Source organism: Streptomyces sp. DSM 42067 (genome assembly GCF_055792885.1).
Map to the genome: position 1 here is coordinate 5754724 of NZ_CM147706.1, position 54935 is coordinate 5809658.

Annotated in this window: 52 protein-coding genes and 2 pseudogenes; 29 read left to right on the forward strand and 25 right to left on the reverse strand. The window is 69.7% G+C overall.

Annotation, left to right across the window (positions count from 1 at the left end; all coding sequences use genetic code 11):
* Positions 1-77: 77 nt before the first annotated feature.
* Together ACSMXV_RS26325 and ACSMXV_RS26330 are read right to left on the reverse strand one after the other, a co-directional pair.
* A pseudogene (locus ACSMXV_RS26325) lies at positions 78-542 on the reverse strand (sigma factor-like helix-turn-helix DNA-binding protein); the annotation flags it as partial.
* A gap of 497 nt (positions 543-1039) precedes the next feature.
* Entirely contained in the window at positions 1040-1540 is a 501-nt protein-coding gene (locus ACSMXV_RS26330) for a MarR family winged helix-turn-helix transcriptional regulator (RefSeq protein WP_181660063.1), read from the reverse strand.
* 156 nt (positions 1541-1696) lie between these two features.
* Between ACSMXV_RS26330 and ilvA the strand changes: the two genes are divergently transcribed.
* The 3 genes from ilvA to ACSMXV_RS26345 all read left to right on the forward strand — a co-directional run bounded on the left by ilvA (position 1697) and on the right by ACSMXV_RS26345 (position 5069).
* On the forward strand, positions 1697-2926 hold the full coding sequence (gene ilvA, locus ACSMXV_RS26335) for a threonine ammonia-lyase (protein ID WP_473173701.1): 1230 nt from the start codon (positions 1697-1699) through the stop codon (positions 2924-2926).
* 272 nt (positions 2927-3198) lie between these two features.
* The gene (locus ACSMXV_RS26340) at positions 3199-4221 is read left to right on the forward strand and encodes an ATP-binding cassette domain-containing protein (protein ID WP_473173702.1); all 1023 of its coding nucleotides are present in this window, start codon (positions 3199-3201) and stop codon (positions 4219-4221) included.
* Positions 4218-5069, forward strand: a complete 852-nt coding sequence (locus tag ACSMXV_RS26345; RefSeq protein ID WP_473173703.1) for an ABC transporter permease — start codon at positions 4218-4220, stop codon at positions 5067-5069. Before ACSMXV_RS26340 ends, ACSMXV_RS26345 begins: the two co-directional genes overlap by 4 nt.
* Positions 5070-5173: 104 nt before the next feature.
* Here the strand turns inward: ACSMXV_RS26345 and greA are convergent, their stop codons facing one another.
* Together greA and ACSMXV_RS26355 are read right to left on the reverse strand one after the other, a co-directional pair.
* Positions 5174-5671 (reverse strand): transcription elongation factor GreA, encoded by a 498-nt coding sequence (gene greA / locus ACSMXV_RS26350; protein WP_181863268.1) that lies wholly within the window; start codon positions 5669-5671, stop codon positions 5174-5176.
* 221 nt (positions 5672-5892) lie between these two features.
* Positions 5893-6324 carry a DUF4307 domain-containing protein gene (locus ACSMXV_RS26355; protein ID WP_473173704.1) on the reverse strand — a complete coding sequence of 144 codons (432 nt, stop codon included), beginning with the start codon at positions 6322-6324 and terminating at the stop codon, positions 5893-5895.
* A gap of 201 nt (positions 6325-6525) precedes the next feature.
* On the opposite strand from ACSMXV_RS26355, the gene mca reads away from it, so the two are divergent.
* Positions 6526-7407 (forward strand): mycothiol conjugate amidase Mca, encoded by an 882-nt coding sequence (mca, locus tag ACSMXV_RS26360; RefSeq protein ID WP_473173705.1) that lies wholly within the window; start codon positions 6526-6528, stop codon positions 7405-7407.
* Positions 7400-7657 (forward strand): hypothetical protein, encoded by a 258-nt coding sequence (locus ACSMXV_RS26365; protein ID WP_473173706.1) that lies wholly within the window; start codon positions 7400-7402, stop codon positions 7655-7657. The genes mca and ACSMXV_RS26365 overlap by 8 nt, the downstream gene beginning before the upstream one ends.
* Positions 7658-7751: 94 nt before the next feature.
* Here ACSMXV_RS26365 and ACSMXV_RS26370 read toward each other — a convergent pair whose 3' ends face one another.
* The 3 genes from ACSMXV_RS26370 to ACSMXV_RS26380 all read right to left on the reverse strand — a co-directional run bounded on the left by ACSMXV_RS26370 (position 7752) and on the right by ACSMXV_RS26380 (position 11795).
* Complete coding sequence (locus tag ACSMXV_RS26370; RefSeq protein WP_473173707.1) at positions 7752-10973, reverse strand: tetratricopeptide repeat protein; 3222 nt, start codon at positions 10971-10973, stop codon at positions 7752-7754.
* Positions 10974-11068: 95 nt separating this feature from the next.
* Positions 11069-11536: a PIN domain-containing protein gene (locus ACSMXV_RS26375; RefSeq protein WP_473173708.1), complete on the reverse strand. Its 468-nt coding sequence runs from the start codon at positions 11534-11536 to the stop codon at positions 11069-11071.
* The gene (locus ACSMXV_RS26380) at positions 11526-11795 is read right to left on the reverse strand and encodes a type II toxin-antitoxin system Phd/YefM family antitoxin (protein ID WP_473173709.1); all 270 of its coding nucleotides are present in this window, start codon (positions 11793-11795) and stop codon (positions 11526-11528) included. The genes ACSMXV_RS26375 and ACSMXV_RS26380 overlap by 11 nt, the downstream gene beginning before the upstream one ends.
* A 120-nt stretch (positions 11796-11915) precedes the next feature.
* On the opposite strand from ACSMXV_RS26380, the gene ACSMXV_RS26385 reads away from it, so the two are divergent.
* Complete coding sequence (locus ACSMXV_RS26385) at positions 11916-13955, forward strand: thioredoxin domain-containing protein (RefSeq protein WP_473173710.1); 2040 nt, start codon at positions 11916-11918, stop codon at positions 13953-13955.
* Positions 13956-13968: 13 nt separating this feature from the next.
* Here ACSMXV_RS26385 and ACSMXV_RS26390 read toward each other — a convergent pair whose 3' ends face one another.
* The 3 genes from ACSMXV_RS26390 to trhA all read right to left on the reverse strand — a co-directional run bounded on the left by ACSMXV_RS26390 (position 13969) and on the right by trhA (position 16259).
* Positions 13969-14691, reverse strand: coding sequence for a Mut7-C RNAse domain-containing protein (locus ACSMXV_RS26390; protein ID WP_473173711.1), 723 nt, complete (start codon positions 14689-14691; stop codon positions 13969-13971).
* Between the two features lie 110 nt (positions 14692-14801).
* Complete coding sequence (locus ACSMXV_RS26395; protein WP_473173712.1) at positions 14802-15425, reverse strand: TetR/AcrR family transcriptional regulator; 624 nt, start codon at positions 15423-15425, stop codon at positions 14802-14804.
* Between the two features lie 90 nt (positions 15426-15515).
* Positions 15516-16259 (reverse strand): PAQR family membrane homeostasis protein TrhA, encoded by a 744-nt coding sequence (gene trhA / locus ACSMXV_RS26400; RefSeq protein ID WP_181863253.1) that lies wholly within the window; start codon positions 16257-16259, stop codon positions 15516-15518.
* Between the two features lie 239 nt (positions 16260-16498).
* Here trhA and ACSMXV_RS26405 point away from each other — a divergent pair, with 239 nt between their 5' ends.
* Positions 16499-18352, forward strand: coding sequence for a phosphoenolpyruvate carboxykinase (GTP) (locus ACSMXV_RS26405; RefSeq protein ID WP_473173713.1), 1854 nt, complete (start codon positions 16499-16501; stop codon positions 18350-18352).
* A gap of 255 nt (positions 18353-18607) precedes the next feature.
* On the opposite strand, the gene ACSMXV_RS26410 is transcribed toward ACSMXV_RS26405, so the two are convergent.
* The gene (locus ACSMXV_RS26410) at positions 18608-19147 is read right to left on the reverse strand and encodes a hypothetical protein (protein WP_473173714.1); all 540 of its coding nucleotides are present in this window, start codon (positions 19145-19147) and stop codon (positions 18608-18610) included.
* A gap of 262 nt (positions 19148-19409) precedes the next feature.
* On the opposite strand from ACSMXV_RS26410, the gene ACSMXV_RS26415 reads away from it, so the two are divergent.
* Positions 19410-20564, forward strand: a complete 1155-nt coding sequence (locus tag ACSMXV_RS26415; protein ID WP_473173715.1) for an RNA-guided endonuclease InsQ/TnpB family protein — start codon at positions 19410-19412, stop codon at positions 20562-20564.
* 392 nt (positions 20565-20956) lie between these two features.
* On the opposite strand, the gene ACSMXV_RS26420 is transcribed toward ACSMXV_RS26415, so the two are convergent.
* The gene (locus tag ACSMXV_RS26420) at positions 20957-21406 is read right to left on the reverse strand and encodes an SCO4983 family protein (RefSeq protein WP_473173716.1); all 450 of its coding nucleotides are present in this window, start codon (positions 21404-21406) and stop codon (positions 20957-20959) included.
* A 165-nt stretch (positions 21407-21571) separates the two neighbouring features.
* Positions 21572-22783, reverse strand: coding sequence for a pyridoxal phosphate-dependent aminotransferase (locus tag ACSMXV_RS26425; protein WP_473173717.1), 1212 nt, complete (start codon positions 22781-22783; stop codon positions 21572-21574).
* Positions 22784-22908: 125 nt separating this feature from the next.
* Between ACSMXV_RS26425 and ACSMXV_RS26430 the strand changes: the two genes are divergently transcribed.
* Both ACSMXV_RS26430 and ACSMXV_RS26435 read left to right on the forward strand, forming a co-directional pair.
* A complete protein-coding gene (locus ACSMXV_RS26430; RefSeq protein WP_473173718.1) occupies positions 22909-23643 on the forward strand; it encodes a hypothetical protein in 735 nt (244 codons plus the stop codon).
* 156 nt (positions 23644-23799) lie between these two features.
* A complete protein-coding gene (locus ACSMXV_RS26435) occupies positions 23800-24513 on the forward strand; it encodes an alpha-ketoglutarate-dependent dioxygenase AlkB (RefSeq protein ID WP_473173719.1) in 714 nt (237 codons plus the stop codon).
* Positions 24514-24592: 79 nt separating this feature from the next.
* On the opposite strand, the gene ACSMXV_RS26440 is transcribed toward ACSMXV_RS26435, so the two are convergent.
* Together ACSMXV_RS26440 and ACSMXV_RS26445 are read right to left on the reverse strand one after the other, a co-directional pair.
* Entirely contained in the window at positions 24593-26230 is a 1638-nt protein-coding gene (locus ACSMXV_RS26440) for an N-acyl-D-amino-acid deacylase family protein (protein WP_473173720.1), read from the reverse strand.
* Between the two features lie 185 nt (positions 26231-26415).
* Positions 26416-27816: an alanine racemase gene (locus ACSMXV_RS26445; protein WP_473173721.1), complete on the reverse strand. Its 1401-nt coding sequence runs from the start codon at positions 27814-27816 to the stop codon at positions 26416-26418.
* 170 nt (positions 27817-27986) lie between these two features.
* Here ACSMXV_RS26445 and ACSMXV_RS26450 point away from each other — a divergent pair, with 170 nt between their 5' ends.
* From ACSMXV_RS26450 to ACSMXV_RS26470, 5 genes are all read left to right on the forward strand, one after another.
* Positions 27987-29042 (forward strand): sugar kinase, encoded by a 1056-nt coding sequence (locus tag ACSMXV_RS26450; RefSeq protein ID WP_473173722.1) that lies wholly within the window; start codon positions 27987-27989, stop codon positions 29040-29042.
* Entirely contained in the window at positions 29039-29839 is an 801-nt protein-coding gene (locus ACSMXV_RS26455; RefSeq protein ID WP_473173723.1) for an IclR family transcriptional regulator, read from the forward strand. Before ACSMXV_RS26450 ends, ACSMXV_RS26455 begins: the two co-directional genes overlap by 4 nt.
* A 43-nt stretch (positions 29840-29882) precedes the next feature.
* Positions 29883-30293 (forward strand): RidA family protein, encoded by a 411-nt coding sequence (locus ACSMXV_RS26460; protein ID WP_473173724.1) that lies wholly within the window; start codon positions 29883-29885, stop codon positions 30291-30293.
* 262 nt (positions 30294-30555) lie between these two features.
* Complete coding sequence (locus tag ACSMXV_RS26465; RefSeq protein WP_473179073.1) at positions 30556-31998, forward strand: GntP family permease; 1443 nt, start codon at positions 30556-30558, stop codon at positions 31996-31998.
* Positions 31999-32157: 159 nt separating this feature from the next.
* The gene (locus ACSMXV_RS26470; RefSeq protein WP_473173725.1) at positions 32158-32952 is read left to right on the forward strand and encodes a hypothetical protein; all 795 of its coding nucleotides are present in this window, start codon (positions 32158-32160) and stop codon (positions 32950-32952) included.
* Positions 32953-33097: 145 nt separating this feature from the next.
* On the opposite strand, the gene ACSMXV_RS26475 is transcribed toward ACSMXV_RS26470, so the two are convergent.
* Entirely contained in the window at positions 33098-34444 is a 1347-nt protein-coding gene (locus tag ACSMXV_RS26475) for a M14 family metallopeptidase (protein ID WP_473173726.1), read from the reverse strand.
* A gap of 209 nt (positions 34445-34653) precedes the next feature.
* On the opposite strand from ACSMXV_RS26475, the gene ACSMXV_RS26480 reads away from it, so the two are divergent.
* Positions 34654-36063, forward strand: a complete 1410-nt coding sequence (locus tag ACSMXV_RS26480) for an Nramp family divalent metal transporter (protein ID WP_473173727.1) — start codon at positions 34654-34656, stop codon at positions 36061-36063.
* 11 nt (positions 36064-36074) lie between these two features.
* Here the strand turns inward: ACSMXV_RS26480 and ACSMXV_RS26485 are convergent, their stop codons facing one another.
* From ACSMXV_RS26485 to ACSMXV_RS26495, 3 genes and pseudogenes are all read right to left on the reverse strand, one after another.
* Complete coding sequence (locus tag ACSMXV_RS26485) at positions 36075-36320, reverse strand: hypothetical protein (protein WP_473173728.1); 246 nt, start codon at positions 36318-36320, stop codon at positions 36075-36077.
* A gap of 330 nt (positions 36321-36650) precedes the next feature.
* Positions 36651-36842: a hypothetical protein gene (locus tag ACSMXV_RS26490; protein WP_473173729.1), complete on the reverse strand. Its 192-nt coding sequence runs from the start codon at positions 36840-36842 to the stop codon at positions 36651-36653.
* Positions 36843-36853: 11 nt separating this feature from the next.
* Positions 36854-37705: pseudogene (locus ACSMXV_RS26495) on the reverse strand (helix-turn-helix domain-containing protein).
* A 57-nt stretch (positions 37706-37762) separates the two neighbouring features.
* Here ACSMXV_RS26495 and ACSMXV_RS26500 point away from each other — a divergent pair.
* Together ACSMXV_RS26500 and ACSMXV_RS26505 are read left to right on the forward strand one after the other, a co-directional pair.
* Complete coding sequence (locus ACSMXV_RS26500) at positions 37763-38380, forward strand: ATP-binding protein (protein WP_473179074.1); 618 nt, start codon at positions 37763-37765, stop codon at positions 38378-38380.
* A 128-nt stretch (positions 38381-38508) separates the two neighbouring features.
* A protein-coding gene (locus ACSMXV_RS26505; RefSeq protein WP_473173730.1) for an IS3 family transposase occupies positions 38509-39689 on the forward strand; the annotation gives its coding sequence in 2 pieces (ribosomal slippage) (positions 38509-38793 and positions 38796-39689; 1179 coding nt in all).
* Between the two features lie 251 nt (positions 39690-39940).
* On the opposite strand, the gene ACSMXV_RS26510 is transcribed toward ACSMXV_RS26505, so the two are convergent.
* Positions 39941-41011, reverse strand: a complete 1071-nt coding sequence (locus tag ACSMXV_RS26510; protein ID WP_473173731.1) for a CU044_5270 family protein — start codon at positions 41009-41011, stop codon at positions 39941-39943.
* Positions 40941-41546 (reverse strand): RNA polymerase sigma factor, encoded by a 606-nt coding sequence (locus ACSMXV_RS26515; protein ID WP_473173732.1) that lies wholly within the window; start codon positions 41544-41546, stop codon positions 40941-40943. Before ACSMXV_RS26515 ends, ACSMXV_RS26510 begins: the two co-directional genes overlap by 71 nt.
* 316 nt (positions 41547-41862) lie before the next feature.
* Between ACSMXV_RS26515 and ACSMXV_RS26520 the strand changes: the two genes are divergently transcribed.
* Positions 41863-42162: a type II toxin-antitoxin system RelE/ParE family toxin gene (locus ACSMXV_RS26520; protein WP_473173733.1), complete on the forward strand. Its 300-nt coding sequence runs from the start codon at positions 41863-41865 to the stop codon at positions 42160-42162.
* The gene (locus tag ACSMXV_RS26525; protein ID WP_473173734.1) at positions 42162-42470 is read left to right on the forward strand and encodes a helix-turn-helix domain-containing protein; all 309 of its coding nucleotides are present in this window, start codon (positions 42162-42164) and stop codon (positions 42468-42470) included. The genes ACSMXV_RS26520 and ACSMXV_RS26525 overlap by 1 nt, the downstream gene beginning before the upstream one ends.
* 79 nt (positions 42471-42549) lie before the next feature.
* Here the strand turns inward: ACSMXV_RS26525 and ACSMXV_RS26530 are convergent, their stop codons facing one another.
* The 4 genes from ACSMXV_RS26530 to ACSMXV_RS26545 are packed head-to-tail and all read right to left on the reverse strand — an operon-like array spanning position 42550 to position 45936.
* Positions 42550-43002: a hypothetical protein gene (locus ACSMXV_RS26530; protein WP_473173735.1), complete on the reverse strand. Its 453-nt coding sequence runs from the start codon at positions 43000-43002 to the stop codon at positions 42550-42552.
* The gene (locus ACSMXV_RS26535; protein WP_473173736.1) at positions 43002-43433 is read right to left on the reverse strand and encodes a DUF3592 domain-containing protein; all 432 of its coding nucleotides are present in this window, start codon (positions 43431-43433) and stop codon (positions 43002-43004) included. Before ACSMXV_RS26535 ends, ACSMXV_RS26530 begins: the two co-directional genes overlap by 1 nt.
* Before the next feature lie 50 nt (positions 43434-43483).
* A complete protein-coding gene (locus ACSMXV_RS26540; protein ID WP_473173737.1) occupies positions 43484-44122 on the reverse strand; it encodes a hypothetical protein in 639 nt (212 codons plus the stop codon).
* Between the two features lie 41 nt (positions 44123-44163).
* Complete coding sequence (locus ACSMXV_RS26545) at positions 44164-45936, reverse strand: hypothetical protein (RefSeq protein WP_473173738.1); 1773 nt, start codon at positions 45934-45936, stop codon at positions 44164-44166.
* 320 nt (positions 45937-46256) lie between these two features.
* Between ACSMXV_RS26545 and ACSMXV_RS26550 the strand changes: the two genes are divergently transcribed.
* From ACSMXV_RS26550 to ACSMXV_RS26590, 9 genes are all read left to right on the forward strand, one after another.
* Entirely contained in the window at positions 46257-47135 is an 879-nt protein-coding gene (locus ACSMXV_RS26550; RefSeq protein ID WP_473173739.1) for a hypothetical protein, read from the forward strand.
* 82 nt (positions 47136-47217) lie between these two features.
* Complete coding sequence (gene cpaB, locus ACSMXV_RS26555; protein ID WP_473173740.1) at positions 47218-47925, forward strand: Flp pilus assembly protein CpaB; 708 nt, start codon at positions 47218-47220, stop codon at positions 47923-47925.
* Between the two features lie 13 nt (positions 47926-47938).
* Positions 47939-49216: a CpaE/TadZ family protein gene (locus ACSMXV_RS26560; RefSeq protein ID WP_473173741.1), complete on the forward strand. Its 1278-nt coding sequence runs from the start codon at positions 47939-47941 to the stop codon at positions 49214-49216.
* A gap of 1 nt (position 49217) precedes the next feature.
* Positions 49218-49613 carry a TadE/TadG family type IV pilus assembly protein gene (locus tag ACSMXV_RS26565; RefSeq protein ID WP_473173742.1) on the forward strand — a complete coding sequence of 132 codons (396 nt, stop codon included), beginning with the start codon at positions 49218-49220 and terminating at the stop codon, positions 49611-49613.
* Between the two features lie 24 nt (positions 49614-49637).
* Positions 49638-50018, forward strand: coding sequence for a TadE/TadG family type IV pilus assembly protein (locus ACSMXV_RS26570; protein ID WP_473173743.1), 381 nt, complete (start codon positions 49638-49640; stop codon positions 50016-50018).
* An 85-nt stretch (positions 50019-50103) separates the two neighbouring features.
* Positions 50104-51441, forward strand: coding sequence for a CpaF family protein (locus ACSMXV_RS26575; RefSeq protein WP_473173744.1), 1338 nt, complete (start codon positions 50104-50106; stop codon positions 51439-51441).
* Positions 51442-51449: 8 nt separating this feature from the next.
* Complete coding sequence (locus ACSMXV_RS26580; protein ID WP_473173745.1) at positions 51450-52391, forward strand: type II secretion system F family protein; 942 nt, start codon at positions 51450-51452, stop codon at positions 52389-52391.
* A 79-nt stretch (positions 52392-52470) separates the two neighbouring features.
* The gene (locus ACSMXV_RS26585) at positions 52471-53358 is read left to right on the forward strand and encodes a DUF5936 domain-containing protein (protein WP_473173746.1); all 888 of its coding nucleotides are present in this window, start codon (positions 52471-52473) and stop codon (positions 53356-53358) included.
* A gap of 7 nt (positions 53359-53365) precedes the next feature.
* The gene (locus ACSMXV_RS26590) at positions 53366-54826 is read left to right on the forward strand and encodes a sensor histidine kinase (protein WP_473173747.1); all 1461 of its coding nucleotides are present in this window, start codon (positions 53366-53368) and stop codon (positions 54824-54826) included.
* Positions 54827-54935 lie beyond the last annotated feature (109 nt).

Sequence of the window (54935 nt, forward strand, 5' to 3'; positions counted from 1 at the left end):
CCGCCCGCTTGGGCGTCCCCGCCCGCTGCGGCGCCGGCGCCGGCTGGGGAGCACGCGCCCGCATCGGCGGCCTTCCCCGCCCGGATGATCTTCGGCGCCGGCCCGCGCGGGGGATGCAGCACCAGCGACATCGCCCGCGCGCAGATCGCCCGTACGCGCTCCACGGGCAGCCCGAGGAGCGCCGCCGTCTGCTCCTCGGCCACGCCCTCGTACATCCGCAGCACGAGGATCAGCCGCTCTTGGGACGCGAGCCGCTCCAGCAGTCCGCCTCGGCCGCGGTGCCGGTGCCAGGCCCCGCGCGCGAAGCGGACTGCGAGCTGCTGACGGGCGCGGTCGTACGGATCCTCGCCGCGCAGCCGGTCCCAGGTGGCGTAGGTGTACGCGAGGGATGCGGTCAACAGGCTCCGCGCGCGCGGGTTGTCGTCCCGCGGCTCGGCCGTGAGCAGCGTGGCGGCATGCAGCAGCCGCCCTGCCGCGCCCGCGACGAAAGCCTCGAACTCACGGGCCCGCCGGGCGTCCTGGGACGCCTGTCGTCCTCGCAACCGCGCCTCCCGCCTGGAGGGATCCCCTACAGCCGCCCGACGGGCAGCGCCCGTCGGTTCGCGCCGTCCCGCCCGTGCGGACGGGACCAGTCTCATATGAGGCCAACAGCCTCCACTGGTCAAGGGCACGGCGGCAGCCGGGGGGCGGGAACCTGTGCCTTCTGCCCGGGGCGGGCCGGGGCCGTGCCGGGATGGACCCGCGGGATGGATCCGGGATGGATCCGGGATGGATCCGCGGGAGGGATCCGGGACGGACCCGCGGGAGGGATCCGGGACGGACCCGCGGGAGGGATCCGGGGCGGACGTCCCCGGTCCGGTGCCGAATCGTTTCCCCATCTCGGCACCGGACCGTTGCTTCATCCCCTGCGGGCCCACATCCCGGTACGTACCGGTCCCGACACGTACCGGCACGCCCCCTTCAGCACGTACGCGGCTGCCGACCGGTGGCCGGTAGCCGGTTCCGCGCTGCGGCCGGGGCCGATCCGGTTGCGTTCGTCTCAGGAGCCCGCCGGAGGTTCCCCGGGTGCCCCCGGCTGGGCCCCCATACGGGCCGAAAGCGCCGTGTTGAAGCGGGTGAGGAGCGCGCAGAACGTCTCTCGTTCCTCCGGTGCCCAGTCCTGCGTCAGCTGGGCCATGAGCTCGCGCCGCGAGGAGCGGACCTCGTCGAGCCTGGCGTGCCCGCGGGGCGACAACTGGAGCACCACGGCACGCCCGTCCTCGGGGTGCGACGTGCGCTTGACGAGCCCGGTGTCGACGAGCGGTGCCACCTGCCGGGTGACCGTGGAGGAGTCGATGCCCATGCTGGCGGCGAGCGCCTTGACGCCCATCGGGCCTTCTTTGTCGAGGCGGTTGAGCAGCAGATACGCGGCGCGGTCCATGGAGTTGCGCACCTGCCCGACCCCGCCGAGCCGGGTCTGTTCGGCGCGGCGTGCGAACACCGCGACCTCGTGCTGCAGCGTGTCGAGGAGACCGGCGTCTGAGGCGGTCGTCATGTCCATCGACAAGTCCTGTGTTGTGGGCATGGCCGGGGCTCAATTCGTGCGTGGGTGGTGGGTTGGGGGACAGAGTACGCGGCTGGGGCACGGACCGTACCGGCGCTGGCCAAACCCGTCCATGCTGGGAGGCGACCGGCGTCAGCTGCGAGACTGACGGACATGAGCTACAGCACGGCTGACTCCTTTCCGCCGGTGACCCTCGATGACGTCCGCGGCGCGCAGAAGATGCTCGCGGGCGTAGCCCGGGTGACCCCGATGGAGGGGAGTAGACATCTCTCCGGCCTGGTCGGCGCGCCGGTCCACCTCAAGTGCGAGAACCTGCAGCGCACGGGTTCGTTCAAGCTGCGAGGCGCCTACGTGCGCATAGCGGGGCTGCTCCCGGAGGAGCGCGCGGCCGGGGTCGTCGCGGCGAGCGCCGGCAACCACGCGCAGGGCGTCGCGCTCGCGTCGTCCCTGCTGGGGGTGCACTCGACCGTCTTCATGCCGGTCGGCGCCCCGCTGCCGAAGGTGGCGGCGACGCGGGACTACGGCGCCGAGGTGCGGCTGCAGGGGCAGGTGGTGGACGACTCGCTGGCCGCGGCGAAGGAGTACGCGGCCGAGACGGGCGCCGTGTTCATCCATCCCTTCGACCACCCGGACATCATCGCCGGGCAGGGCACGGTCGGCCTGGAGATCCTGGAGCAGTGCCCCGAGGTGCGGACGATCGTCGTGGGCATCGGCGGCGGCGGTCTCGCGGCGGGCATCGCGGTCGTCGTGAAGACGCTCCGCCCGGAGGTGAAGGTGGTCGGCGTGCAGGCGGCGGGAGCGGCCGCGTACCCGCTGTCGCTCGCGGCCGGGCGTCCGGTGACGGTGGAGAACCCGGCGACGATGGCCGACGGCATCAAGGTGGGGCGGCCGGGCGACGTGCCGTTCCAGATCATCGAGCAGTACGTCGACGAGGTGCGCACGGTCTCCGAGGACGAGCTGTCCAGCGCGCTGCTGCTGTGCCTGGAGCGGGCCAAGATGGTCGTCGAACCGGCCGGCGCCAGCCCGGTCGCGGCTCTCCTGAGCAGGCCGGAGACGTTCGAGGGGCCCGTGGTGGCGCTGCTGTCGGGCGGCAACGTCGATCCGCTGCTGATGCAGCGCATCCTGCGGCACGGCATGGCCGCGGCGGGCCGCTACCTCGCCGTGCGGCTGCGGCTGACCGATCGTCCCGGTGCCCTGGCCACGCTCCTGGGGGTGTTGTCAGTGGTCGACGCTAACGTCCTCGACGTGAGTCACGTACGGACCGATCCCCGGCTCGGGCTCACGGAGGCGGAGGTCGAGCTGCACCTGGAGACCAAGGGGCCGGAGCACTGCGCCGAGGTGGGCGCGGCACTGCGGCGCGCGGGGTACAAGGTCATCGGCTGACGGGCGGCGGGTGAGGGGCGCGCCGTCCGGGAAAACCCGTTGACGGCGGCGGCCCCGGTTGCCGAAGGTTTCCCGGGCTTGGAAAAACACGTTGAGCAACGCGATGTATCGCGTTAGTCTCTGTCTTCGTTCATTCGCACACCCGGACGAGGCATCGCGCTCACCGGGCGATTCCGCTCGCCGGCGCAGCGACTCACCTCAACCACCGGCGAAGGCCCTACAGGCAAACCTAAGCTTTCCGCACAATCACCCACACCCCTGGGGGAACCCATATGCCAGGCGCCATCTACGCCGAAGGCCTGGTGAAGACCTTCGGCGACGTAAGGGCTCTGGACGGCGTCGACCTCGATGTCCCGGAGGGAACCGTGCTGGGCCTGCTCGGGCCGAACGGCGCGGGCAAGACCACCGCGGTGCGCTGTCTGACGACGCTGTTGCAACCCGACAGCGGCAAGGCGGTCGTCGCGGGCATCGACGTCCTCAAGCATCCCAACGAGGTGCGGCGCTCCATCGGCCTGTCCGGCCAGTTCGCCGCCGTAGACGAGTATCTGACGGGCCGTGAGAACCTCCAGATGGTCGGCCAGCTCTACCAGATGAGGGCCAAGGCCGCCAAGGCGCGCGCTGCCGAGCTGCTGGAGCGGTTCAACCTGACGGACGCGGCCGACCGCCCCGCCAAGACGTACTCCGGAGGCATGCGCCGCCGCCTGGACCTCGCGGCCGCGCTGGTCGTCTCCCCGCCGGTGATGTTCATGGACGAGCCGACGACCGGCCTCGACCCGCGCAACCGGCAGGCACTGTGGGAGGTCATCAAGGAGCTCGTCTCGGGCGGTACGACGCTGCTGCTCACCACGCAGTACCTCGAAGAGGCCGACCATCTGGCGCACGACATCTGCGTCGTCGACCACGGCCGCGTCATCGCCCGCGGCACCGCCGACCAGCTCAAGGCGCAGACCGGCGGCGAGCGCGTCGAGGTCGTCGTGCACGAGCCGGAGGAGATCACGCCCGCCACCGAGGTGCTGCGGGGCTTCGGCAAGGGCGACGTCGCGGTCGAGGGGCACACCCGCAAGCTGACCGTCCCGGTCGCCGGCGGCGCCAAGCTGCTCGCCGAGATCATCCGCGAGCTCGACACCCGCGGCATCGCCATCGACGACATCGGGCTGCGCCGCCCCACGCTCGACGACGTCTTCATCTCACTGACCGGCCACGCCGCCGAGGACGCCACGGCGGACAACGGCGTAGAAGGCGCCCAGGGCAGGGTGCAGAAGGCCGACAAGGCCAAGAAGGAGGCCGTGAAGTGACCGCCGTAACCGATGTCGCGCCGGTCGGTGCGCCCAAGGGGGTCGGCGGCGTCGGGCAGTCCGTCCGGGACTCCCTCGTCGTCGCCAGGAGAAACCTGATCCGCATGACCCGGATCCCGGAGATGATCATCTTCGGGCTGATCCAGCCGATCATGTTCGTGGTGCTGTTCAGCTATGTCTTCGGCGGCTCCATGAACGTCGGCGGCACCACCGACTCGGCCGTCTACCGCGAGTTCCTGATGGCCGGCATCTTCGCCCAGACCGTCACCTTCGCCACGGCCGGCGCCGGCGCGGGCATCGCCGACGACATGCACAAGGGCCTCATCGACCGCTTCCGCTCACTGCCGATGGCGCGCGGCGCGGTCCTCACCGGGCGTACGCTCGCCGACCTTGTGCAGACCGCGCTGACGCTGCTCGTTCTGGCCGTCGTGGCGCTGCTCGTCGGCTGGCGCACCCACACCAGCCTGGGCGAAGTGCTCGGCGCCTTCGCGCTGCTGCTCCTGCTCGGCTATGCGTTCACCTGGATCGGTGCCCTGATCGGCCTTTCCGTGCGCACGCCCGAGGCGGCGACGTCGGGCGGCCTGATCTGGCTCTTTCCGGTCACGTTTGTCTCGAACGCCTTCGTGGACTCCGGCCAGATGACGCCCTGGCTGCGGCACATCGCCGACTGGAACCCCTTCAGCGCCACGGTGCAGGCCTCCAGGGAGCTCTTCGGGAACCCGGGCGTGGTCGACTCGTCGGCGTGGCCCATGCAGCACCCCGTCTGGGCCTCGCTGATCTGGTCCGTACTGATCATCGCGGTCTTCCGCACCCTCGCGGTCCGCAAGTACCGCAACGCGACGGCCTGACCGCCAGGCGGCCTGACCGCCTGGCCGCCCGATCCCAGGAGAACCCACCGGCATACGACGATGCCCCCGGCACACCCGGGGGCATCGTCGTATGCCAGGTGCTGTCAGCCCTGGTACGGCTTGGCCTCGAGGATCTTCACCGAGGCGAACTTGCCGTTCGGCAGTTCGTACTGCGCGTCCTCGCCGACCTTCTTGCCGTTGACGCCGGTGCCCAGCGGGGACTGCGGCGAGTACGTCTCGATGTCCTCGCTGGCGTACTCACGCGAGGCAAGCAGGAACGTCAGAGTGTCGTCCTCGTCGCCGTCGAAGGCGATCGTCACGACCATGCCGGGCGCGACCACACCCTCGGCGGCGGGCGCCTCGCCGACCTTCGCATTCTCCAGGAGCTGGGTCAGCTGGCGCACACGGAGCTCCTGCTTGCCCTGCTCCTCCTTGGCCGCGTGGTACCCGCCGTTCTCCCGCAGGTCGCCCTCCTCGCGCGCAGCCGCGATCTTGGCGGCGATCTCGGTGCGTGCGGGACCAGACAGGTACTCCAGCTCGGCCTTGAGCTGGTTGTACGCCTCCTGGGTCAGCCAGGTGACGTTCTCGCTGGTCTGGGTCACAGGTGCTCCTCGTCGGTACTGGGAATACAAAGCATCGCCCTACCCAGAAGGATGTGCCTTCACAGGTGGGCGAAACCACGAGCCTAACAATTCAGTCGCGAAACGGGGAGGACATAAGACCTGAGATTTACGTCGCCGCAGGTCAGGCAGTGGAGTGAGAAAACACTCCGCGCTCCTCGCCGCGCGCGTCCACCCCCAGCCGTCCGGCGGCCGTGAGGGCGTCAGTCGCTGTGGCAGCCCACCAGCTCTGCGGCGGTGGCACGGGACGTCGTACGCAGCGTGACGACCTTGTCGATCCGGTCCGACTGCTCGTCGAAGCGGAAGTCCGCGCGGCCGACCTCGGCGCCGTCCTCTGACTGCGAGCGCACGGTGCAGTACCCCTTGGTGCCGGCGTCCTTGCGTACCTCGAGGTGCACCTCGACCGCCCGGTCCGAGACCACGTCCCACTTGATCAACTCGCCGCTGACCTTCGCACCCGCGATGTAGTCGTAGCCGGCCCAGCCGACGAACGCGAGCAGTGCCGCACCCAGCACCGCGCCGACGATCCTGAGCCTGCGATCGGCGCGCTCGTCCGCGGACTCGGAGCGGCCGTAGCGGCCCTCCGGTCGCTGCACGGAGGAACCACTGGTGCCGGCGTCCCGCACTGCGCTCATGATCGTCCTCTCGGAAGGGGCCGGTGCCGGGGCCCGGATCCGGCCGGTTCGGGGTGGCCGGGACAGGCCCTGGAATGAATCGCCCCCCGAGTCGGTCACTATAGAAGCCTGCCACCCGCCAGCCGACCGCCGCCCCACACCGACGTACGACGACCGTGGGCGGGGTCACATCGATCGCCGAGACCACCGAGGGAACGAGTCTTGACTGAGCAGTTGCGACTGATGGCCGTTCACGCCCACCCCGACGACGAGTCGAGCAAGGGCGCGGCCACGATGGCCAAGTACGTGTCCGAGGGGGTGGACGTGCTGGTCGTGACCTGCACCGGCGGGGAGCGCGGCTCCATCCTCAACCCGAAGCTCCAGGGCGACCCGTACATCGAGGAGCACATCCACGAGGTACGCAAGAAGGAGATGGACGAGGCGCGCGAGATCCTCGGCGTCAAGCAGGAGTGGCTCGGCTTCGTCGACTCGGGTCTTCCCGAGGGCGACCCGCTGCCGCCGCTGCCCGAGGGCTGCTTCGCCCTGGAGGACGTCGACAAGGCGGCCGGCCGCCTGGTGAGGTCCATCCGTACGTTCCGTCCCCAGGTGATCACCACCTACGACGAGAACGGCGGCTACCCGCACCCCGACCACATCATGACCCACAAGATCTCGATGGTGGCCTTCGAGGGCGCCGCGGACACCGAGAAGTACCCCGAGGGCGAGTACGGCCCGGCGTACCAGCCGCTGAAGCTCTACTACAACCAGGGCTTCAACCGCCCCCGCACCGAGGCGCTGCACAACGCGATGCTGGAGCGGGGCCTCGAGTCCCCGTACGCGGAGTGGCTCAGGCGCTGGGACGAGTTCGAGCGCGTGGAGCGCACGCTGACCACCCACATCCCGTGCGCCGACTTCTATGAGATCCGCGACAAGGCGCTGATCGCCCACGCCACGCAGATCGACCCCGACGGCGGCTGGTTCCGGGTCCCGATGGAGCTCCAGAAGGCGGTCTGGCCGACCGAGGAGTACGAGCTCGCGAAGTCCCTCGTCGATACGTCCCTCCCCGAGGACGACCTCTTTGCGGGCATCCGAGACAATGCCTGACATGAGCGCAAGCGCAAGCCTGGCAATGACCAACCTCGTCTCCCTCGCCAAGGAACTCGACGAGGACAAGGTGACCCCCGGCGTCCTCGGCTTCATCGTCTTCGCCGTGATGGCGCTGGCCGTGTGGGGCCTGATGAAGTCGATGAACCGGCACATGGGGAAGGTCGACTTCAAGGAGACACCGGAGGAGGACTCCTCCAGCGCCTCCGACGGCGGCAGGAAGGGCTCGGCCCCGGCTGCGAAGGGCTGAGAGGGCTGAGCCCACGCGGGCTCAGCCCTCTGATCCGGCCTCCGCTTCGACCGCTTACGGCAGCCGGAACCGTGCGGCTGGATCAGGCCGTTCCTCACCCCACCCCGACCGGCACCCCCATGACCTCCCGTGAGTGGCGTCGCGGCACCATTCCCAGGCGCCAGGCCTGCCAGCCGGCGTCCAGGTCGACGCCACGCTCCAGCAGCAGCTGGTACGCCTCCACGTAGTCGTCCAGCTTGCCGTCGCGGGCCGGATGCGTGGTTCGGGACAGTTGGGCCAGTTCCTCCTGGGCGACCGCCGTGCCGACCTCGGAGCCGCCGGGCGATGCGTACGGCAGGAGGGTGCAGCGCAGGAAGTGGGCCCAGTCCTCGCCGCGGCGGTCGCCGTAACCGGCGAACAGGGCCGCCGCCTCGTCGCACAGTCCCAGGGCCGCCTGCGTACGGCCGTTTCCGGCGTCGACCACGGCCAGCTCCAGGCACGTCCAGGCCTCGCCGTGGGCGACGCCGATGCGCTGGAAGTCGGCCCGCGCGTCGACCAGGAGCTGGCGGGCGAAGCCGGAGTTGCGCAGCGACCCGGTCTGGGCCGCTCGCTGGTCGCGCGTGACCCGCGCCGAGTGGTGTCGGGCGCAGGCGAGCCCGTACACGTCGCGCATGCGCGAGAACATCGTGCGGGAGCGCTCCAGCTCGCGGACCGCCTGGTCGAGGTCGCCGGTCTCCTCCAGGGCCTGGCCCAGGTAGTAGATCGTCCACGCCTCGCCGCGCGCGTCCTCGTTGTCGCGGTGGCGCGCCGCCGCCTGCCGCAGGCCGTCCACCGCCGCCGACGGCTCGCCGTCGACCAGCCGTGCCCGCGCCAGCTGCGTCATCGCCCACGCCTCACCGCGGCCGTCGCGCGTCCGCCCGTACTGATCCAGCGCGATCCGCAGCTCACTCTCCGCGCGCGCCACGTCACCCATGCGCAGGCACAGCTGCCCCAGCTGGAAGTGCGCCCACGCCTCGCCGTGCACCGACTCGCTGTCCCGGTGCAGGACCAGGGCCGACGACAGCAGCTCCAGCGCCCTGGCGACCTGCCCCCGGTCACGCTCCACCGCGGCCAGCGCGTGCAGCGTCCACGCCCGGTCGGCGGCGAGCGCGTCCGTCGCCTGAAGATCGAGGGCTTCGTGCAGCTTCGCCGACGCCTCCGTCAGGTTGCCCTGGTGGTGCAGCGTGATCCCCAGTGAACACAGCGCACGCGCCGCACCCGCGTCGTGGTGCGCCTCGAAGTAGAGATCCACGACGGACGCCAGGGTCGAGCGGGCCTTGTCGAGCTCGCCGAGCTGACGGGCCGCGATGCCCGTACGCCACTGGACGCTGCGTACCAGCAGGCCCTGGTCGATGGCCTGCGTCAGCTCGCTGATCTCGCCCAGGCGGTACAGGTCGCCGCGCAGCAGGCAGTAGTCGCACAGCGCACCCAGCAGGTTCAGCACCGCCGTCTGGTCGACGCCCTCCGCGTGGCGCAGAGCCGCCGTGATGAAGCTCGACTCGTCGTCCAGCCAGCGCAGCGCCGCGTCGAGCGACGTGAAGCCGTGCGGACCCACCGTGCTCGAGTGGAAGGACGTGTCCGCCCTGGTCGACGTCTTGCCGTCGACCAGACGGATCACCGAGTCCGCCAGCTCCGCGTAGTTGACGATCAGCCGCTCCTGCGCCGCCGTGCGCTCCGCGGGGTCCTCCTCGTCCAGCAGCCGCGCCTGGGCGAAGGTCCGTACGAGGTCGTGGAGGCGGTAGCGGTTGCCGCGGTCGTGGTCGATCAGGCCCGCGCGGGACAGCGCGGTGAGCTGCCGGGTCGCCTCCGTCTCGTCCGTGCCGAGCAGCGCCGCCGCCGCGGCCGCGCCCAGCGACGCCCGGCCTGCCAGCGCGAGTCTCCGCAGCAGCCGCCGCGCCGTGTCCGGCAGATCCGTGTAGCGCAGCCACAACGCACGTTCAACCGGCTCCACCGGCCCGTACGCCCCCAGGTCCGCCGCCAGCTGACGCGCCGAACGCGGCCCCAGCGAAGAGCCCGCGATGCGCAGCGCGAGCGGCAGACCCCCGCACAGCTCGCGCACCCGGTCCGAGGCCTCGGCGTCGTACGGCCCCGACGCGTCCTGCGCCGACGCCCGCAGCAGCTCGTCCGCGCCCGCCGCCTCCAAGGGCTCCACGGACAGCTGGTGCACCCATGCGGGCAGATCGGCGGGCAGCTCGAGCGGCTTGCGGGCCGTGACCAGGACCAGGCTGTCCGAACGCTCGGGAACCAGGGTGCGCACCTGCTCGGGGTCGCTCGGGTCGTCGAGGACGACCACGACCGGCAGCCCGGTCAGATGCTGGTGGTACAGCTCGCTCAGCCGCCGCACCTGCTGGTCCTGCGACGACCGTTCCCGGAACAGCAGTTGCTCGCGCGGCGCTCCCAGCCGGTTCAGCAGATACAGCAGCGCATCGCGCGTGGACAGCGGCGGCGCCTCGGGGCTGTCCCCGCGCAGATCCACCCGGCACGCGCCCCGGAACTGGTCCTTCAGGCCGAGCGCCGCGCGCAGCGCCAGCGCCGAGCGGCCCGAACCGGGCGCGCCGTGCAGCACCACCACCGTCGGCCGCGTCTCCGTGCTCGCCCGCGCCGCGTGGACCCACTGGGCGATCCGCGCCATCTCCTGCCGCCGGCCCGCGAGCGGCCCGTCCGGGTCCGGCAGATGCCCGAACGACTGCTCAAGGACACGCCGGCGCCGCGCCTCCGCGCTCTTGTCGGTACGCCGAAGCTGCGGCGCCGCCTTCTTCGTACCGCCCGACGCGCTGGCCGTGATCACCCGCTGCTGATCCAGGAACGGGCGGATGCCCCGCACCTCCAGCGCCGTCAGCCACTGCAGCCGCAGCTGCTCGGGGCCGCCGGGCTGGTTGCGGGCCCCGGCGCTGCGGTTCGCGGCCGGCACGTGCGACGCCGTCACCTTCACCACCGTCATGGCCGCGCCGGCCACCGCGGTGACCGCCCCGGCGCTCACCGCGGTGCCGGGACTCGTGCCGAGCAGCAGATCCGCCAGACAGGCCGCGACCGCCGCGGAGGCCGCCACCAGAAAGGCGGTTCCGCCTCCCTCCCGGGCGAACCGCTGCCCGAACGACAACTGCCCGGCCTCGGCCTCGTCGAGCGCCGCCGTGTACGCGCCGTACTCCTCGGCCGCCGTCTGCGCCATGGCGTCCAGCGCCCCTCGGGCCCGCGACAGCAGCACGCCGCCGTCGATCCGACCGCCCGAGCGCCGCACCTCCTCCTCCACGGCCCGGGCCAACAGCCGCTCGGCTTCCGCCCGATGGCTGTCCCGCATGTCACGTCCCCCTCCGGTGGCTACGGCATTCGCGGACAAGTGTCCTGCGTACGGGCCGGGATTGGGAGGGGATCACGAGAGAGGATCTGGCGGCGCTAGCGGTCGTGCAGAACTTTCGGGCGGGTGACGGGAACGACGGTGAGAAGGCCGTCCAGTCCTTTGTAGTCATCGGGGTTGGTGGTGAACAACGGCAGGTTCTCGGCGATTGCGATGGCGGCGATCATCAGGTCGGCCACTCTGCGCCTGGGCTTGCGGCCAGCGCTGATCACGGCCGCGCAGACCCGGCCGTAGATGCGGGCTGCTTCCGCGTCGAAGGGAATCGGGTCGAACTCGTTCTCCGCGCGCTGCAGCACGTCCAGCCGACGAGCACGTTCGATGTGCTCGTCGTAGTCGTCCTGGTCCTCGTTCCTGCGCACTTCGTGGGGCCCGGCGGAGAGCTCGGCCAGCGTGATGGCTGTGATCGCCATCTCCGCGGGGAGCTCCTCGGGGTCCAGCCACTTGCGCAGGATCATGATGTTGGTGTCGAGCAGCCCCTGCTCATGGTCAGCGTGGTCAGCGGCCATAGGGGTCGTCCATCTCCTGATCGGCCGTGGCGTCCTGGTCTGCGCGGAAGGCCTCCAGGGAGATGTCGGGGGCTGTACGGGACATCGCCACGAATTCGCTACGGGGGACGAAGCGTCGGCGGCGCCGCAAGGGGATCAGCTCACCGATCTGGTGCCCGTCACGGGTGACGGTGAACGCCTGTCCGCCCTGGACGGCGTCCATGATCTCTTTGGATTTGTTGCGCAGGTCGCGCTGGGTGATCTCGGGCTGTGAGGCCATGCCTTCCACGATACGCACGTGTGGCATGGCGTGCTACCAGATAGCACACCATGCCACACGTCTCCGCCTCTGAAACGGTGGGGACGTCCGCGCCTCAGGCCCGTCGGGCAGGATGGAGGCATGGCTAACCGACTGGCCCATGAGACCTCCCCTTACCTCCTCCAACACGCCGACAACCCCGTCGACTGGTGGCCGTGGTCCGATGCCGCGTTCGAGGAGGCGAGGCGGCGGGATGTGCCCGTGCTGCTCAGTGTCGGGTATTCGAGTTGCCACTGGTGTCATGTGATGGCGAGCGAGTCGTTCGAGGACAGCGACACGGCCGCGCTCATGAATGAGCACTTCGTGAGCGTCAAGGTCGACCGTGAGGAGCGGCCGGACGTCGACGCCGTGTACATGGAGGCCGTGCAGGCGGCGACCGGGCAGGGCGGCTGGCCCATGACGGTGTTCCTCACGCCCGACGCTGAGCCGTTCTATTTCGGGACCTACTTCCCGCCCGCGCCCCGGCACGGCATGCCGTCGTTCCGGCAGGTGCTGCAAGGGGTGGAGCAGGCCTGGACCGACCGGCGTGAGGAGGTCGCCGAGGTCGCGGGGAAGATCGTGCGGGATCTTGCCGGGCGGGAGTTCGCGTTCGGCGGCGCCGAGATGCCCGGCGAGGAGGAACTCGCGCAGGCGCTGCTCGGGCTCACGCGTGAGTACGACCCGATGCACGGCGGGTTCGGCGGGGCGCCCAAGTTCCCGCCGTCGATGGTGATCGAGTTTCTGCTGAGGCACCACGCCCGCACGGGTGCGGAGGGCGCGCTGCAGATGGCCGCCGACACCTGCGAGCGGATGGCGCGCGGCGGGATCTACGACCAGCTGGGCGGGGGCTTCGCGCGCTACTCGGTGGACCGCGAGTGGGTGGTGCCGCACTTCGAGAAGATGCTTTACGACAATGCGCTGCTGTGCCGCGCGTACGCGCATCTGTGGCGGGCCACGGGCTCGGATCTCGCGCGGCGCGTGGCGCTGGAGACCGCCGACTTCATGGTGCGGGAACTCCGTACGAACGAGGGTGGGTTCGCGTCCGCGCTGGATGCCGACAGCGATGACGGGACGGGTAAGCACGTCGAGGGTGCGTTCTACGTGTGGACGCCAGAGCAGCTGCGGGAGGTGCTCGGTGACGACGACGCCGAGCTTGCGGCCGCGCACTTCGGGGTGACCGAGGAGGGGACCTTCGAGGAGGGCGCCTCGGTGCTTCAGCTTCTGCAGCGGGAGGGGGTGGTGGACGCGGCCCGGCTCGCCTCCGTGCGTACGCGTCTGCTGGCCGCGCGGGAGCAGCGCCCCCGGCCCGGCCGCGACGACAAGGTGGTCGCCGCCTGGAACGGCCTCGCGATCGCCGCGCTCGCGGAGACCGGCGCGTACTTCGACCGGCCCGATCTCGTCGACGCCGCGATCGCGGCGGCCGACCTGCTCGTACGCCTCCACATGGACGACCATGCGCGGCTCGCCCGCACATCGAAGGACGACCGGGCGGGATCCAACGCGGGCGTGCTGGAGGACTACGCGGATGTCGCGGAGGGTTTCCTCGCGCTGGCGTCCGTGACCGGCGAGGGCGTGTGGCTGGAGTTCGCCGGGTTCCTGCTTGACCATGTGCTGGCGCAGTTCACCGGTGAGAACGGCGAGCTGTACGACACGGCCGCGGACGCCGAGCAGCTCATCCGGCGTCCGCAGGACCCGACGGATAACGCGGCGCCGTCCGGGTGGACGGCTGCGGCCGGGGCGCTCCTGTCGTATGCCGCCCAGACCGGGTCCGAGCCGCATCGTGCTGCTGCGGAGCGGGCGTTGGGTGTGGTGAAGGTACTTGGGCCGCGGGTGCCGCGCTTTATCGGGCATGGGCTGGCGGTGGCGGAGGCGTTGCTTGACGGGCCGCGTGAGGTCGCCGTCGTGGGCCCCGCGGGGGATCCGGCGACGCGCGAGCTGCACCGGGCGGCGCTGCTCGGGACGGCGCCGGGGGCGGTGGTTGCCGTCGGTGAGCCGGGCGGCGACGAACTGCCGCTGCTTGCCGATCGGCCGCTTGTAGGGGGCCGTGCGGCCGCGTATGTGTGCCGGAACTTCACGTGTGATGCGCCGACGGACGATGTGGAGCGCCTGCGGGTGGCGGTGGGCGGCCACGCCCACCCTTGACGGCCGTAACCGTTCAGCCGAACTCGGCGACGGCGCTCCCCACGATTCGTTCCAGGCGGTCGTGGTGGGCGCCCCGCCAGTACACGCGGTCGCACTCCGCGCACTGCGCGAACACGTCGTACGACCGTTGCGTGCCGCCCTGGAGGAGGTCGGCGACCTCCTCCTTGCGGGCGTCGCGCAGGGTGCCGTTGCATGCCGTGCACCGGGTCCAGGGGCGCAGCTCGGGGGCGAAGCGGCCCAGCACGTCGCGGAGCTGGTCGTCGGGGCGGTCGCTGTAGACGTACGCGCCGGCCCACAGTTCACGGCGGCGCAGCAGGCCGCGGTCGCGGCTGAGCAGCACGCGCCGCTCGGCCGCGGACTGGGTGGCGAGCGCGGCGTCCCCGGGGTCGGCGGAGTCGTACGCCGCGTCGACGCCGAGCAGCCGCAGCCGCCGGGCCAGTGTGCCCAGGTGGACGTCGAGCAGGAAGCGCAGCGGCGCGCCCGGTACCGCCTGCGGGCGCTCGACGGCCCGCACCTCGACAGACTCCCCGGCCGTGGGGATGTGCGCGACGGTGACAGCGCGGCCGTCGACGACGAGCGCGCCTACCTCGGTCAGCGGCACACCGACCGACTCGATGACATGCCCGAGCGTCGAGGCGCCGTCGGTGACGAGCCGCGTGGGGCCGCCACGCCGCCCGGGAGGCACGAACATGCCCAGCTCGGGGGCGAAGTCCACCTGGATCTCGGGTCCGTTCACGCGCTCAGAATGTCATGCCATGGGGGTACCTCCCATGCCTTCAAGGCAATGGGGGAGGGGCCGCTGCCTGGTCTTTTCCCGGCGCGCCCGGCGCCCGCAGGCCGCGCCGGTCAGCGCACGAGGCTCCCCTCGAACGTGCTCAGCGCACGGTCGAGGAGGTCCGGGAGATCGTCCTGGTGGTCGTGCTCGGCCCAGTAGAGGCTGGTCTCAAGGAGTGCGCCGACGATGGCTGTGGCGAGGACGCGTACCTGCAGGTCGCCGGTGTCGCGGCCGGTGCGCTGGGCGATGGCCCGGCGCAGCAGGCGGGCGGTGACCGACATGCTCTCGGTCATCCGGGCCCGTACGGCGGGCACGTCCACCATCAGCCGGGTCCGCAGCCGGGACACGGCGGGCTCCTCGTCGAATCCGAGGCCCACGACCCTCCGCAGCACGTACCGCAGGGAGTCGATCAGCGGCTCGTCCTCGGGCCGGGCCCGCATCTCCTGTTCGAGGACCGGGTCGTACTCGTCCGTGAGGACGATGTCCTCCTTGGTCGGGAAGTACCGGAAGACGGTGGACGGCGACACTTCGGCGGCCTCGGCTATCTGCTCGATGGTCGTCGCGTCGTACCCCTGCTCGTCGATCAGCCGGTAGGTCGCCTCGCGGATCGCCGCCCGGGTCTTGATCTTCTTCCGCTCACGGAGGCCCAGTTGCGGGCGGTCGGCAGGGGAGGTACGAGTGCGTGCGGCCGTCATAGGGCTCATTGTCGGCCACTCACTGTCAGTGGTCCATGTCACTCTGGGGTGCAGGTTGGATCACGGTACGTACAGGCGTACGCGGTGTGGTCAGGCGTGCTGGTAGGCCACCAGTGAGATGCCGACGTAGTGCACGGCGAACGCCGCAAGGGTGAAGGAGTGGAAGACCTCGTGGAAGCCGAACCACCGGGGTGACGGGTTGGGGCGCTGGATGCCGTAGATCACGCCGCCCGCGCTGTAGAGCAGACCGCCCACGATCACGCAGACGAGCACGGCGATGCCGCCCGTGCGCATGAAGTCGGGGAGGAAGAAGACGGCGGCCCAGCCCATCGCCAGGTAGCAGGGGGTGTAGAGCCAGCGCGGGGCGCCGACCCAGAAGACGCGGAAGACGATGCCGGCCGCTGCCGCCGCCCAGATTCCCCAGAGCAGCCACTGCCCCTTGCCGCCCGGCAGCAGCAGCAAGGTCAGCGGTGTGTACGTGCCCGCGATGATCAGGAAGATGTTCGCGTGGTCCAGTCTGCGCAGGATGCCGTCCGCGCGGGGGCTCCAGTTGCCGCGGTGGTAGATGGCGCTCACGCCGAACAGCAGGCAGGCCGTCAGTACGTAGATGCCGCAGGCGATCCGGCCGCGGGGGGAGTCCGCGAGGGCAGTGAGAACGAGGCCCGCGATCAGCACCGCCGGGAACATTCCGGCATGCAGCCAGCCGCGGAGGTGCGGCTTCATCGGGGCCAGGGCCGCCTGGAGCGGCGTCTGTGTGGACTGGTGCGGGATCGAGGCCGGCCCCCCTTCAGGGGCCGCTGAACTCCCGGTGGCGTCGGCGGCAGGCACAGTCATTGCCGCATCGTACCTACGGAGCCGTAACTCACATATGCCTGCCGGTGAACGAAAGTGCACAGAGTGGTGATGCTCACTCCGCTCAGTTGTGAGGCCGTCTGGACAGATGCGCGAATGCGGCGGATGATCAGATGAGTGCGGTCGGCACCGGATGAGCGCAGAGTGATCGAAGAGCGCAGCATCCGGGTCGCAGCCCCCACGGGGCACCAAGTCAAAATCCCCTCTTTCTAGGAGCAACCGTGGCGCGCGACATCGCGGCTCCCAGCACCGTCCCCACCCGCCATCAGGAACTGGTCTCGTGGGTCAACGAGATCGCCGAACTGACTCAGCCGGACAGCGTGGTCTGGTGTGACGGATCCGAGGCCGAGTACGAGCGACTGTGCGAGGAGCTCGTCGCCAAGGGCACCTTCAAGAAGCTCGACCCGATCAAGCGCCCCAACTCCTACTACGCGGCTTCCGACCCGACCGATGTCGCCCGGGTCGAGGACCGCACCTTCATCTGCTCCGAGAAAAAGGAGGACGCGGGCCCGACGAACCACTGGAAGGCCCCCGCGGAGATGCGGGCCATCTTTACTGGAGAGAAGAACAGCTTCCAGGGCACGGGCGCCACCGGAGGGATATTCCGCGGCTCGATGCGCGGCCGGACCATGTACGTGGTGCCGTTCTGCATGGGCCCGCTCGGCTCGCCGCTCTCCGCGATCGGCGTGGAGATCACCGACTCCGCGTACGTCGCCGTGTCCATGCGCACCATGACGCGCATGGGACAGCAGGTCCTCGACGAGCTCGGCTCGGACGGCTTCTTCGTGAAGGCCGTCCACACCCTGGGCGCGCCGCTGGAGCCGGGCCAGGAGGACGTTCCGTGGCCCTGCAACTCCACCAAGTACATCTCGCACTTCCCGGAGACCCGCGAGATCTGGTCGTACGGCTCCGGCTACGGCGGCAACGCGCTGCTCGGCAAGAAGTGCTACGCCCTGCGTATCGCCTCCGTCATGGCGCGTGACGAGGGCTGGCTCGCCGAGCACATGCTGATCCTCAAGCTCACCCCGCCGCAGGGCGAGTCCAAGTACGTCGCGGCGGCCTTCCCGTCCGCGTGCGGCAAGACCAACCTCGCCATGCTGGAGCCGACGATCTCCGGCTGGACCGTGGAGACCATCGGCGACGACATCGCCTGGATGCGGTTCGGCGAGGACGGCCGGCTCTACGCGATCAACCCCGAGGCGGGCTTCTTCGGTGTCGCGCCCGGCACCGGTGAGCACACCAACGCCAACGCGATGAAGACGCTCTGGGGCAACTCGGTCTTCACGAACGTCGCGCTGACGGACGACAACGACATCTGGTGGGAGGGGATGACCGAGGAGATCCCGGCGCACCTCACCGACTGGAAGGGCAACGACTGGACGCCGGAGTCCGGGACCCCGGCCGCCCACCCCAACGCCCGCTTCACCGTCCCGGCCTCGCAGTGCCCGATCATCGCGCCCGAGTGGGAGGACCCCAAGGGCGTGCCGATCTCGGCGATCCTCTTCGGCGGCCGCCGTGCCTCCGCGGTCCCGCTGGTCACCGAGTCCTTCGACTGGCAGCACGGCGTGTTCCTCGGTGCCAACGTGGCGTCCGAGAAGACCGCCGCCGCCGAGGGCAAGGTCGGCGAGCTGCGCCGCGACCCGTTCGCCATGCTGCCGTTCTGCGGCTACAACATGGGCGACTACATGGGCCACTGGATCAACGTCGGCAAGAGCAAGGACCAGTCCAAGCTGCCGAAGATCTACTACGTCAACTGGTTCCGCAAGAACGACGCGGGCAAGTTCGTCTGGCCGGGCTTCGGCGAGAACAGCCGTGTCCTGAAGTGGATCGTCGAGCGCCTGGAAGGCAAGGCCGAGGGCGTCGAGACCCCGATCGGAATCCTGCCGACGAAGGAGGCACTGGACACGGACGGGCTCGACCTGGCCCAGGAGGACCTCGACTTCCTGCTCAAGGTCGACACCGAGGTCTGGCGCGAGGAGGCCGCGCTGGTCCCCGAGCACCTCAACACCTTCGGCGACCACACGCCGAAGGAGCTGTGGGACGAGTACCACGCGCTGGTGCAGCGCCTGGGCTGACGTCCCACCTCACCACGGTGTGAACTGCGCGGCCGGTCCGACTTGCCCTGACCCGCGATGTCGCCACGGCCGGCCGCGACGGGGTTCCCCTCTCGAGCGCACGAACGCCGGGAGCGGGCACCCCATGAAGACAACGGCCCCGCACAATGGCGTGCGTGGCCGTTGTCTTTGTTCGCGCATGTCCACGAGGCGTCCACGGCGTCGAAGACGGTCCTCGTCCGCCGCTGACGGTGCCGCTGACGCCGTAACGCCCGGTCAGAGCGGTCCGCCCCGGTCCTCCAGGTACCGGGTGTGGGACTCCTGGCGGCGGGCCTCCGTCTCGCGGAGGGCCGCCGCCAGCCGCTCGGCCTCCTTCTGGAGCACTGTCAACTGCCGCTCCAGATGGCGTTCCGGCGGCTCCTGGCCAGGTGTCAGCCGAGTCCACCACCGGGTCCGTACGAAGGTGTCGACGGCCTCCGGGATGTCCTGCCGCACCGCCCGCGAGAGCGCATGCACGCCCTCGGGGTCCTGGGCCAGCACCTCGGCGACCCAGCCGGGATCCAGCAGCGCCGCAAGGAGGTCGGTCAGTTCGGCGAGCCGTCCGGACGCGGCGGGCGGGAGTTCGACTCCGCGCAGGTACTCCAGCAACGTGCCGAAGTCGCCGCGCACTTCGTCGAGCTGGGCGGACGGGTCCGGGAAGTCCGGCAGCGGGGGCCGCTCCGGCGGAGCGATCAGCGCGCCCGCGCCGTACAGCCCCGCGACGACGACCGGCCAGTACGGGCCCGCCACCCCTGTGAAGGTCAGCACCACACCCACCAGCCCGCACGCGCTGCCGGTGAGGTTCGGCCTGGAGCTTGCCCATGGTCTCCCAGAGGCGTACGCGCTCGGTCTGGAGGGCGGCGTTGTCGCGGCGCAGTTCGTCCTGGCCGCCGCGCAGCGACTGCCGGGCGCTGAGCGCCCGCAGGACTGCCTGGCGGAGCCAGGAAATGCGAATAAGCGTCCCGCAGGTCACCGGTTGTGGTGATCGCCAGGCAAATGGCGGTTGTTTGTGCGGTTGTCGTACTACGGTCCGGGTCTTGTGAAGTTGGTGGTGCAGGTGAAGCTGCTGCCGACGCCGGTGCAGGCGTCGGCGCTCGATGCGACCCTGCGCGCCTGCAATCGGGCCGCCACGCACGCCTCCGGCGTTGCCTTCGCCAAGGACCTGAAGGACCGTAACGGGCTGCAGAAAGAGGTGTACGCGGATCTGAAGACGACCTTCGGGCTTTCGGCCCAGCCGGCGGTGAGGGCGGTGAAGAAGGTCGTTGACGCCTACGCGGCCCTGAAGGCCAAGTTGCAAGCCGGGAATCTGGGTCCTCCCACCTCCAAGCGGTACCGCAATGCGGTCAGCAGCCCGATCGTCTTCCGACCGGAGGCGGCCCAGCCGTTCGACGACCGCTGCCTGTCGTGGCAGTACGACGCGCGCACCATCTCCATCTGGACCGTGGACGGGCGGATGAAGGGGATCCCGTTCGCCTGTTCACCCGACCAGCTCAAGACGCTCGTGGCCCACCGCAAGGGCGAGAGCGATCTCGTGTGCCGGGGCGGTAAGTGGTTCCTGATCGCCACCTGCGACATCCCCGAGCCCGAGCCGTATGAGCCGGTCGACTTCATCGGCGTGGACCGGGGCATCGTGAACCTGGCCACCACCAGCGACGGCACCAACCACCAGGGACGGCGGCTGTCGCGTTACCGGCGCTGGCAGGCCGGTAAGCGCGCCGAACTCCAGGCCAAACGCACCCGCTCGGCCACCCGCCGCCTCGCCCGCCGTACACAGAAGGAGAGCCGCCATGCCTCGCACGTGAACCACCGCATCAGCAAGGAGATCGTGTCCGTCGCCCAACGCACCGGTCGTGGGATCGCCGTCGAGGCACTCGACGGCATCCGCGAGCGGGTACGGTTACGCGGCGACCAGCGGGGCACGCTCTCCTCCTGGCCGTTCCATCAGCTCGGAGCGCACCTGGCCTATAAGGCCCGTAGGGCCGGGGTGCCCTTCCTTGAGGTGGATGGGGCCTACACTTCGCAGCGCTGTCCGCGCTGCGGCCACACCGAGCGGGCCAACCGGTCCACCCGGGACCACTTTTGCTGTCGTCGGTGCGGGCTCGCTGGCCCGGCCGATGTCGTCGCCGGGGTCAACGTGCGTGACCGCGCACGCTCGGCGTGGGTGTTTGTCACCACACCCGCACCCACCCCCTGAACTCAGGGGTATGGGTGGATGCGACCCGTGACCGTCCTGTCGTAGGGGACAGTCGGGAGCGCGACGAGGCGTGAACGACCGAGTACACAAGCTCGGCCGTTCACGGCCGAGAAGGTGACGGTGTAGCCCTGTGCGAGTGCCGGCCCGCGACGACGGCTGCCACAACTCCGCCGATCAGCAGCACCGCGAGGACTATTCCTGCGATACGTCTCACACTGGGGAGCGTGCTCGCGGAACCCGACGTTCCAGGGCGATCCGGGTGAACGTGGGGTGACCAACCCATCCCGGTATGCAACCGGAACAACTTGCTCCGTCAGACGTGGTGGCGCCCGGTCCGCGCCACGCCGTGGGTGCGCGCGGACCGGGGCCGTCGTGGGGACCCTGGATACGGGTCAGCAGGCGGCGAGTTGGCGGCCGTCCTGCGCTGCCGCGTGCGCGTCCATGCGATGCGCGGCGAGGATCGCGGCCGCGGTGTCGGCGCGCGATGCGGCCACCACCAGGGCACGGCCCGCGAGGGCGTGCGCACGCTGGTGCAGGGCCGCGAGGCGCGGGTCCCGTCCGTCGCCCGACGCGGCGGAGGTGCCGCCACCAGTCGCTGTCACGGCCGCCCGCACCGGCGGCTTCCCGTCGCGCAGTCGGGCCACCTCCTGCGCAAGCTGTTCGGCGGCGGCGTCCAGGTCGGCGTCGGGGGAGAGCGCGCGCAGGTCGTCTGTGACGGCCAGCAGCGCCGCGAGATGCCCGGCGAGCTGGATGTCCAGCTCCTCCTCCCGGGAGCGGTGCGGGAAGTCCTCGTCGGCGCCGGCCATCGTGTGGACCGACTTGGTGCGGATCGGTTCGTACATGGGGATGGCCTCCTGTGCTCTGACAGGAAACCATCCTAGCTTAGATTCAGTCTAAAGTTGAGTCCGTTCGCGGAATGGAGTGCAGGGTTTACACAGGGTGAATCGGACGAGGCCCCGGCGGGAGCCGAGGCCTCGTTCGTGACGACCGGGGTGTGAGGGGCACCGTCAGGACTGGCTGTAGCCGTCCAGGAACTTCCCGATGCGGCCCACCGCGTCCTTCAGATCCGTCACCGACGGCAGCGTGACCACCCGGAAGTGGTCCGGTTCCGGCCAGTTGAAGCCCGTGCCCTGCACGACCATGATCTTCTCGGCGCGGAGCAGGTCCAGCACCATCTGCCGGTCGTCCTTCACCTTGAAGACCTTGGGGTCGAGGCGCGGGAAGAGATACAGCGCCCCCTTCGGCTTCACGCACGTCACGCCCGGGATCTGCGTCAGCAGCTCGTACGCCGTGTCGCGCTGTTCCTTCAGCCGGCCGCCCGGCAGAACGAGATCGTTGATCGTCTGGCGTCCGCTGAGCGCGGCCACCACACCGTGCTGTCCCGGCATGTTCGCGCACAGCCGCATGTTGGCGAGGATCGTCAGGCCCTCGATGTACGAGTCGGCGTGCGCCCTGGGCCCGGAGATCGCCATCCAGCCGACGCGGTAGCCCGCCACGCGGTATGCCTTCGACATGCCGTTGAAGGTCAGGGTGAGCAGGTCCGGGGCGACGGCCGCGGTCGGGGTGTGCGTCGCCTCGTCGTAGAGGATCTTGTCGTAGATCTCGTCCGAGCAGACGAGGAGGTTGTGGCGGCGGGCGATGTCCGTCAGGCCGCGCAGCACCTCTTCGCTGTATACGGCGCCCGTCGGGTTGTTCGGGTTGATGATCACCAGCGCCTTGGTGCGGTCGGTGACCTTGCGCTCGATGTCGGCGAGGTCCGGCATCCAGTCGGACTGCTCGTCACAGCGGTAGTGCACCGCCGTGCCGCCGGACAGCGAGACCGCGGCCGTCCACAGCGGGTAGTCCGGCGCCGGGACCAGCACCTCGTCACCGTCGTCGAGCAGGCCCTGCATGGCCATCACGATGAGCTCGGAGACGCCGTTGCCGATGAAGACGTGCTCGACGTCCGTCTCCACACCCAGCGTCTGGTAGTGCATCATCACCGCGCGGCGCGCCGCGAGCAGGCCCTTCGCGTCCCCGTAGCCATGGGCGCCGGAGAGGTTGCGGAGCATGTCCTCGAGGATCTCGGGCGGGCACTCGAAGCCGAACGCGGCCGGATTGCCGGTGTTCAGCTTGAGGATGCGGTGTCCTGCCGCCTCGAGCCGCATCGCCTCCTCGAGAACCGGGCCCCGGATCTCGTAACAGACGTTGGCGAGCTTGGTCGACTGGATCACCTGCATGCCCGCGAGCTTACGGGCGTCTGGCCGGATTCGCTCCGTGTTATCCGACACGTGAGACGTGGGCTTTGGGTGGGTATGGCTCTCGGCTGCACCCGCAGCCCCTGGATTCTCTACAATTCCCGCCCATGTCTTGGCACCCTCACCACGGCACCGATGCCTACGACGCAAACAGCGCGAACGGTACGCATGGTGCGTACGGCGCTAGCGGCCCGCATCCGGACCATGGCGACACGCAGAATCTGCCGGCTGTGTACCACCCGTACGGGGACACGACCCAGGCCGCCTACGACGGATACGAGGATCCGGCGGCCGCACACGGCTGGCAGGAGCCCTCGGCGGACGGCGGGGGCGTGTACGGGGACGCCGATGGTGCGTACGAGGACGGCCGTGGTCGGTACGAGAGCGGTGTCGAGCATGGCGACGGTGCGGCTTTCGGCGGCCGGTCGCGCCGCCGCCGAAGGAGCCGGACGGGCAGCCGTGTGCTCATAGCGGGCGCGGCGGCCTGCATAGTGTGCGCGACCGCCTTGATCGCGTGGCTCTCCGGCGCGGGGTCCTCCGGGAGCCCTGAGCCCGGAAGCCGGGAGACCGAGCAGAACCAGCAGGTCGAGGACGCGGAGCCGGGCCCCGGCCAGACCGGCTCGACTGCTGCCGAGCCCACCGCCGACCCGGCCGCCGGGGCCCCGGAGCCCGCGAGCCCGACCGCATCGGTGAGCGCTTCCGGGACCGGCGGCGAGACGAAGGAGCCCACGACGCAGGCGCCCACGACCACGGCGGCCCCTTCCACGTCGAGCGGTCCGGGCAACGGGAACTCGGGCGGCAACCCGGGCCACGGGCAGGGGCCGACCAAGGGGCCGAAGTAGGCCGGTCTCAACTCCTCAAGCCCGGCAAAGAAGCCCGGCAAAGAAGCCCGGCAAAGAAGCCCGGCGGAAAAGACGCCGCCCTTTGCTCCGTTCGGGGGTTCTGCCCCCACTCCCTTAATAGATCGCATGTTCGGTAGCGGTGGGTACGCTGGAGCCATGTCCGCGCACCTTCATGGACTCCAGGGTTCGCTGTTCGACCAGACCGACGACATCCGTCTCGGCCCGCTGACGGGCGTACGCAGGATCGTGCTGGGCGACGGAGCGTGGATCGACGTGCTGCCAGGGTGGCTGCACGGCTCGGACGCGCTCTTCGAGCACCTGGCCGACGTGGTGCCCTGGCGCGCCGAGCGCCGCCACATGTACGAGCAGGTGGTGGACGTGCCGCGACTGCTCGCCTACTACGGCGCCGACGACCCCCTCCCGCACCCCGTCCTGGACGAGGCACGGGCCGCCCTGTCCGCGCACTACGCCGCCGAACTCGGCGAACCCTTCGCCACCGCGGGGCTCTGCCTCTACCGCGACGGCCGCGACAGCGTCGCCTGGCACGGCGACCGGATCGGCCGCGGCGCCCGCGAGGACACCATGGTCGCCATCCTGTCCGTGGGCACACCGCGTGATCTGCTGCTGCGCCCGCGCCGGCCGGCGGGCGGAGCTGCCGGGAGCGGGGGCGAGGGCAGCGGGGGCCGGAGCGGGGGCAAGGGCGGCGAGGTCCGGAGCGGCCGCGCGACCGTGCGGCAGTCGCTCGGCCACGGCGATCTGATCGTGATGGGCGGCTCCTGCCAGCGCACCTGGGAACACGCGGTGCCGAAGAGCGCGCATGCGACGGGGCCGCGGATCAGCATCCAGTTCCGCCCGCACGGCGTCGGCTGAGCACCGCTCGTACATCCAGGGCGGCCGCGGGCGGTGCGCTGAACACCGCTCGTACGCCCCGAGCGGCCCCGGGGCGGAGTCACCGCGCGCCGGCGCCCCGGACCGCACGTCCCGCGAGGACACCGGTGCGCCGTCCGTCCTCGATCACGAAGCGGCCGTCGATCAGTACGTACGGGATGCCCGTCGGCAGGACCCGCGGCGCCTCGAACGTCGATCCCGCCGCGACCGTCTCCGGGTCGAACAGCACCAGGTCGGCGCGGTAGCCCTCGCGTACGAGCCCCCGGTCGGCGAGACGGAGCCGGGCCGCGGGACGCCCGGTGAGGTGCGCGACGCATTCCTCCAGGGAGAGGACGCCCAACTCCCGTACGTACCGGCCGAGATACTGCGGGAACGTCCCGTACGCCCGCGGGTGCGGCTTGTCGCCCTGCAGGATCCCGTCCGAGCCGCCGGTGTGCACGCGGTGGCGCATGATCGTCTGCACGTTCTCCTCGTGGCCCACGTGCTGGAGGATCGTCGAGCCGAGGCGGTCCTCCAGGAGCAGACGGCGAGCGGTGACCCAGGGCTCCTCGCCGCGCGCGTCGGCCGACTGCTGGATCGTCCTGCCGACGTGGGAGCCGAGCCCCGGCTGGGAGACGCCCGAGATCTCGATCGTGTCCCACTCGATCGGCACGCCGTGGCAGCCGTCCGCGCCGACGATCTCCATGTGGTGGCGTATCCGCTCGGCGGTCTCGTCGTCGCGGAGGCGGGCCAGGATCGCCTCCGGACCACCCTCGCTCGCCCAACTCGGCAGCATCGCCACCAGAGTCGTACAGCCGGGGGTGTACGGATACGTGTCCAGGGTGATGTCGGCTCCGGCGTCGAGCGCGTCGTCGAGGAGGGTGAGGAGCTCAGGGGCGCGGCCCTTGTTCACGCCGAAGTTCATGGTGGCGTGGGCGAGATGGAGGGGGCAGCCGGCGGTGCGGGTCAGCTCCACCATCTCCGCGTACGCCTCCAGGGCGCCCGCGCCGTACGAGCGGTGGTGCGGGCAGTAGTAGCCGCCGTGCGCCGCCACCACCCGGCACAGCTCGGCGAGTTCGGCGCCCTTGGCGTACATGCCGGGCGTGTAGGTGAGGCCGGACGACATGCCGACGGCGCCCTGCTCCATCCCCTCGGCCACCAGCTGCCGCATGTGGTCCAGCTCGGCGGGCGTCGCCTCACGGTCGTCCCAGCCGACGGCGAGCATACGGACGGTGCCCTGCGGAATCAGATAGGCCGCGTTGACGGCGATGCCCTCGCCGTCGAAGCCGTGGTCCAGACGGTCCAGGTACTCGCCGACCGAGCGCCAGGTGAAGTCGATGCTCTCGTCCCCGGGACCGCCGCCGTTCCAGCCGGTGATGGCCGTGCGGACCTCGGCGAGGGTGCGGTCGTCGACCGGCGCGTACGACAGGCCGTCCTGGCCGATGACCTCCAGGGTCACGCCCTGGGCGGCCTTCGCGCTGTGTTCCGGGTCGCGGAGGAGGGCGAGATCGCTGTGGGCGTGCATGTCGATGAAACCGGGGGCGAGGGCCAGGCCGTCGGCCTCCAGCGTGCGGTGGCCGCCGCCGGCGGCCAGGCGCGGAGCGCCGTCCGACTCGCGGCGGATCTCGGCGATCCGGCCGCCTTCGATAAGGATGTCGGCGCGGTACGAGGGGTCGCCGGTGCCGTCGAGCACGCGTACGCCACGGATGACCAGGTCCATCGGTTGCCCTTTCCCCGGGCTCCGCCCGGGCTGTCTCCCGCGCCTCCGGCGCGTGCCTGTCCGGGCTCCGCCCGGGCCTTCTTCTCCGCGCCTCCAGCGCGGTTTCTCCCACCCACCCGCCCTGCATTCGCGGGCTCCGCCCGCCCGGTCTCCCGCGCCTCCGGCGCGTAGCTTTGCGGGCCCCGTCAGAAGAACGTCCGCACGTACTCCGTCACCGTCCCGTCCGCCTCCACCACCGGGATCAGCTGCCACTTGTCGAACGACGTGCACGGGTGCGACAGGCCCAGGCCGACCCAGTCGCCGACCTCCAGATCGGCCTCCGCGGAGGTGCGCAGCCAGCCGTGCTGGTCCGAGAGGCCGGTGACCTCGATCCCGGTCGCCGGGCGCTCGACGCCGTCGCGGGCGCCGCGGACCACCTGTGCCTGCGGCAGGTCCAGGTCGTACGCGGCGTCCCGCTTGCCCGCGTTGACGAACGCCTGGTCCGCGGTGGGCCGCGAGACGACCTGGGCCCACAGCCGGAACGCCGGGTGCAGGGCGCCCTCCTCCGGGACCCGGTTGAACGGCGTCACATGCTTGTAGTGCCCGTCGTCGTGGGAGACGTACGCGCCCGAGCGCAGCAACTTCAGGACCGGCAGGGAGAGTTCGGGGATCTCCGCGAAGACGTCCGCCACCGCGTCGAACCAGGCGCTGCCGCCCGCGCTGACGACGATCTCGTCGAGACCGGACTCGGACCCCGACCTCGATCCGGACGATGCCGACCCCGACCCCGATCCGGACGTCGCCGACCCCGACCCCGATCCGGACGACGCCGACCCCGACCCGGACGTCGCCGACCCCGCCCCGGAGAAGCGGCCCGCCTTGTCGAAGTCCGCCGCGAGCGCCGTCAGGCGGCGCAGCCAGGCGCGGACCCGTTCCGGGTCAGCGTCCGGGACCTCGCCCTCGTATCCCGCGACGCCCACCAGCCGCAGCGTGTCCACGGCCGCCACCGCGTCCGCGACGGCCGTGCAGTCGGCCTCCGTCCGCGCCCCTGTGCGCGCGCCCTCGCCCGCGCCCAGCTCGACGACCACGTCGACCGGGCGTCCGCCGGCCGGCAGCGGGGACAGCGCGGCGTCCATCAGCTCGACACCGCGTACCGAGTCGACGTAGCAGATGAAACGGAACTCCGGGTCCCCGGCGAGCTCCGCCGCCACCCACCGCAGGGCCGCCGCGTCCACCAGCTCGTTCGCCAGGAAGACACGCTGGACGCCGAACGCGCGGGCCACCCGCACCTGGTGCGGCACCGCGAGCGTGATGCCCCACGCGCCGTGCTCGATCTGGCGGTGGAAGAGCTGGGGGGCCATGGAGGTCTTGCCGTGCGGTGCGAAGGCGAGGCCGTGGCGGGTCGCGTACGTCTCCATGAGCTCGAGGTTGTGCTCCAGGCGCTCGGCGGAGAGGGCGAGGACCGGAGTGGCGAAGCCGTCGGTGAAGAGGTTGCGGCGCTGGGCGGCCAGCTCGCCGACGGTCAGGCCGTCGGCGTCCGGCGGGAGGCCCTTGAAACGGTGGTCGACGCGTTCGGCGGCCAGGCGTGCGAGCGCTTCGGCACTCATGGAGCCTCCCTGATGAGTAAGTTGCAACATGTGCAACGTGCATTGCGTATGACGTTTCCTGCTGTCTAACATCCCCAGCGAACACCGGTCAATGCAGCCGCTGCGACCCGAAACCACGAGGAGCCGCGACCATCGAGACCACCGACGGACTCTCCCCTGTCCCCGATGTCGTGGACGTCGTCACGCTCGGCGAGTCCATGGTCACCTTCCTGCCCTCCCGCCCGGGCCGCCTCGCCGACGTACCGTCCTTCGACCGGGCCATCGGCGGCGCGGAGTCGAACGTGGCGTGCGTACTGGCGGCCGCCGGCCATTCCACGCGGTGGGTCAGCCGGGTCGGCGCCGACGGGTTCGGCGACCACCTGGTCGAGACGATCGGCGGGTACGGCGTCGACGTCACGTCCGTGCGGCGTGACCCGGAGCGCCCCACCGGCATCTACTTCCGCACGGCGGGCGACCGCGCCACCGACGCCCACGAGGTGGCGTACTACCGGTCGGGATCGGCGGCCTCGGCGATGGCGGCCGACAGCGTGGACCTGGACGCGCTTCGTGCGGCTCGCATCCTGCACCTCTCCGGGATCACGGCCGCGCTGTCCGAGGAGTGCCTCGGCCTCATGCGGGAGCTGACGGCATCTCGTCCCGGTCGCCCGCTCGTCTCCTTCGACGTCAACCACCGGCCCGGGCTGTGGCGCGAAGCCGACGGGCCGCGCGTACTGCTGGAGCTGGCGCGCGGAGCCGACATCGTGTTCGTGGGGGACGACGAGGCGCGGGAGGCCTGGGGGCTGCACGGCACACGCGCCATCCGCGAGGCGCTGCCCGAGCCGGAGATCGTGGTCGTCAAGCAGGGCAAGGGCGGGGCGACCGTGCTCGACAAGAACGTCGACGGCCTGAGCGAGGACGCCACGGGCACCACCACCTTCGTACGCGCGCTGGACATCGACGTCGTGGCCCACGTCGGCGCCGGCGACGCCTTCGCCGCCGGGTTCCTGTCGGCCACGCTGCGTGGTCTCCCCGTACGCGACCGACTGCGGCACGGCCACCTCATGGCCGCCGCCGCCCTCACCGTCCCCGGCGACCTCGGCACCCCGCCGGCCCGGAGCCACGCCGACCGCCTGGCCAACCTCGATGACAACGCGTGGGGGACACTTCGACTGGGCCCCGGCTGGACGGACGCCGTCACCGCGGACGCGCACGAGACGGAGGCCACGGAGGAGGTACGCATCCCATGAGCCAGACCGTCGACCGCGCGCTGAGCATCCTGCCGCTGCTCGCCGAGGGCCCCGCCGACCTGGGGCAGGTCGCCGACCGCCTCGGCGTCCACAAGTCCACCGCACTGCGGCTCCTGCGCACCCTGCACGAGCACGGCCTCGTGCACCGCCAGGCCGACCAGCGCTACCGCCTCGGCGCCCGCCTCTTCGCCCTCGCCCAGGAGGCCGTCGAGAACCTCGACATACGGGAGATCGCCCACCCCTACCTCGTCGACCTCAACGAGAAGTGCGGGCACACCGTGCATCTCGCCGTGTACGAGGAGAACGAAGTCCTCTACATCGACAAGGTGGAGAGCCGCTACCCGGTGCGCATGTACTCGCGTATCGGCAAGCCGGTCGCCATCACCGTCGCGGCCGTCGCCAAGCTGATCCTCGCCGACCGTCCCGAGGCCGAGCGGCGCGCGCTCGCCGAGAAGCTCGACTACCCCATGTACACGGCCCGTTCGATCCCGAACGCCGCCGCCTTCCTCAAGGAGCTGGCGACCGTACGCGAACAGGGCTGGGCCACCGACCTCGGTGGCCACGAGGAGTCCATTAACTGCATTGCCGCGCCCATCCGCGGTGCGGACGGGCGGGTCGTCGCGGCCATGTCCGTCTCCGCGCCGAACGTCGTCGTCACCGCAGAGGAACTCCTCACGCTGCTCCCGCTGGTGCGCCGCACCGCCGACGCCATCACCCGTGAGTACTCGGGCAGCGCCCCTGCGAGGGACACCCCCACCTCGCACGGCCCGGCACGGCCCGTCCCCGGAAAACCCTGAGAAACCCGGAAAAACCCGGAAAGTCCCGAAAGAAATGAGCGACATGACCGAGAAGACCGCCCTCACCCCGGCCACCCACACCACCCCGCCCGCCAAGTTCTCGCACGGCGTCAAGAAGGGCAACATCCTCCAGGTCGCCGGCCAGGTCGGCTTCCTCCCGGCCGTCGAGGGCGAGGCCCCCACGCCCGCCGGCCCGACCCTGCGCGAGCAGACGCTGCAGACCTTCGCCAACGTCAAGACGATCCTCGAAGAGGGCAGCGCCACCTGGGACGACGTGATGATGATGCGCGTCTACCTGACCGACGTCGACCACTTCGCGGAGATGAACGAGATTTACAACGCGTACTTCGAGGAGCAGGGGCTCAAGCAGCCCCCGGCCGCCCGTACGACCGTCTACGTCGGTCTGCCCAAGGGCCTGCTCATCGAGATCGACGCGCTGGCCGTCCTCGGCTGACATCGCTCACCGCGTCACCGTCCCCGTCGTTCGACGGCTCACCCGCAGGCTGCTGACGCCCATCGACTCCCCGCACGCCGTACATCACGGCACGGCGCCCGCCCCTGGCGCGCCGTGCCGCGATCCCCCCTGCCCGGCTGTGCCTTCTGGGGGGAGCCCCCAGACCCCCGCCCATGGAATTACGAGGCCCCCCTCCATGTCCCTGTCCTTGTCCCCGCTCGCCGCGAACGCGTCCCCACTCGCGGCATCCGCCCCCGCAGAGATGCCACCCCACACCGGCGGTCTCCTCGCCCTCGTCGACGGAACCGCGGGCCTGCTCACGGTCGCGGCCCTCGGCATCCTGCTGCTGCTCTTCCTGATCATCAAGGTGCGGCTGCAGCCGTTCGTCGCGCTGCTCGCCGTGTCCATAGCCGTCGGCCTCGCCGCAGGTCTCTCGGTCACCGAACTCTTCGGCACCGTCCAGAAGTCCGACGCCGTCTCGCTCATCGAGTCCGGCATGGGCGGCATCCTCGGCCATGTGGCGATCATCATCGGCCTGGGCACGATGCTCGGCGCGATTCTCGAGGTCAGCGGTGGTGCGGAGGTCCTCTCTTCCCGTCTGCTCAACCTCTTCGGCGAGAAGCGCGCGCCGCTCGCCATGGGCCTCACCGGCCTGATCTTCGGTATCCCGGTCTTCTTCGACGTCGGCATCTTCGTCCTCGCGCCGATCGTGTACGCCGCCGCCAAGCGCTCCGGCAAGTCGATCCTGCTGTACTGCATGCCGCTGCTCGCGGGCCTGTCGATGACCCACGCGTTCCTGCCGCCGCACCCCGGCCCCGTCGCCGCCGCGGGTCTGCTCAAGGTGGACCTCGGCTGGGTCATCCTGATGGGCATCGTCTGTGGCGTTCCGGCCGTGCTCGCCGCCTGGGCGTACTCCGCGTGGATCGGCAACCGCGTCTTCGTGCCCGTCCCGCAGGACATGGTCGAGGCCGCCGACGAGGCCAAGGCGGCGGTCGTCGCCGAGCAGGAGGCCGCGGGCCGCCAGGCGCCCGAGAAGCCGGTACCGCTGAGCACCGTCTTCCTGATCATCGGCACCCCGCTGGTCCTGATCCTGGCGGCCACCTTCTCCTCGATTGCCTTCGGCCCCTCCACCGGCCGCTCGGTCATCGAGTTCTTCGGCAACCCCTTCGTGGCGCTGACCATCGCCCTGTTCATGGCGTACTACCTGCTGGGCATCCGCCGCGGCTGGTCCCGCAAGTCCCTTGAGCGGGTCTCGACTTCGTCCCTGAAGCCGGTCGGCAACATCCTGCTCGTGGTCGGCGCCGGCGGCATCTTCGGTGCCGTCCTCAAGGGCAGCGGTGTCGCCCAGGCGCTGTCCGACACCTTCAGCGACATCGGTCTGCCGGTCATCGTCCTGGCCTATCTGATCTCGCTGGTCCTGCGCGTCGCCCAGGGGTCGGCCACGGTCGCGATCGTCACCACGGCGGGCATCGTCTGGCCCCTCATCGAGGCCGGCGACCACTCGCAGCCCTTCGTCGCCCTCGTCATCATGGCCATCTCGGCGGGCTCGATCTTCGCCTCGCACGTCAATGACGGCGGATTCTGGATCGTGGCGAAGTACTTCGGGATCTCCGAGCGGGACACCCTGAAGTCCTGGACCGTCCTGGAATCCGTTCTGTCCGTGGCGGGCTTCGTCGTGGCGGCGGTGCTGAGCCTGTTCGTGTAGGCGGACAACCGGCTGTTTCGGTACGGCAGTTCCGGTACGGCGATTCCGGTACGGCGATTCCGGCCGTACCGGAACAGCCGGGACTCTTCCCGCCGGGGTAATCGGGGCAATCGGGGGGTCGGGCGCCGCGGACACAGGGTCGTCGTCCATACTGCCGCCGTGGAGCAGCGCAGAGGTCCGAACATTCAGCCCGTGCACGCCGCCGCGACCGACCCGGCGTACGTCCCCGGTATCACGACGCCCCGCCTCGCCGCCGATCCGGAAGAGACGGTGTCATCGGCGGACACCGCGACGGAGACGGAGCCCAGGGAGGCCGTCGCCGAGGGGAACGCCTCCGAGGCGCCCGAAGTTGAGGAGATTGCGGAGGCGCGTGACGCTGGTGGTCGCGAGGCTTCTTCGGGCGCACTCGAAGCCGATGACTCCGGCGACTCGGGCGACTCCAGCGACTCCGATGTCGCCGGCGACCCAGACTCCGGCGACGCCGACTCCGGCGACGGCCCGGTCTTCGAGGCCGCCGACCGCCGCGGTTCGATCACCGCGGACCGCAGCGGCGTACGCCTCCGACTGGACGACCAGGAGTGCGAGTTCCGCTGGGACGAGATCGGCGCGGTCGAGATCGAGACGTCCCGGTTCGGGCGCTGGTTCACGGTCACGGTCCATACGCCGGACCGCCGCTGGTACCCGGCCGACATCGAGGTCAAGGACAAGAGCCGCCTACAGGAGTGGACGGACGAGCTCGACGCGGTTCTGGACGCCTACTTCGAGGACGGCGCCGAGGACGAGGCGGACACCCAGACCGACGCCGAGAGTGCCGAGACGGACGCCGAGACCGACGCCCAGAGCGCCGACAAGCGCGACACGGCCGAAAACAGCGACGAGGCCGAAAACAGCGACAAGGCCGAGAACAGCGACAAGGCCAAGACCAAGGTCAACGCGGGCGACAGGGACGACTGACCGGCCGCCTGGCACCCCTGGCTCGGCCGCTCCGGCCGCTCCCGTGAGGGCCGCGCGGCGGCACCCGCTGTACCGGATGCCCCGCCGACCGGGGCCACCCGCCGTAGCGAGTGGCCCCCTCAGCCGAGTGGCCCCCTCAGCCGGATCAGGCAGCGCAGTACTGCGCCGCCTTCCCGATCGACCGGTACATGCAGTCCGCGTTCTCCACCAGCTGCAGCACCGCGTCCCGGTTGCGCGACGTCTCCCGGTCGATGACCTCGTCGGGCGGGTAGAAGCCGCCGCCGGAGCTGGACGACGGGTACATCTCGAAGGTGTAGCCGAAGATCTTCTGCGATCCCCACAGCCAGTCGTCGATCGAGCCGTCCGTGATGTAGAGGTCGCTGGACTGCTCGGCGGTGTACCCGTTGCTGGCGGCCATCTTCCCGCCGACGGCCGCGAACGCGTCGCGGTCGTCCTGGGTCATGCCGGTGGCGGTGTCCGAGTACGTGTAGCCGTACGGCCAGAGCACCAGCTCGCTGTAGGTGTGGAAGTCGATGCCCGCCGTGATCTGCTGCTTGCCGCCGACCACGCGGCTGCGCACGAAGTCGGCGACGACCTTCACCTCGGGCGCGGACTCGGCCGACGGGCCCCGGTAGGTGTCGGACGACGTGGAGCCCGACGAGCCGCCGCAGCAGCCCCACCGGTAGGCCCAGTTGCGGTTGAGGTCCGTGCCGACGTACGACGAACCGCTGTTGGGCTGGCGGTTCTTGCGCCAGCTGCGGTAGGAGCCGGTGGCGATGTCGTACTCGCCGCCGTCGGGGTTCAGGTCCGGGACGATCCAGATCTCACGGCCGTTGACGGCGTTGGTGATACGCGAGTCGCTGCCGTAGTCCTCGCCGAACTCCTTGAGGAGGTAGAGCGCCATCTCGACGGTGAGGTGCTCGCGTGCGTGCTGGTGGTGCGTGAAGAGGATCTCGGGCTCGGCCTCGTCCGTGGCCACGTTGTCGCTGATCTTGATCGCGACGATGTCGCGGCCCTGGTAGGACTTGCCGATGACGCGCTTGCTCATGATGTTCGGATACTGAGCGATGCGCTGGTCGATCTCCGTGGTCATCTCGGCGTAGTTGTGGTACTTGGAGTCGGCCGAGGGGAAGTCGAGTGGTTCGACGCCCGCTTCGCCGCTGCGGTCCGGGACCGCGCCCAGCGCCTCGAGTTCGTAACCGAGCGCGCGGAGCTTCCCGGCCTCCGCGGCGTCGGCGGAGACCACGACCACATGGCCGTCGGACTCGTCGATCGTGACGCCCGTCTTGGCGAGGGTCGTGCGGGTCACGCGGTTGGAGTGCAGATGGATCTCGTACTGGCGGACGGACTCGTCCTTGCGGACGGCGTCGGCGGTGGCTGCCGCCGTTCTTCCGCCGTCGGGTGAGGCGACGGCGGTGATCGGCGCGGCGAGTGCCGCGGCGAGCAGGGCCGCGAGGATGGCGGACCGCTTGCCGCGTAAGCGAAGTCGCATGAATTCTCCTGGATTTCCGGGTTCTCCGGGGGATTCACCTGGTGTCTCCCGGTGGGGAGCAGGTGTGGAGCGGGGGGTGGCTCTGCGACGTACGTGGTGCGGGTGTGGCGCCCATAGTCCGGGTCATGGCATGACCCGGTCAAGGGCACCTCAAGGGCTCACTGCGCGCCCCCTTGTGCGTTCGTGTTCTTTACGCTTTCTTGATCCGCATGGCGGAGACGACGGACACGACAGGGACAGGGCCGGAAGAACACAGGAACAACAAGAACGGGGCAGGCGCCGGAGCCGACGGCGCGACCTCCCCGCCCCGCAAGTCGAGTTGGAAGTACATCGGCCCGGGCATCGTCGTCGCCGCGACGGGTGTCGGCGCCGGTGACCTCGTCGCGACGCTCGTCGCGGGCAGCAACTTCGGCTACACCCTGCTCTGGGCCGCCGTCGTCGGCTGCCTCGTCAAGATCTCACTCGCCGAGGCGGCCGGCCGCTGGCATCTGTCGACCGGCCGCACCCTCTTCGACGGCTGGCACAGCCTGGGCCGCTGGACGACGGCCTTCTTCGTCGTCTACGTCGTCATCTGGGGTTTCGTCTACGGCGCGGCGGCGATGTCGTCGAGCGCGCTGCCGCTCCAGGCCCTGTTCCCGGACGTCTTCCCGGCCGACTGGTCGATCAAGCCGTGGGCGATCATCTGCGGTCTCGTCGGCCTGGCCTTCGTCTGGTTCAACAAGTACGAGGTCTTCGAGAAGGTCATGACGGTCCTCGTCGGCGTCATGTTCGTCGTGACCGTCTACCTGGCGATCCGCGTCACGCCGAACCTCGGCGACGCCTTCGCGGGCCTGCTGCCCGTAATCCCCGACGAGAAGGACTCGGTGCTCAACACGCTCGGCCTCATCGGCGGCGTCGGCGGCACGATCACGCTTGCCGCGTACGGCTACTGGGTCAACGCCAAGGGCTGGACGAACACGAGCTGGATGAAGGTGATGCGCCTCGACAACCGCGTCGCGTACATCACCACAGGCATCTTCGTCATCGCCATGCTCTTCGTCGGCGCCGAACTGCTGCACGCCTCGCACACGGCGATCTCGAGCGGCGACAAGGGCCTGATCGACCTGACCGCGATCCTGGACGACGAGTACGGCACGGCGACCGCCAAGCTGTTCCTGGTCGGCTTCTTCGCCACGTCGTTCACGTCGCTGATCGGCGTATGGCACGGCGTCAGTCTGATGTTCGCGGACTTCGTGGAGCGGTACCGCAAGGACCGGGTGCGGGCGGCCGGATCGGCGATCCCGGGCACGGAGTCCGCCGTCACCGGCGAGGAGGTGGCCTCGGGCCGCCGCGAGAAGTCCCTCCCCTTCCGCGCCTACCTCCTCTGGCTGACGTTCCCGCCGATCATCCTGCTCTTCCAGGGCCAGCCGTTCCGCCTGGTGATCCTCTACGGCGTCCTGGGCGCGGCCTTCATGCCGTTCCTCGCCCTCACCCTGATCTGGCTCCTCAACTCCTCCCGGACCCCCCGCGAATGGCGCAACGGAATCCTCAGCAACGCGATGCTGACCATCGCCGGCCTGCTGTTCGTCGTCCTGTGCGTGAAGCAGATCTGGGACCAGCCGTGGGCGGAGTTCTTCTGACGGGCCTGGTTCTAGCGGCCGTCCTGCCACTTCTCACTGGTGGCGATCCTCTTCAGCTGGTCCATGGTCAGGGCGGGCGCCTCACGTGTGGCCCCGCCCTGCAGGCCGGCGGCGTTGGAGGCCATGATCACCACACGGTCACCGTTGGGCCGCAGGACGTCGACGGTCCGTACGACGACTCCCGCGCGGCCCTTCTCGTCCGGTGCCTCCTGCGTCAGCACGAGCGTGCCGTCCCGCAGCTCCTCGGCCCCTGCCATATGGCCGCTCAGCGCCTCACCCAACTACAAGCCCGGCCAGCAGGGACCAAAGATCTCCAATGCCGAGGTAGACGGCCTAATGGTGGGATTCTTGTACAGCTGACACCGGCTCCGGGGATCTTGATTCCCTGCCGAAGCCAGCCCATCCCGCGGCCGATCGAGCTCTCCACGACATCCCAGGATTGGAGTGAGATCGTCCCGAGCTAGGGCAAGCACCGCGCCACCCTGACCCCTTGAATCTGCGGCCGCAGTCCAATAGCGCACGCTGGCCGAGACTTTACCGGCCTCGTTGACGAAATGTGTGTGGTGCGCGCCCGCGCTCGGGCGGGATCAGAGAAGGTGGTCCATCTTGCCCGCCTTGATGTCGAGGATGAGAGTACGGAGCGCTTCGCGGGTGTCCGTAAGGTAGTTGTCCTCGGCGCCGGCTATGGCGATGTAGGCGTTGCCTTGGGAGTCGGTGCCGAGGCGGAAGCAACTGGCTCCCTCGCCGCAGAACGGTTCCTCCCACGTGATGTCGTCCATCGGACTGCTCCTCACAAATCGTCGGCGATGCCGCGGATGAAGTCGCGTGACGCCTCTGGCGACAGGGCGATGCCCTCCATCCGATCCAGGTGTGCACGGTACTTGGCCAGTTGCGCTTCACCGCTGAGGAATTCCGGGCCGTGCGAGCTGTCCACCTGGGCGGTGTCCAACTGCGGTACGGGACCTTCGAGGTAGTTGACGGTCTGCCCGGCTCCGGGGAACGTGCCCGCCGAGAACGGGATCACCAGCAACCGGATCTGCGGACGCTCGGAAACGGCGAGCAGATGGTCGAGCTGAGCGCGCGCGACCTTGCGCCCGCCGAACTGCATCCGCAGTGCGGCCTCGTGAACGGTGCCTACGTACTCCGGCGGGTTCTCGCCCTCCAGTACGTGCTGCCGCTCGGCTCGGAACGCGAGGCGCAGGGCGATCTCGTGCTCTGGAAGCGGCGGCAGTACGGCACGGAAGAGTTCGAGGGCGTGATCGCTGGTCTGGAACAGGCCCGGGATGTGTGCGGTGTGGGCCGTACGCATGCGCACCGCGTATGACTCCAGCTGGGCGATGTCCAGGAGGCCGGGGGAGAGGGAACCCCGATAACGCTCCTACCAGCCACGCTCGTTGGGGCGGGCCATGCTCACCAGCGCCTCTACGTACGCCTGGTCCGAGCAGTCGCAGTTGCAGGCGAGGGTGCGCAGCCGTTCTGGGCTGATGGTGCGGATGCCGGTCTCGATGTTGGAGATCTTCGCCGGGTCGAGCCCGAGCAGCGCGGCGGCTTGCTCCGCCGTTATCCCCGCCGCCATCCGCATCTTGCGCAGCTCGGTCCCCAGACGCCTCTGACGCTCCGTGGGACTGGTCCTCGGTGGCATGGCCTTCCTTCCGCGGTGGTCGCCAGCAAACTGCCCTCAATCGCCCCCCCGCCGACCATGTACGGGTTAATTACCTCGGATAGGTGGCAATGTAACCATGAGCGCTCTACGTTAAGTGATGTGTGCGCTACCCATAGCGATTGGAAACGCGTCGCGCAGGCTTGCCCGCACGCTCCTCCCCTGGAAGGGCGGGCCCACGCCAGGGAGGCAAGCCATCGACCGCCCTCCCCTCAATCACCCTCAATCGGCCTGGAGTTCCTGCATGCCCGAAGCGATCTCCACCTGGGAGTGCCACCTCCACCTGACGAACAATTCCCGAGCCCACGCATCGCCCGCCAAACCATCCGCAGAGCTCTCCTCGACTACGGCTGGAGTCCAGAAGTAGTCGACACGACAGAGCTGTCGACGTCAGAGTTGGTCTCAAACGCGGTAAAAAACTCCGACGGCCCGCTAGCCGTCAGACTCCGCTCCCGCGCCGGAGTCCTACGGATCGGAGTGATGGACAACCACCCGGAACTACCGGATCCCCTACCTTGCACGCCAGACCAGAACTTCGGCCGGGGCCTGTTTATGGTCGAGGCCCTGGCGGACACGTGGGGCCGCTGCCTCCTGACCGCCCGCTCCCGAACGACCGGCTGGAAGGTGGTGTGGTTCGAACTGGCCACACACGAATGAGTGCGTGCCGAGTCGTCGTTCTGGTAGGCGTGGCCGCAGTCGTTGGTGGTCTTCGAAGTTGGGGACTGCTGCAGAGTTGGGTGACACCTGACCTGGCTTGCTGAGAGGCGGCCTGGAAGGATGTCGCAGTGCCCAAGCCGTATCCCAAGGAGTTCCGCGAGGACGTCGTGCGAGTCGCGCGCAACCGCGAGCCCGGCGTCACGCTGGAACAGATCGCCGCCGACTTCGGCGTCCACCCGATCACGCTCTCGAAGTGGCTGCGCCGCGCCGACACCGACGAGGGCGCCAGGCCCGCAACGGCATCGGATGAGTCGGCCGAGCTGCGCGAGGCACGCAAACGGATCCGGCTGCTGGAGCAGGAGAACGAGGTGCTCAGGAGGGCGGCGGCGTATCTGTCGCAGGCGAACCTGCCGGCAAAATGATGTACCCGCTCGTCCGCGAGCTGGCCGCTGCCGATGCCCCTTGCCGGGTGCCGGTGGCGGTGACGTGCCGGGTGCTCGGGCTGGCCCGCCAGCCCTACTACCGGTGGCTGGACCGGCCGGTCACCGACGCCGAATTGGCCGAGGCATACCGGGCCAACGCCTTGTTCGACGCGCACCGCGACGATCCCGAGTTCGGCCACCGCTTCCTTCTCGACGAAGCGCGCGTCGCCGGTGAGGCGATGGCCGAGCGGACCGCCTGGCGGATCTGCCGGGACAACGGCTGGTGGAGCGCCTTCGGCAAGCGCAGGGGCCGCGGGAAGAACGCCAAGGCCGGGCCGCCGGTCCACGATGACCTGGTGCGGCGGGACTTCACCGCGGACGGGCCGAACCGGCTGTGGCTCACGGACATCACCGAGCACGCAACCATCGAGGGCAAGCTGTATCTGTGCGCCGTCAAGGACGCTTTCTCGGGCCGTATCGTGGGCTATTCCATCGACGCCAGGATGCAGTCCCGCCTCGCGGTGAGAGCGCTGGAGTCCGCCGTCGTCCGCCGCGGCCCCGTCGCGGGGTGCATCGTGCACTCCGACCGCGGTTCGCAATTCCGGTCCCGCAAGGTCGCCGCCGTACTCAACCGGCATGGCCTGGTCGGTTCGATGGGCCGGGTCGGGGCCGCCGGCGACAACGCCGCGATGGAGAGCTTCTTCGCACTGCTGCAGAAGAACGTCCTCGACCGCCGTACCTGGGCCACCCGCCAGGAGTTGCGGATCGCGATCGTGACCTGGATCGAGCGGACCTACCACCGGCGCCGACGGCAACGACGCCTGGGCCGATTGACCCCCGTCGAGTACGAGACCATCATGACCCCACCCGCAGCTCTTGCTGCATAAACCCGCTGTCACCCGATCATGCAGCAGTCCCTTGGGCGGTACGCAGGGAGCGTGGGCGCTTGTCCAGCGGAGGCGCGGAAATGTGACACTCGGGGCTGAGGTGTCACATACTCCCGTGGGAGAGGCTCCGGCTGGCAGGTTGCGTGGCAAGACGCACGATTCGCGTGGCAGGCGTGATGCTTCTTTACGTCATCCTCCTGAGTAGGAAGTGAGCCGAGGCCGAAGGCCGCCCTCCTTCGGCCCTGGTCACGTCACTCACCTACAAGGTAATTCACATAGAGAACGACAGCGGGCACCTTGACGTTGAGCGCGCCAGCATCGGTCGTCAGCTCCTCGTCGTAGGACAAGAGCTTCCCGTCCATCCGATCGAAAACGAGAGTCTGGATCTTCGGGAGCCCTCCGTACCTGGAGTTGACGGAGAAGGCTGCCCCCGATCGCCCAGCGCGATCCTTCACAGTTCCCCTGTACTCGACCCCGGAAGTCTCTTTGAGTACGCGCAGAATTGCGGCTCGCTGTTTCGGGGAGAACCTGTTGTCAAGGTTCCTTTCGGAGATCGAGTCGAAGAGTGCACCAGGGCCAGAAGTTCCGTATCCCAGTCGCAGCCAGCTCAGCATGCCAGCCGCATCACCCGGAGCTTCCTGGTCCCTGGGATCGGACTTGCCCGAAGGGCCAGACGAGTTGGAATACTCGACCGGATCCTCACCCACTGAACCAGCCTTTTCCCAAGCCGCACGCTGCTCGTCTGTCTGGAACTGAGGCTTCTGGCTCCGGACGGTCCATTTCACTGAACCGTCGGGCTTCTTCCAAGTCTCTCGGCGTTCAGGAATCACGGCAGAGGTGACCTGGACCCCGTTGATACGTGTCGACAGCGACCAGCTTTCCTGGACGAAGTGCTCGGTATCGCCCGATGGCGGTTCCTCCGGAAGCAGCTCAACGTCGTGGGCAATCTCTTCTAGGACCTCAGCCGCAGACTTGTCCGAATGCTGCAACTTCAAGGGGGCCGGTGTCGCCGCGTACGCCGGCTGCGCAGTCGGGCCGAGCAAGTTGACACCCACCGCGGCGACAGCCGCAGCAGTAACGACCCCAGCCACCACGAGAATCCGCCTGCGAGTCCGCGGCCGATGGCTAGCAGATGCGTCAAGTTCTTGTGGACTCGTCAGAATCCTCTCCAGTTCTGCTTGACGCTCCGGTCCCGTCACTAGCTCCGCTTGACCCCGAGCAGGGTCAAGCGAGCGGAAACGCTCATCAATGTCACGCATCGGCACCGCCCCACGTCGTCTGCTGCGCTCCTCGATTGAGTGCGCGTGCTGAAGCCAACTCATGCGCAGACACTTCGGCGACTCGGTGGCGCAACCGCTTGCGCGCCCGGTGCACCCGAACCTGGAAAGTGGAAGTTGAGCATCCAAGAACCTTCGCGGCGTCCTTGGGTGACAGATTTTCCCATAGCGTCAAACGCAACGCTTCCTGGTCGGAGTGGCTGAGCTTGTCGAACGCAGCAGCTAGATCCACCTGCTCTGCAACGACATCGGCGTGATCGCCAAGTTCGTCGTGCGACTGCGCGGCGAGGGACTCCGACAGCTTCATACGGCGCTCCTCAGAGCGGTAGGCGTTAGCCAGCGTTCGCCGAGCCACCCCATAGAGCCACGGCAAGGGGGTCCTCTCAGGAGCATCGCCCAACCTACGCCAGGCAACGAGGAAAACCTCGGATACTACATCCCGAACCTCGCTGGAGCGCGTGCGTCTCCGTACATAGGCATCAACATCGGCGTAGTGCTGCCGGTACAGATCGGTGAAGCGCTGCTCGTCGCTCGTTGTGTCCACATCCCCTCCACCTCGTCTATGTCCGGCCAAGGCCACTTCTTACAGGGGTGTCGGAGGACTCTTGCAGCCGTGCTGTTGCATGAGCGATGGTCCGCTGGGAAGTCGTGCGCCGCCTCGGTGACGTCGTCGGCGCCGGTCTTGGCGTAGGCGGTCAGGGCCTTGAGCTGGTCCTTCGCCCGTTCATCCCTGACCCGATCGGGTGACGTCGGCGAGAGCCGGCCAGACCACATCGGCGTTACCGCTTGGGTGATGCCAGGCCCCAACACGAACGGAGCAGCCATGCCGGAGCCGCCCGACCTCTACACGATCGAGCTCGAACGAGAGGGTACGCGCATGGCTTGCAACGCTCGCGTTGCGCGACTACCGGGCCGTCGAGCGGTTCGCCGACAGGCTCGCCACGGATGGCCCGGCTTTGCCCTTCCCCTTGGCCAGTCACCTGGGCGACGGGCTGCGGGAGCTGCGAATCGGCGCCATCCGTGTCACGTACTGGCTGGCTCCTGGTAGGAGAGCGGTCCTGCTCACCGTCTTTCGCAAGACGAAGATGCGGGAGGCCGATGAAGTCGTGAGGGCTCAGCGGGCGCGGAAGCAGTGCGAAGCCGAGCACCCTCCGGCGGGCGAGCACGACGTCTACAGTAGGGGCGAGGAGGCCTGATGAGCAGCGGATACCACACCAGCTGGAAGGTCCCGCCCGAGCACCGCGAGGATCCCGCCTACCGTGCCGCGGGTCGCCGGATGGACTTCGCCCAGGCGGTCTACGACCGTCGCTCCGCGCTGGGCTGGAGCACGTCCGAGCTGGCTCGCCGGGCCGGTATGTCCGAAGAGGACATCGAGTCGATCGAGGAGAGCGGTGTCGATCCCTCCTTGGAACTGATCGAGCGGTTGGCTGCCGCCCTCGAGTCCGGGGCGCGGATCGATCCGCGCACCACCCCCGAGTTCCGCTTCGAGGGTCATGCTGCTTGAGCGGGCGGTCCTGGCACCCGAGTAGGGTCGCGACGCCTTTCCGGGGGAGAGGGAGCGGTCAGGCGTCATCGGTGTGCGGTCACCCGTCCCTCTGTGTCTGCCAGCGGTCTGCCGTCCAGCCCACCGCGCACCCCGCCAGCAGTACCGCGCTGGACATTCCCAGGTCGAGTGTGTTGAAGCCGGGGCGGTTCCACTGGAGGGTGAGGGTCAGGAGTTGGGCGGCGAGCGGGACGCCCAGGGCCGCTACCACGTGCCGTATCAGTTGTTCGCGCTGGGGCTCCGGGTGGGCGCGGGCCGCCGCCCAGGTGGCTAGGGCCAGGCACAGCAGGTTCGGCAGGTGGACCAGGAATACGGCGGCCCCGAAGGTGCGGGGGCCGCGCGGGCCCACGAACGCGTCGTACACCAGGGACATCTGCACGTACTCGGAGACGGCGAGTACGACGACGCCCACCGCCCACGCGCGTGTGAACGCGAAGACGTTTCCCTTCCGGTCGCTGCGGGACGTGGACGCCGACGCGCCGTAGTACGACATCACTTGCCTCCGATCACCTGGAAGAAGAAGACGGCCGTGAAGCCGAGCGTGGCCATGCCGCAGCCCGCGACCAGCGCAAGACACTGCAGGACGGGCGACCAGCTGCCGCGGCCCGCGATGGTCGCGGTCCGCTCGGGATCGCGCGGGTCGTAGGCCACCGTGACCTCGGTGCCCTCCTTCACCGACCAGCCCGCGAGATCCTCGAACTCGACCTCGCGGCCGTCGGCTGTGCGGAAGGCGAAGAAGTGCCGCGTCGCGTCGGAGCGGTTGTACGGCTCGGTCTCGACACGGACGCACGTCCCCGTGGCCCTCGTGCCCCTCCGCATCATCCGCGCGACGGTCACCAGACGTCCGGCGTACTTCACCGTCAGCCAGCCGAAGAAGAGCATGAGGGCCCCGACGACGACGTATCCGGAACCGGGAATCTCCATGGTCAGTACACCTCCGTCTCGGTGAGGTCCCTCATGGTCGGCACCTCTCTCTAGTGCACCTGGACCGAGTCGATGATCTTGTTCAGGTCGGCGTCGTCCAGCGCACCCTTCTGCGCGTCGATGCGGACCGCGAAGGTCTTCTTCTGCGCGTCGAGACCGGTGAGGATCACGCCCTGGACTCGGGTGCCCTTCGGCGGCGTCCCCTTCTCACCCGTCGAGCTGAACTCGAAGTCCACCCGCTTGGCGTCGTCCGCGCCCGCCAGCTGCAGGTCCTTCTGGCCCTTGAGGGTCGACCCCAGCTGCACACCGGCCTCGGCGGCGATGGCCGCCTCCTCGGCCGAGTCGGCGTTGGTGAAGGCCAGCTGCACGGTGATCGTGGAGACGATCGTGCCGTCCTCGGTACGGACCGCTTCCGCCGCGTTGTGCTCGCTGCGCTCGCCGGCCCCCCGCTCCTCGTACCCGCCGGAGCCCTTGGGATACGAGACGTCCACGCCCTTCGTCTTCAGCGTGCCCCAGCCGCTGGGCACCGAGCCCGCCTCCTGGTCGCCCCCGCCGCAGCCGGTGAGGAGCAGGGCGGCGACGCACACCCCCGAGACGAGGCCTGCGAAGGTCCTGCCCCTGCTGCGGCTGTCCGCGTCATTCCGGCCGTTCACGGCGTTGCTGCGGTTTCCGCTTTTCGTGATGTTCATCCGCGATCGCTCCCTGGCCTGCCGTGGTCCCTGGTCCCTGATCACTGCGCACAGTAGCTGTAGGGCACGTACGACCGGCGTCCGTCCCGCGGGGCCCCGAGGAACTGCGCGTCGTTGAGCATCTCCTCCTTCTTCTCTGTGCTCACCGAGAAGCCGAGGCTCAGCCCGAGGTTCAGCTCGAAGCCGTACTCCGCCGCCTCCGTCTGACCCGTGTACACCGTCTTGCTGGACTTGCCCTTGTCGAAGAGCAGCTGGCCGAACGGGTCGTCGCTGCCCGGCCGCGACGTCGGCGCATGGTCGTCGAACATGTACGTGAAGGGGGCCGCGTTGTCGCCGTAGCCGTCGAGCCACTTCTCCGCGACCGCGCGGTCGGCGTCGCCCTCGGGGCCCGGTTCGAAGGTGACGGAGTTGGTGACGACCTCGATGCCGGTCTCGTTGTCGGTGCCCTTGGCGCCGGCGCTGCCGCCCCGCTTGTCGTCGCCGCTCTCGCCGTTGTCGCCGCCGACCTTCACACCGTCCTTGGTGGAGCCCTTCTCGACGGTGCGCGTCATGTCGATACGGATCAGCTTGCCGGTCTTCTTGTCGTGGGTGACGGTGATGGTGCCGGTCTGCGTGGTCTGCGCGGAGGCCTCACCGCTGAGGGGTCCGGCCTCGTACCCGACCTTGGTGCCGTACTCGATGGCCGCGGAGTACGTGTAGGACTTGGTGTTCTTGTACGTGTTGTCCGTCCACGTGACCTCCGGCGAGAACTTGAAGTTGCCGCCGAGCGTGGCGCTGAGCTTCTGCTCGTCGCCGGGCGACAGCTTCATACCGCCCGCCGCCGACGCCTCGAGACCGACCTTGCCGTAGGAGATCTGCCGGTCGCCGCCCAGGCCCTTCTCGACCCGCTCGCGCGTCTCCTCCTCGTCCTTGAGCGGCCCGGTCCCGAAGAGATAGAGGATGCTGTCGCCGACGCTTGCCTCGGCGCCGCCGGGCGAGGTGCGCCGCATCTCGTACATCTTCAGCTTCTCGATGTCGTCCCGGAACCTCTGGGCCTCCTCCTCGCTCTCGAACACCCAGGTGTCGCCGTTGGTCACCTTGATGCCCGCGCCGAGTTCGACCTTGTCCGAACCGAACCTGCCGACCTTGGCCCCCGGTTTCCAGTCCTTCTTCGCGGCGATGGACGCGGCGTCGGTGAACGTCACGTACACCAGCTGGTCCTTGTCGTCGACCCTGCCGTCCTTGTTGATGTCGGTGTTGGCCTGGAACCGCTGCTCCTGGAAGCCGTACTCCTGGCCCCACTCGATGAACAGCACCTTCGCCTTGGCGCCGGCCTTGTCGGTGATCGAGGAGATCTGGCAGAGGGGAGGCTCGAAGTCGGCGTCGGTGAGGGGCTTGCCGGTGTCCGGGTTGATCGCGTCGCAGTTGCTGCCGCCCGTGACCCGGCAGATCTGCGCGGCGAGCTCCCGGTAGAGCGTCTGCCCGATGCCGGTGGCGGACACCCCGAGGACGAGGGCCACGACGACCACGACCATGCCGAGGTACTCGGTGGCAGTCGCCCCGCCGTCATCGCCCCGGAACCTGGTGGCGGTCGCCCCGCGGTCGTCGCCCCGGAACCTGGTGGCGGTCGCCCCGCGGTCGTCGCCCCGGAACCTGGTGGCGGTCGCCCGGGGGTCATCGCCCCGGAACCTGGTGGCGGTCGCCCCGCGGTCGTCGCCGAGGACTTTGGCGGCGGTCCCGCCGAGGTCACCGCGTCTGTGCGGCCGCCGGTGCGGCCTGTCATCCGCCGGGCACGGCCTTTCGTACGCCGCCCGTGCGCCGCCCCCGTGAACCATGCCGAGGCCTCTCCCTGTCCGTGACACCTGTGTGGCCCGCGCGGTCGGGCCGGCGGTCGGGCAGCGAGCGTAGGTGGCCGGAACACGTCGGCACCTGGGCCCGAGGGCCCAAATCCGGGCCCTAAACACCTTCGTCCGACTTGCCCGTGTCTGACGGAAGTTGGCGCACAATCGCCCGCCATGGTCCACCTCACAACCTGAGAAGGACTGCTTTCTAAGCGTGTTGGGCGTGGATAAAGTGCTGAGGTAGCTGCGCGGTGCTGTCAACGGACCATGGCTGCCGGGTCTGGCGACGGCCGGAGTGAAACGGGGAACCCGACGTGCCGACCGCTATCGCTGTTACCAGCCCTGACCTGGTGCTGCCGCCAGAAGACCCCCAGACTCCGCCCGCCGTCCCGCTCCAGCCGCCCGAGACCCAGCCTCTGGAACACGCGCTCGCGGACATGCAGACGCTGATCGACCAGCACGGCTATGTGATCGTGGTCTACTCCGCGGCGACTCCCACCCCGATGCAACATCGGCTGCACACCGTGCGGTCCATCCTGGAGACCGACCGCATCGCCCTGTTCAGGTCGAACCTCCCACCGCTCGGACTCGCCGTCCTCGTCCGGCAGCTGCGGCAGTTGTCCCTCTGCGACCTCACCGCCGGAGTGGTCGCCTCCGCGGCCCGCCTGCTCACCCACTACATCCACGCGGGCGCGCTGCTCAACTCCGTCGCCAGGCTCGACCGCGTCCCGGTCAGCCTGAAGTCGCACGCGAAGTCCTGGGTGCCCGGCAGCCAGTTCGGTGTGGTCGCCAGCCCCGCACCGCAGCTGGTGAAGATCGGCCCCGGAGCAGCCCTCGCCGGGCCGGAGTTCGGTACGTGGCTGCTGGTCGCCCGCGGGCAGCTGGAGTCCGACTGGGTCAAGGACACCCTCGCCCGCTCCTGGCAGGTGCAGGGGTTGCGCGAGGCCGTGCTGCCCGCCGAGTCCGCCCGCTGGTGGGGCACGTCGAAGCTGATCGAGTTCGCCACCTACCTGCCGGACCTCTCCATCCTCTACCAGCTGGTGACCTCCGTACGCCGGGACCGCTGCCACTGGTGCGCCCTCGAACTCATCGGTGATCGCTGCGTGTTCTGTTCCGCGACACCGCCGGCCCCCGAGAACCAAACTCCCGCCAGGGATGTCCTGAACCACGAGGCACTCGCGCGCCAAGAGTGACGCACTGATCCCACATTCACCACGTCACAACCGCATCATCAACGTCCGCTCAGCCATCGTCCCCAATGAGGTTGTACGGCTCATGAATTCCCGCCAGCGCCGCGGAGTGATACTTCTGCTCCTGTCGGTCCTCTGTGCCTTCGGCGCCTTCGCCGGAGTGCTCTCGGTCATCAGCGACGCGAAGTCCAAAGTCGGCCCCGAGGTCACCGCGTACCAACTGAAGTCCGACATCGCGCCCTACACGACCCTGCGCAGCGGCCAGTTCGAGAAGGTCTCGATGCCCAAGCGCTGGCTGTCGCAGAACGCCGTGACCGATCTGTCCGAGATCAACGGGAAGATCGCTGTGACGCAGCTGCGCAAGGGCTCCCTGCTGCAGAGCGACATGATCGTCAAGCGCCCCGAACTGGAGCCGGGCCAGCAGGAGATCGCCATCATGATCGACGCCGAGACCGGCGTCGCGGGCAAGATCACCCCGGGTGCCACGGTCAACGTGTTCGCCACGTTCGCGGGCGAGCAGCAGGGCGACGCCGCCGAGTCGCGGATCATCGTGTCGGGCGCCAGGGTCATCGACGTGGGCCGGCTGACCGCTCTCGAACCGAGCGAGGAGGACAGGGCCCGCCAGGCCACGCAGGCGGTGCCGATCACCTTCGCGCTCAGCACGATGGACGCCCAGCGCGTCGCGTACGCGGAGTCGTTCGCGCAGCACGTCCGGCTCGCCCTGGTGGCCCCGGGCGGCGACACCACCATCCGTCCCAGCGAGCGGACCTACGAACTCGCCAAGGACAAGTGAGGTTCAGGTTCACATGCCCACGAGGATCCTCCCGGCGGTCGGTGACGCCGACGCCGCCCGGTCCGTCACGACCCTCCTCAGCCAGCTCCCGGACGCCGAACCGGCCATGCCGGTCGCCGACTCCACCCAGCTGATCGACACACTCGGCCGGCTGGCCGGCGAGTCGATCGACGAGCTGCCCGAGGTCGTGCTCGTGCACGAGCGGATCGGTCCGGTGCCGGCGCTGGAACTGATCCGGGAAGTCGCCCTGCGCTTCCCCGCCGTCGGAGTCGTCCTCATCACGGCGGACGCGAGCCCCGGCCTGTTCTCGGCCGCCATGGACTCGGGCGCGCGCGGTCTGGTGGCGCTGCCGCTCAGCTACGAGGAACTGGCCAGCCGCGTGCAGACCGCCGCCGCCTGGTCGGTCGGCGTCCGCCGCCACCTCGGCAACAGCGGGGACGTGTTCAGCGGCCCGGGCGGCAGGGTCGTCACCGTCACCGGGGCCAAGGGAGGCGTCGGCACGACGTTCACCGCGATCCAGCTCGCCCTCGCGGCACAGGCGTCCGGCCGGAAGGCGGCGCTCGTCGACCTGGACCTGCAGACCGGCGACGTCGCGTCATACCTGGACGTGCAGTTCCGCCGGTCGGTCGTCGACCTCGCCGGCATCACCGACATCTCGCCGCGGGTGCTCGCCGACGCCGTGTTCACGCACGAGACCGGAGTGTCGCTGCTGCTCGCGCCCGGTGAGGGCGAGCGCGGCGAGGAGGTCACGGACCGGTCCGTACGCCAGATCGTCAGCGCGATGCGGTCGCGCTACGAGGTCGTGGTCGTCGACTGCGGCGCCCAGATGACGGGCGCGAACGCCGCGGCCGTCGAGATGGCAGACACCGCGCTGCTGGTCACCACGCCGGACGTGGTCGCCGTGCGCGCCGCCAAGCGGATGGTGCGCATGTGGGACCGGCTGCAGATACGCAAGGCCGAGGAGACCGTGACCCTCGTCAACCGGCACACCCGCAACACCGAGATCCAGCCGCCGCTGATCCAGAAGATCACCGGAACCCGGGTCGCCGGCATCGCCGTACCCGCCAACTTCAAGGAACTGCAGGCGGTGGTCGACGCGGGCCGTATCCAGGACCTGGACAGCAAGAGCGTGGTGAAACAGGCGCTGTGGGGACTGGCCGGTGAGCTGGGGCTGGTCGGCACTCCCCAGGGCGCGGACAGGGGCGGGAAGAACGCGAGGTTCCGCAGCGACCGGGGTGCGTTCGGCACCCGCCGCCGACGCGGCAGAGGAAACGGGGAGGGGGAGGGCTGACATGGCCGCCCAGAGCAGACGCAGACGGGGCACGGACCGCGGCCAGGTCACCATCGAGTTCCTGGGCATGACACCGCTGATCATCCTGACGCTGGTGCTGCTCTGGCAGTTCGTCCTGACGGGCTACACCTGGACGCTCGCCGGAAACGCGGCCGACGAGGCGGTACGGGCGGCGACGGCCGCCCACCCCTACGACCGGCAGAACGCGTGCGAACAGGCGGGCAAGGACAAGCTCCCGGACGCCTGGGCGGGCGACGCCGACGTCACATGCGACACGGTGAACGGCTACGTCACGGCACACGTCAACCTCCAGGTCCCGGTGCTGTTCCCCGGCACCATCGCCTTCCCGTTCGAGGTGGAGGGCAAGGCCGGCGCGATCGAGGAAGAGACGGGCTGACCGATGGCTGGGGGAGAGCACACCATGAGAGCCACCGCACGGGCGACCTGGCCGCGATCGAACCGCAGGTTCGACCGCGGACAGGTAGCCCTGGAATACCTCGGCTTCATCCCGATCCTGATCATCGTCGCGATGGCCGCCGTCCAGCTCGGCCTCATCGCCTACACGGCCCAGCAAGCCGGCACGGCGGCCCGTACCGCCGCGCGCAGCGCGTCGCTCGACAACCCGGGGTGGCAGCAGGACGGCAGCGACGCGGTCAGCGACTGGGTAGCCGACGGCACCGCATTCCAGCGGGCGGACACCTTCGGCGAGGTCGCGGTCACGGCGGTCGTCGACATCCCGTCGATCGTCCCCGGCTGGGACTTCGACCCGGCACGCAAGACCGCCACCATGCCGAGCGACTGACCCCGACCCCATGCCGAGCGACTGACCCCGACCCCCTGCCGATGGGCTGAGCGACAACCGAGGACGAACCGAGGAGTACGCATCCATGAGCCTGCGGGCACGCATCAACCACCCCGAGGAGAACGGCGCACGGTCCGAGGACGGCCACCTGGTCGCCGCGTACCGCGCCAAGCTCCTCGAGGAGATCGACCTCGCGGAGATGTCCTCGCTCGCCGCAGCCGAGCGCAGGGCCCGTCTGGAGCGCGTGCTCGGCCACATCATCAGCCGCGAGGGCCCGGTCCTGTCGACCGTCGAGCGCTCCCAGCTGATCCGCCGGGTCGTCGACGAGGCGCTCGGGCTCGGCATCCTCGAACCGCTCCTCGAGGACGCCTCCATCACCGAGATCATGGTCAACGGCCCGGACGCGATCTTCGTCGAGCGGGCGGGCAAGGTGGAGCAGCTGCCTCTGCGGTTCGCCTCGCACGACCAGCTGATGCAGACCATCGAACGCATCGTCTCGACCGTCAACCGCCGCGTGGACGAGTCGAATCCGATGGTCGACGCCCGGCTCCCGTCCGGTGAGCGTGTCAACGTCATCATCCCGCCGCTGTCCCTCACGGGCGCGACCCTGACGATCCGCCGCTTCCCGCGGTCCTTCTCGCTCCGCGAGATGATCGGCCTCGGCTCGCTCGACGAGCAGATGCTCTATCTGCTCTCCGGGCTCGTCCAGGCCAAGTTCAACATCATCGTGTCGGGCGCCACCGGCACCGGTAAGACCACGCTCCTCAACGCGCTGTCCGGGCTGATCCCCGACGGCGAGCGCATCATCACCATCGAGGACTCCGCCGAGCTCCAGCTCCAGCAGTCCCATGTGATCCGCCTGGAGTCGCGCCCGCCCAACGTCGAGGGCCGCGGCAGGATCACCATCCGCGACCTGGTGCGCAACTCCCTGCGTATGCGCCCCGACCGCATCGTCGTCGGTGAGGTCCGCGGCGGCGAGTCGCTCGACATGCTCCAGGCCATGTCCACAGGCCACGACGGTTCGCTCGCCACCGTGCACGCCAACAGCGCCGAGGACGCGCTGATGCGTCTGCAGACGCTGGCCTCCATGTCCGAGGTGGAGATCCCCTTCGTGGCGCTGCACGACCAGATCAACAGCGCCGTGGACGTCATCGTCCAGCTCACCCGGCACGCCGACGGCACCCGCAAGATCACCGAGATCGGCGTGCTCGACAGCCACGGCAGCGACCCGTACCGCATCGTCACCGTCGCCCGTTTCAATGCCCAGCCCATGGCGGCCGACGGCCGGGTCCACGGCGACTTCGCGTACCACCCGCTCCCGCGCCGTGTCGCGGACCGCCTGTACATGGCCGGCCAGCCCATCCCGCAGGCCTTCGGAGTCGCCGAGTCCGCCGACCAGCTCGCCACCCGAGAGGCCAGATAGGTACCCCCATGGACATGGACGACCTGATACTCCTGACGACGGGCGTCACGCTGCTCGCGTGCGTCCTGATCGTCCTGGGGCTGCACGCCTACGCGTCCGGCAGGGCCCAGCACGAGGCGCTCGTCGACCGGCTGTCGACCACCGGCCAGATCCCCGTCGGCCGCCGGCGCCGCTTCCGGGGCGTCGACCGCCGTATCCGCCGTACGAAGTTCGGCAAGAAGCTCGAACTGAAGCTGGCCGCGACCGGCCTCGACCTGACACCCGGCGAGTTCTTCGTCTATATGGTCGCCACCATCGCGGCCCTGTGGATCACCGGCCAGGCGATGCTCGCCGCGTTCTTCGGCCCGCTCTTCGGTCTGCTCGGCATCTACGTCGCGCTGCAGTTCCTCAGCTGGCAGCGGCAGAAGCGGATCGAGAAGTTCATCAACCAGCTGCCCGAGCTGTCCCGGATACTCGCCAACGCCACCCAGGCAGGCCTCGCGCTGCGCACCGCCCTCAGCATGGCCGCCGACGAACTCGAGGCCCCGGCCGGCGAGGAGCTCGCCAAGGTCGCCAACCAGCTCGCCGTCGGCCACTCCATCGACGACGCCCTCGGCGAACTCACCGAACGCCTGCCCTCCCGCGAACTCGTGGTGCTGGTGACCACCCTGATCCTCTCCAACCGCGCGGGCGGCACCGTCGTCGCGGCCCTGCGCAACCTCACCGAGACGCTGGAGGAGCGCAAGGAGACCCGCCGCGAGGTCCGCACCCAGCTGTCGCAGGTGAACACGACCTCGTACGCGGTCCCCGTCATGGGCGTCGGCTCGCTCCTCCTCATGAACAGCGTCAAGGACGGGGCGCTGGACCGTATGACCGGCTCCGCCGTCGGGCAGATCTGCGTGATCGTCGCCTTCGGGCTCTACGCGGTCGGCTTCATCCTCATCCGGCGCATGTCCCGGGTCGACGTATAGACCTCCGGCCGGGACCCAGAAGCAGGACTCAGAGGACTCAGGAGCAGGGACTCAGGAGCAGGGACTAAGGAGCAGCACGATGGAGATCCTTCTCGCCCTTGTGGCCGGCGCCGGCGTCTACGGCGCCTTCCACGGCATCCGCATGTACCGCGCCGACGCCAGACTGCCGGGCGACCTGGCCCTCGCCCTGGAGGTCGGCTCGACCCGCACCGGCGCCGTGGACTCGGCTGTCGACCGGCTCGGCATGCGCTACGCCCCCGCCGTCCTGCGGTGGATGGGCCCCAAGCGCGTCAACAAGGTCCGCCGCAGGATCGACCTCGCGGGCAATCCCGGAGGTCTGACCATCGACCGGTATGCGGCCCGGCGCGCGGTGTACGGCGCGCTCGGCGGCTTCGGCGGCCTGATCATGCTCATGGAGGGCAATGTGCTGGTCGCCCTCATGCTGTTCGCCTTCGGAGCGTTCTGGACGGAGGTCGGCATCTGGTCCGCCGTCCGCATCCGCAAGGACCAGATCGAGCGGACGCTGCCGGACTTCCTCGACGTCCTCGCCGTCGTCGTCAGCGCAGGACTCGGCTTCCGCCAGGCCCTGGACCGCGTCTCCAGCCACTACGAGGGCCCCTGGTCCGACGAACTGCGCATCACCCTGCGCCAGATGGACATGGGCATGAGCCGCCGCCAGGCCTTCGCCGAGCTGCGCAAACGCAACGACTCCGAGCAGGTCGCCATGTTCGTCACCGCCCTCCAGCAGGGCGAGGAACTCGGCGCCCCCATCGTCGACACGCTCGTCGCCCTCGCCAACGACATGCGCCGTACGGACGCCCAGAACGCCCGCCGCAAGGCCGCCCGCGCGGTCCCCAAGGCCACCATGATGATCACGACCTTCATGGTCCCGGCCACGATGCTCCTCCTGGGCGCGGGTCTCCTCCTCGGCTCCGGCACCGACTTCAGCACCATCTCGGGCAAGTGAGGCAGCCATGGCCATACGGATGCCCCAGCTGAGGGCGAGAGCCGCGACGACCGGTGCCGCCACGGAGATCACCACTCCGCCGGCAGGCACCTTCCTGCCTCCGCATCTGTCCGAGCAGCTCTCCCCGCGGGCGGGCGCACAGAGCCTCGTGCGGGCCGGTGCCGCGCGCGGCGCAGGACCCACCTCGACCCTCAACATCCAGGTCAGCGCCCTGCAGGCGATGTGCCGTCAGGTCTTCGGCTTCAGGCTCGCGATGATCGCCCTGGCGTCCCCGCTCGCCCTGCTCAACGCGGCGCCGGGCCTCGCCGCCCAGCTGGTCGGCGCCTCCGTCCTGGTCACCTTCATGGTCTCGTACGCCCTCTTCCGCGACTGGGAACGCTTCGGACCGCTCCTGCTGAAACACCCCGGCCTGCTGGCCGTGGACACCCTCTTCGGCTCGCTGCTCCTCGTCGCCGCAGGTCCCGACAGCACTCTGGCCTACGTCAGCGTCTGCACGCCGATGCTCGCCGGCCTGGTGTACGGCTGGCGGGGCGCGGCGTTCTTCGCCTGCCTGCAGTCCCTCATCCTCCTTGTCGTCTACCGGAGTTCGAACGTCGAGGCGAGCATCGCCGAATCGGCGCTGATGCCCGGCTTCTGTGTGCTCATCGGCGCAGTCGGCGTGACCCTGCGCGGCCTGATGCTCCGCTTCGGAGCCGCAACGCAGGCCCTGACCGCGGTCCAGGCGCGGCTCGCGGTGAACGAGGCGGTGGAGGGCGAACGCTCGCGCATGGCCAGGGAGATGCACGACTCGGTCGCCAAGACCCTGCACGGCCTCGCTCTCGCCGCCGACGGACTCGCCTCCTCGGCCGACCGCATGGACCCCCTCACCGTCAAACACCAGGCCGAACTCGTCGCCCGCTCCGCCCGCCGCGCCGCCTCCGAGTCCCGCGAACTCCTCTCGGACCTGCGCCGCGAGTCGGGCCTCGACGGCGGAGTCGACGTGATCGGCGAACTCGCCGCCCGTACGGCCGACCTCGGCACGCGCACCGGCCTGCGCGCCACCTACCGCCAACTCGGCGACGCCACCGTCCCCCCGGTCCCGGGGGCCGTAGCCCGCCAGCTCCTGACGATCGCCTCAGAAGCCATGGAGAACGCCCACCGCCACGCCCAGCCGACCTACCTGGACGTCTCCGCCGGCGTCGTGGGCGACCAACTGCGCATCAGCGTCTACGACGACGGCCGGGGCCTGCCGCCCGGCACGACCCTCGAGGGCCTCAGACGCGCGGGCCACTTCGGCCTCGTCGGCATGGTCGAACGAGCCGCCTCCGTCGGGGCCCGCATCCGCATCGGGCGGGGCCAGGCCGCGAAGGGCACAGAGGTCCGCGTGGACATGCCGCTGGCCGCCCTGACCGCTCATCCGCCCCGGACACCGACCGCTCATCCGCATCCGACACCGACCGCGCCGGTCGCGCCGGCCGGACACCCCTGATCCCTTCGGAGACCCCTGATGCCTACGGACAGCCCTGACCTCTACGGACAGCCCTGACCCCTACGGACACCCCTGATCCCTTCGGACAGCCCTGATCCCTACGGAATCC

What these genes read in the sequence shown, in the direction of transcription:
- ACSMXV_RS26395 (WP_473173712.1), bottom strand. Translation starts at nt 15,425, where the DNA reads ATGACGGCCGCACGCACTCGTACCTCCCCTGCCGACCGCCCGCAACTG.
- ilvA (WP_473173701.1), top strand. Translation starts at nt 1,697, where the DNA reads ATGAGCTACAGCACGGCTGACTCCTTTCCGCCGGTGACCCTCGATGAC.
- ACSMXV_RS26440 (WP_473173720.1), bottom strand. Translation starts at nt 26,230, where the DNA reads ATGGACCTGGTCATCCGTGGCGTACGCGTGCTCGACGGCACCGGCGAC.
- ACSMXV_RS26455 (WP_473173723.1), top strand. Translation starts at nt 29,039, where the DNA reads ATGAGCCAGACCGTCGACCGCGCGCTGAGCATCCTGCCGCTGCTCGCC.
- trhA (WP_181863253.1), bottom strand. Translation starts at nt 16,259, where the DNA reads ATGACTGTGCCTGCCGCCGACGCCACCGGGAGTTCAGCGGCCCCTGAA.
- ACSMXV_RS26380 (WP_473173709.1), bottom strand. Translation starts at nt 11,795, where the DNA reads ATGGCCTCACAGCCCGAGATCACCCAGCGCGACCTGCGCAACAAATCC.
- ACSMXV_RS26485 (WP_473173728.1), bottom strand. Translation starts at nt 36,320, where the DNA reads ATGGCAGGGGCCGAGGAGCTGCGGGACGGCACGCTCGTGCTGACGCAG.
- ACSMXV_RS26500 (WP_473179074.1), top strand. Translation starts at nt 37,763, where the DNA reads ATGTACGGGTTAATTACCTCGGATAGGTGGCAATGTAACCATGAGCGC.
- ACSMXV_RS26565 (WP_473173742.1), top strand. Translation starts at nt 49,218, where the DNA reads ATGGCCGCCCAGAGCAGACGCAGACGGGGCACGGACCGCGGCCAGGTC.
- ACSMXV_RS26580 (WP_473173745.1), top strand. Translation starts at nt 51,450, where the DNA reads ATGGACATGGACGACCTGATACTCCTGACGACGGGCGTCACGCTGCTC.
- ACSMXV_RS26475 (WP_473173726.1), bottom strand. Translation starts at nt 34,444, where the DNA reads ATGCGACTTCGCTTACGCGGCAAGCGGTCCGCCATCCTCGCGGCCCTG.
- ACSMXV_RS26385 (WP_473173710.1), top strand. Translation starts at nt 11,916, where the DNA reads ATGGCTAACCGACTGGCCCATGAGACCTCCCCTTACCTCCTCCAACAC.
- ACSMXV_RS26330 (WP_181660063.1), bottom strand. Translation starts at nt 1,540, where the DNA reads ATGGACATGACGACCGCCTCAGACGCCGGTCTCCTCGACACGCTGCAG.
- ACSMXV_RS26435 (WP_473173719.1), top strand. Translation starts at nt 23,800, where the DNA reads ATGTCCGCGCACCTTCATGGACTCCAGGGTTCGCTGTTCGACCAGACC.
- ACSMXV_RS26575 (WP_473173744.1), top strand. Translation starts at nt 50,104, where the DNA reads ATGAGCCTGCGGGCACGCATCAACCACCCCGAGGAGAACGGCGCACGG.
- ACSMXV_RS26340 (WP_473173702.1), top strand. Translation starts at nt 3,199, where the DNA reads ATGCCAGGCGCCATCTACGCCGAAGGCCTGGTGAAGACCTTCGGCGAC.
- ACSMXV_RS26365 (WP_473173706.1), top strand. Translation starts at nt 7,400, where the DNA reads ATGCCTGACATGAGCGCAAGCGCAAGCCTGGCAATGACCAACCTCGTC.
- ACSMXV_RS26355 (WP_473173704.1), bottom strand. Translation starts at nt 6,324, where the DNA reads ATGAGCGCAGTGCGGGACGCCGGCACCAGTGGTTCCTCCGTGCAGCGA.
- ACSMXV_RS26420 (WP_473173716.1), bottom strand. Translation starts at nt 21,406, where the DNA reads ATGTACGAACCGATCCGCACCAAGTCGGTCCACACGATGGCCGGCGCC.
- ACSMXV_RS26540 (WP_473173737.1), bottom strand. Translation starts at nt 44,122, where the DNA reads ATGAACATCACGAAAAGCGGAAACCGCAGCAACGCCGTGAACGGCCGG.
- ACSMXV_RS26480 (WP_473173727.1), top strand. Translation starts at nt 34,654, where the DNA reads ATGGCGGAGACGACGGACACGACAGGGACAGGGCCGGAAGAACACAGG.
- cpaB (WP_473173740.1), top strand. Translation starts at nt 47,218, where the DNA reads ATGAATTCCCGCCAGCGCCGCGGAGTGATACTTCTGCTCCTGTCGGTC.
- ACSMXV_RS26445 (WP_473173721.1), bottom strand. Translation starts at nt 27,816, where the DNA reads ATGAGTGCCGAAGCGCTCGCACGCCTGGCCGCCGAACGCGTCGACCAC.
- ACSMXV_RS26545 (WP_473173738.1), bottom strand. Translation starts at nt 45,936, where the DNA reads ATGGTTCACGGGGGCGGCGCACGGGCGGCGTACGAAAGGCCGTGCCCG.
- ACSMXV_RS26585 (WP_473173746.1), top strand. Translation starts at nt 52,471, where the DNA reads ATGGAGATCCTTCTCGCCCTTGTGGCCGGCGCCGGCGTCTACGGCGCC.
- ACSMXV_RS26370 (WP_473173707.1), bottom strand. Translation starts at nt 10,973, where the DNA reads ATGCGGGACAGCCATCGGGCGGAAGCCGAGCGGCTGTTGGCCCGGGCC.
- ACSMXV_RS26430 (WP_473173718.1), top strand. Translation starts at nt 22,909, where the DNA reads ATGTCTTGGCACCCTCACCACGGCACCGATGCCTACGACGCAAACAGC.
- ACSMXV_RS26530 (WP_473173735.1), bottom strand. Translation starts at nt 43,002, where the DNA reads ATGTCGTACTACGGCGCGTCGGCGTCCACGTCCCGCAGCGACCGGAAG.
- ACSMXV_RS26590 (WP_473173747.1), top strand. Translation starts at nt 53,366, where the DNA reads ATGGCCATACGGATGCCCCAGCTGAGGGCGAGAGCCGCGACGACCGGT.
- ACSMXV_RS26525 (WP_473173734.1), top strand. Translation starts at nt 42,162, where the DNA reads ATGAGCAGCGGATACCACACCAGCTGGAAGGTCCCGCCCGAGCACCGC.
- ACSMXV_RS26425 (WP_473173717.1), bottom strand. Translation starts at nt 22,783, where the DNA reads ATGCAGGTGATCCAGTCGACCAAGCTCGCCAACGTCTGTTACGAGATC.
- ACSMXV_RS26570 (WP_473173743.1), top strand. Translation starts at nt 49,638, where the DNA reads ATGAGAGCCACCGCACGGGCGACCTGGCCGCGATCGAACCGCAGGTTC.
- ACSMXV_RS26510 (WP_473173731.1), bottom strand. Translation starts at nt 41,011, where the DNA reads ATGAGTTGGCTTCAGCACGCGCACTCAATCGAGGAGCGCAGCAGACGA.
- ACSMXV_RS26560 (WP_473173741.1), top strand. Translation starts at nt 47,939, where the DNA reads ATGCCCACGAGGATCCTCCCGGCGGTCGGTGACGCCGACGCCGCCCGG.
- ACSMXV_RS26460 (WP_473173724.1), top strand. Translation starts at nt 29,883, where the DNA reads ATGACCGAGAAGACCGCCCTCACCCCGGCCACCCACACCACCCCGCCC.
- ACSMXV_RS26375 (WP_473173708.1), bottom strand. Translation starts at nt 11,536, where the DNA reads ATGGCCGCTGACCACGCTGACCATGAGCAGGGGCTGCTCGACACCAAC.
- ACSMXV_RS26465 (WP_473179073.1), top strand. Translation starts at nt 30,556, where the DNA reads ATGCCACCCCACACCGGCGGTCTCCTCGCCCTCGTCGACGGAACCGCG.
- ACSMXV_RS26535 (WP_473173736.1), bottom strand. Translation starts at nt 43,433, where the DNA reads ATGGAGATTCCCGGTTCCGGATACGTCGTCGTCGGGGCCCTCATGCTC.
- ACSMXV_RS26490 (WP_473173729.1), bottom strand. Translation starts at nt 36,842, where the DNA reads ATGGACGACATCACGTGGGAGGAACCGTTCTGCGGCGAGGGAGCCAGT.